Genomic DNA, 56,653 nt, shown 5'->3' on the forward strand with positions numbered 1-56,653 from the left:
TCTCCTGCGTCGACTCACCCAGTCGCTTGATACGCTTGGATGTCTCTTGAATCTGCTCACGGATATTGTCCATGCCTTTTATCGTGTTCTGTACGACTTCAGCACCTGTATTAGCGATCGCTACCGAGCGCTGGGCAACCGCAGCAGATTCACGGGCATTGCTGGATACTTTGTCGATCGTTACCGCCATTTCGGTGATGGCCGCCGAGGCACCGGCAATTTCGCGGGCCTGACTCTCTGAGGCCTCGGCCAAGTTCAGCGCGGTGGCCTGTGACCCCTGGGCCGCGAGCGACACCTCCTGCGCGGTTTCGTTAATCTGCGAAACCAAGACCCGCAACTGGTCGATGGTGTAGTTAATCGAGTCGGCAATCGCCCCGGTGAAGTCCTCGGTCACCGTTGCCGACGTTGTCAAATCACCGTCGGCCAAGTCAGCCAATTCATCAAGCAGGCGCAAGATTGCCGTTTGGTTTCGCTCGTTGGTTTCCGCCGTTGCCCGCAAGCGCTGCTGCGCAGTGCGGATGGAGTTCATACCCAATAGGCCAAGTGCAATAACAACGACGCCCACAAAGCCAATCGCGGTAACCACCGACAGTGGGCGCTCTTCATCAAGCCGGCTAATGCGACTGGAAAGGTTACTGGTGACCTGCATAATCTCCGGAACATTTACGACAATCACGCCTGCCGCTTCTGCCGACTTCAGTAGCTCCGGAGACACTTGGAAAATTTCGTCCACCGAACCACTAATCATCTGAAAGTCCTGCCCGACCCGCATCAGCAGGTTGCGCGCATTTTTGTCGGCAACCGGGGCCACGCCGATCGCCTTATTGCCCGCCAGCATGCCGCGCAGTACCGTACCAAATTCATTGGCGTCGACCGTAAACTGCTCGGCTGCCGCGGTGGCCGCATCGGTGCCTTCCAACATGCGGTCTACGTTGCGCGCAATCCGCTCCAGTAGCAGGGACTGGCGCTGAGCAATGGCCACTTGGTTCGCCGAGGCATCGCTTTTGAGCATAATGCCTACAACTTTGTTGTAGGCATCTTGAAGTTGGGGGATGAGTTGGTTGAGGTTTGCAGCGACCTCGTAGAGAAAAACGATGCGCTCGCGGTTGCTAACAATGGTTTCTGCAGCACTGTCTACCTGTGCCCACAAGCGATTGAGCTGAGCAATGTCGCCGCCGAGCATGTCCGCCGGCGAGGGCAGGTCTTTGCTCCCCTCCACCAGTTCGCGACGCACCGCACCAAAATTCCGCTGCGCCCTGGCAAGCGTATCAAAGGAGGCGGTGTCACCCAGCGCGGCCTCGCGCGACGCATTGGCCAGCTGCTGCGCATAGAGACGCATTTCACCCGTCAACTCCAAGTAGCGCTGATCGTAGCCGGCATCGCGCAGTATCACATAGGTGTTAAAGCCTGCCCCGATAAACCCAACCAGCATCAATGCGACAATAACACTGGCCGCACGCCCCGTTTTTAGCTTAGCGGCATCGCCTTTTCTTGCTGCTTTCATTTGCCCCGACTCCAGGATATTTCCATGTTTTTCTTGTCGTTGTCGCGCCTATACGGCGACGTCGTAGAAGTCTCTGACTTCCATCAGTTTTAGTGGTCTGAATAGCGCCCATTCCCGGCTGCCCTGCCGATAAACACCGTCGCTGAAGCGCTGCATTGGCGGCAAAATACTGCCGAGCTCTTCACTGAATGCATCCGCGTGAAAATGCTGCATACCGAAAACGTCATCCACGACCAGGCCGGTATAGATCTCGCCGCGCTCAAGCACCAATACGCGGCGCTGACCACTGGCCGTTGCGGATGTGTCATCAAGGAATTGTGCGAGATCCAGCAGCGGCAACAGACGTCCCCGCACATTGGCAACGCCTTTGATCCAGCTTTTCACACCCGGAAGCCGAGTTGCCGGAGGCTCGCTGAGGACTTCAACAATTTCGCCCATAGGCACCACACAGTACTGGGAACCAATAGCGAAACCGATACCGCTCCACAGGGATTCTTGGCTGTCGGTTTGTTCGACAACGTCGCCGTCGGCACGGCGACTGCGACGGGCCAGCTCACTTAGATAACGAAAGGCGCTCTGCGCTTCGGTCATGGTGACGGGCTACCTTAATTCAGAACTGACTCAATCGTTTTGATCAACAGCTTGCCGTCTACCGGCTTAGTCAGGTAGCCCTTCGCCCCCTGACGCTGCCCCCAGAGGCGATCCGTTTCTTGATCTTTCGTGGTAACAATAATCACCGGTACGCCGCTGGTATCAGGGTCCCGGCTGAGCTGACGTGTTGCCTGAAAGCCATTGAGGCCCGGCATCACTATATCCATCAGTACAACGTCGGGGTTTTCCGCTCGCACCAGCTCAATGCCCCGCTCGCCACTCTCTGCAGTAATCACGTCGTAGCCGTTTTTACTGAGAATTTGGCGAATCTTCACAATTTCTGTGGGCGAATCATCAACGATCAATACACGTGGCATTACATCCCTCTCGCAGTAGCACCCCTGTTTTGTAGATTCAGGGGTTTATAGCAGGCCTTTCTGTGCGGCCCTTTTATGTGGTTTATATTTATTATCAGTTTGATACGTGTGCCTGAATGGCATCGAGTAATTCATTCTTACTGAAGGGCTTGGTCAGATACTGATCCGACCCAACGATACGGCCTTTCGCTTTGTCGAACAAGCCGTCCTTACTTGAGAGCATGATCACCGGCGTCGACTTAAACTCGCTGTTGTTCTTGATCAAGGCACAGGTTTGGTAACCATCGAGCCGAGGCATCATGATATCGACAAAAATAATATCGGGCTTGGTATCGGCGATTTTTGCCAGCGCATCAAAGCCATCTATTGCCGTCACCACGGTGCAGCCCGCCTTGGCGAGCAAAGTCTCCGTCGTTCTGCGAATGGTTTTACTGTCATCGATGATCATGACCTTCAGGTCAGAAAAATTGGCTTCCATAAACTCACAACCTTATTCTGTGCCAATCCGATAGCGTCGCGACGGTGCGTCGCAACCTATTTTCAGAGCGAAATTTTTACCACGGAATGCTCGCACCCGCCATCATCTTATTATGTAAAAGCGCCCACTGGCAGGCGGCTTTACCGCAACACCAATTGCCGTAAGCACGGGGAATACGGTATTTTAGTTGAGCGATGAGAGCATGCTCCACAAAAGAGCATAGCGCGTTTACCCGTAGATAGCGCCTCCCTCATGAAGGCCCCTACCCAAATACCTCGCCATCATCGCAAGGCCTTCGGGTCGCGTCCCCATATTCATTAAGGGTTTGGGAGCTGTCTCACATATTTGCCACAGGTGATTAAATGACGATTCGCTTAGGCGTGGTCATGGACCCGATCGAACAGGTCAACTACAAAAAAGACTCCACTCTCGCCATGCTCTGGGCCGCCGACGAGCGCGGCTGGCATATCGATTACATGACGCTGAGCGACCTGTATATCACCACAGGGGCTGCGCGCGCGCAGGTGCGCAAGATCACCCCATTCAAAAACCCCGACAACTTTTATCAGCTCGACGACGCCCAAGACATCGACCTTGGAGAACTTGACGTCATTTTGATGCGCAAGGACCCCCCATTCGATAACGAGTTTCTCTACGCCACTCACATACTGGAACTGGCCGAACGCCAGGGCGCCATGGTGGTGAACCGCCCCCAATCACTGCGTGATTGCAACGAAAAGCTGTTCGCACTGCAATTCCCCCAGTGCACACCGACCCAGCTGGTCAGCCGTGACCCCGCCCGCTTGCGCGCCTTCCACCGCGAACACGGCGACGTCGTCATGAAGCCACTCGACGGTATGGGCGGCAGCTCTATCTTTCGCCTGCGCCCCGACGATGCCAACGTTTCAGTGATCATTGAAACCCTCACGAACCACGGCCGCACCATGACCATGGCACAGCGCTACCTCCCCGAAATTAAAGAGGGAGATAAGCGCATCTTGCTGGTCGACGGCGAGGTGGTCGATTACTGCCTGGCGCGGATTCCCGCCGCCGGAGAGAGCCGCGGTAATTTGGCAGCAGGTGGCAGTGGGCGGGCACAGCCGCTCAGCGAACGCGACCGCTGGATAGCCGCCCAGGTCGCTCCGGTAGCACGCGAAAAGGGACTTCTGTTTGTTGGCCTGGACGTTATTGGCGACTCGCTGACGGAAATCAATGTCACCAGCCCTACCTGTATCCGCGAAATCGATGCGCAGTTTGGCACCGACATTGCCGGCCAGCTCATGGATGCAATTTCGAATAAACTGGCAGCCAAACGGGCCCGGTAATCCATGGCCGTCGCCTTCCCTATTCACGAAGAGCGTTCGGACTCGCCCGAGCGCCTCGGCTTTATTTTCTGTTTCGCAGCGGCGCTGCACGCAGCACTTATTTTGGGCATCAGCTTTTCTGCGCTGAGCAGTGATCCAAAACTCCCCAGCCTCGAGGTCACGCTCGCGCAATATCAAAGCGAAAATGCGCCGGAAAAGGCCGACTATATTGCCCAGCACGACCAATTAGGCAGCGGCAGCCTGAAGGACAAAGCAGAGCTTAGCAGCCGGATAGATAGCGCCTTTCACGATAATAGCGCGCCACCTGAACACGTTTTCAAACAAGCGAAGGCCCAGCAGGCCAGTGAAAATCGCGCCATTCTCCACAGTCGCAACGCCAGTGCGCAGCACATCACTACGGACCAAAACACCGATAAGCGCCAGCCGCAGCCTCTCAATGGCGATGACGATATGACCGAGCTGAGCGAGAACATCGCGGCGCTCGAAGCCCAACTTGACCACCTAAACCAGGCCTATGCCAGCATGCCCAGGCCGAAATTTATCACCTCCGTCGCAACCCGCGGCTCACCCGACGCCTTGTATCTGGACCGCTGGGAGTCACATGTTGAGCATATTGGAAACCTGCACTACCCGGAAAGCGCCCGAAAACAAGGCCTGACTGGCGAGCTACGCATGCTGCTTATGCTTTTCCCTGACGGCCGTATCGATGAGGTGAGAATTATGCGTAGCTCTGGCCACCCGGAGCTCGACAAGGCGGCGAACCGAATCGTCAGACTTGCGGCCCCCTACGAAGCCATTCCCAAAGATGTGCTCGATGGCAAAAATCGCCTGGGCATCGTTCGCACCTGGCGCTTCGAGCGCAACAGTCTGCGCGCGAACAGCCGCTAGCGCTTGAGATTGGCAAAAATTACCCCATACTAAAACTTACTGCGCTAACTGCTTGCCTCGGAGCTGTTATGGCTGAGCCCACCTTTTCGTCAATGCAGGATCACTTCCTTGTCGCCCTTCCCAACCTCGGCGAAGGCATTTTTGCCCATAGCCTGGTGTATCTCTGCGAGCACGACGAGAATGGCGCTATGGGCTTAATCGTCAACCGGCCGCTGGATATGGATGTTGAGGAAATTCTGGCCCAGCTCGACTTTGACGAACCCGGGCAACACCGCAAACAGCCCGTCTTTGCCGGCGGTCCCGTTCATACAGACCGCGGTTTTGTTTTGCATCGCCGCGACAAACAGCGCTGGGATGCCAGCCTTGAAATCAGCCCCAAACTGGCGCTTACCACCTCACTGGACATCCTCGACGCTATCGCACGTGGCAGCGGCCCCGCTGACACACTCATTGCCCTTGGCTATGCTGGCTGGGCGCCCGGCCAATTAGAGGAAGAGCTCGCCGACAATGCCTGGCTGTCACTACCCGCTGACGATAAAGTTATTTTCGATACGCCTGCCGATCAACGTGTCGATGCTGCACTGGCGAAACTCGGCATTAATTTCGCCCAGCTCGGCTCCGATAGCGGCCACGCCTGAAGAAGGCCCTTCGCTGCGCTACAATGCCGCCTCCCCAATAGAAAACTACCCTTATGAGTGCAGCACAACGTTATCTCGCCTTTGACTATGGACTCCGCTGGATTGGTTGCGCCGTGGGCCAAAGCCTCACCGGCAGCGCGTCAGCACTGAAGTCGCTGCGCGCCAAAGATGGCATTCCGCAATGGCATGAAATTGAGGCGCTACTGAAAGAATGGCAACCGCAAACCGTGGTCGTCGGGCTACCGTTAAATATGGATGGTAGCGAGTCAGAAATGTGTCAGCGCGCGCGAAAGTTCGGCAACCGCATTCACGGTCGCTTTGGCGTTGCAGTCGACTTTGCTGACGAACGACTGTCCAGCTTCGAAGCCAAAGGGGAGCTGATTGAGCAGGCAGGCAATCAGGCTTTCAAAGACCGCGGCGTCGACGGACTCAGTGCTGCGATCATCTTGGAAAGCTGGATGCGGGAGCAGGGGCAAAATTAGCCCCCTGCAATCTAGCGGCGGCCAATGCCGCCCGGGGTGTCCTTTTCCACCTCTTGCATCGTCAAGTTACCCGCCGCACTGTGCATCTGGTCAACGTCGTTGTCGGCGCCCAGCTTGATCAGCAGCCGCAGATCGTTCGCCGAATCCGCGTGAGCGATGGCATCCTGGTAAGTAATTTCACCCGCCACGTAAAGGTCGTACAAGGCTTGATCAAAGGTTTGCATCCCCTGCTCGGTGGACTGGCGCATCAGGTCTTTCAACGCGGCCACTTCGCCCTTGCGAATCAAATCCGCGGCCAGGGGTGTATTAAGCAGTATTTCCACACAAGCGCGGCGGCTCTGACCATCGCGGGTCGGCAGCAGCTGTTGCGCCACCATCGCCCGCAGGTTCAATGACAAATCCATCCATAGCTGACTGTGACGCTCAGGGGGGAAGAAATGCAAGATTCGGTCGAGTGCCTGGTTGGCGTTGTTGGCGTGCAGGGTGCAGAGACACAAATGCCCGGTTTCAGCAAAGGTGATGGCGTGCTCCATGGTTTCCCGCGAGCGCACCTCACCGATCATGATGACATCCGGTGCCTGGCGCAGCATATTCTTCAGCGCCACTTCAAAGGACTCCGTATCAATGCCCACCTCGCGCTGAGTAACGATACAACCACGGTGCTGATGCACAAATTCGATGGGGTCTTCCACGGTGATAATGTGGCCGCGCGAGTTTTCGTTGCGGTGACCGATCATCGATGCCAGCGACGTTGATTTACCCGTTCCCGTCGCACCGACAAAGATAATTAGCCCGCGCTTGGTCATCGCCAGATCCTTGATCGTATCCGGCAGCCCAAGCTCATCGGTGGTGGGAATGCGCGTTTCAATTCGGCGTAATACCATCCCCACCAGATTACGCTGGTAAAAGGCACTGACACGGAAGCGACCAATGCCCCGCGAACTGATGGCGAAGTTACACTCTCTATCGCGAACAAACTCGCGGCGCTGTTGCTCATTCATCACGCCCAGCACAACTTCCCGAGCCTGCTCGGGGCTCAGGGCATTACTGCTCATGGGAATCAGCTGGCCATTGAGCTTCACCGAAGGTGGCACCCCTGCCGAAATAAATAAGTCTGAAGCGCCTTTTTCCTGCATGATGCGCAGCAGCTTCTCGATTTCCACCCTACTCTCCTCGGCGCTCGCGCCCTCTTATTCTAAAAATTCTCGGGGAAGCGCGCTTTTAATTTAGCCGCATCGCGCGTGACCTGCCGCTTGGACAGCAGCTCTTTCAGGCATTGATCCATCGTCTGCATACCAACATTCGCCCCAGACTGGATGGCTGAATACATTTGCGCGACTTTGTCTTCACGAATCAAATTACGAATGGCGGGCGTGCCAATCATAATCTCATGGGCAGCAACCCTTCCGCCCTCCGGTTTCTTCAGCAGTGTTTGCGAGATAACCGCCTGCAGCGATTCGGAGAGCATGGAGCGCACCATAGACTTCTCTTCCCCTGGGAATACGTCGACAACCCGGTCAATGGTTTTTGCCGCAGAGGTGGTGTGCAGGGTCCCGAATACCAGGTGCCCGGTTTCAGCGGCCGTCAGTGCCAAACGAATGGTTTCCAAATCGCGCAGCTCCCCCACCAGGATGATATCGGGGTCTTCACGCAGCGCCGAGCGCAGTGCCTCGTTAAAGCCGTGTGTGTCGCGGTGCACCTCGCGCTGGTTCACCAGGCATTTCTTCGACTCGTGTACAAATTCTATGGGGTCTTCAATAGTTAGAATATGGTCAAACTTGTTGTCGTTGATATAGTCGATCATCGCCGCGAGTGTCGTCGACTTACCCGAACCCGTGGGGCCCGTCACCAACACCAGCCCGCGCGGCAACATGGATACGTCCTGAAAGACCTTGCCCATACCCAGGTCTTCAAGGGTCAGCACCTTCGACGGAATTGTCCGAAATACCGCGCCAGCGCCGCGGTTGTGGTTAAAGGCATTTACCCTGAAGCGGGCAACACCGGGCACCTCAAAGGAGAAGTCGGTTTCGAGGAATTCTTCGTAGTCACGCCGCTGGCGGTCGTTCATAATCTCGTAAATCAAGCTGTGAACTTCGCGGTGCTCCATGGGCGGCACATTGATGCGCCGCACATCGCCATCGACACGAATCATCGGCGGCAGGCCGGCAGACAAGTGTAAATCCGAGGCATTTTGCTTGGCGCTAAACGCCAGCAACTCTGTAATATCCATGATTCTCCTTAGTTACAGCAATGGGCAGGCTGCCGCTCTCTATTATTATGCGTAGTAGGATAATGCGTTACCGCAGCGCGCCAACACAATGCTTTTATTATGGCAGCACCCTATCAACCACAACGCGACGTGGAGCAAAAAATAGCGATGACTCACTCCCAGGCACTGTCTTCAAATATAGCATCCCTGCGAGCGCACATTGCTCAATGTGCCGCTGATGCGCGGCGCAATCCAGCAGAAATTACCCTGCTAGCGGTAAGCAAAACCCGCAATGCCGACGAAGTTGCCGACGCAGTGGCCAACGGCCTGGATAATATCGGCGAAAACTATCTGCAAGAGGCCAGGGAAAAACAACAAGCACTGAGCCACCTCGATATCTGCTGGCACTTCATTGGCCCGATACAATCCAATAAAACCCGCGAGATCGCCGAACATTTCTCTTGGGTGCACAGTGTTGACCGACTCAAGATCGCCCGTCGACTCAGCGATCAGCGGCCAGCATCACTAGCCCCGCTGAATATTTGCTTGCAGGTCAACATTAGTGAGGAAACCACAAAGTCGGGGGTATTACCCAGCGACGCACTGGATCTCGCCCGAGGCGTCGCTGCACTGCCGGGGCTCAGACTCCGCGGCCTCATGGCCATCCCCGCCGCCAGCATCGACCTTGCCGAGCAGCGGCAAGCGTTTGCGCAACTTCGGCAACTTCGCGATCAAATCGCATCAGCGCTACCCGAGCTCACCCTCGACACGCTGTCGATGGGGATGTCCGGTGATATTGACGCCGCCATTCTCGAGGGCTCTACCCTGCTGCGCGTCGGCACTGCCATCTTTGGCCCGCGAACACCCGCCACGAATTAGGGCGCGCCCACATTCATCACGCAACCGACGTTGTCTGAAATGGCTTAAGGACGTAAGCCGGGCTGAAAGTCAGCGCCAGCAGCGATAATTTAGTGAGTGTGAACAGCCCCTAACTTCAGCCCCCATTTGCAGCCTGATATACTCGCTGGCCTATTCGCCTTGCCAGCGCGGCAAGATAGCACCGGAGGTTCTCGTTGAGCACAGCAACAATCGGATTCATTGGCGGCGGCAATATGGCTGCCAGTATTATCGGCGGACTGCTCGCCAGTGGCATCGACGCTGAGAATATTCGCGCGGGCGACCCCAACGCCGACAGTCTGTCCAAGCTGTCAGCGCTGGGCAATATTCAAACCAGCCAAGACAACCACGCGATCATTCCCGGTTGCGATGTGATCGTTATGGCGGTCAAACCGCAACTTATGAAAACCGTTGCCGGCGAAATCAGCGCACTGGTGCAGCAACATCGCCCGATGGTCATCAGTATTGCAGCAGGCATCACCAGCGACAGCCTAAACCGCTGGCTTGGCGGCGATTTAGCAATCGTGCGCTGCATGCCCAATACCCCCGCGCTACTTCGCTGCGGCGCAACAGGGCTCTATGCCAATGATGCCGTCTCCGAGCAACAGCGCCAGTTGGCAGAAAAAATTATGCGGGCCACGGGCCTGGCGCTCTGGGTAGACAGCGAAGCGGATCTGGACGCCGTTACCGCGGTATCTGGCAGTGGCCCGGCCTACTTCTTCCTGTTGATGGAAGCGATGCAAGCCACCGGTGAAAAGCTGGGACTAAGCAGCGAACTAGCCGCCAAGCTCAGCCAGCAAACGGCCCTTGGTGCCGCCAGAATGGCACTGGAGGGCGATGTGGATGTCGCCGAGCTACGCCGCCGCGTCACCTCACCAAAGGGCACGACTGAGCGCGCGATCACTATTTTTGAAGACGGCGGCTTTCGCCAACTCGTCGACGCCGCACTCAGCGGTGCGGCCTTGCGGGCCGAAGAACTGGGCCGAGAGCTCGAAGGGGAATAAAACCAGCCATGTCAGCATTCAATGATATTTCCTATTTACTGCTTAACACGCTTATCAGCCTGACCCTGCTGGTCTTTATGCTGCGGTTAATTTTGCAGCTGGTGCGGGCCGACTTTTACAACCCGATCTGTCAGGCCATTGTGAAACTCAGCAACCCGCTAGTGCTGCCCCTGCGCCGTTTACTGCCGCCGCTGGGCCGCATCGACAGCGCATCGTTGTTACTCGCCTTTGCGGTGCAGGCAATAGGCATTACGCTGCTGTGCAAAATTTTGTTCGGCGTATTCCCAAACCCTGCGCAAATTCTGCTCTGGTCAGTCATTGGCCTGTGCGCGATGGTTCTTAACCTGTATTTCTTCGCCATCATCGGCAGCATTATCCTTAGCTGGGTGGCTCAGGGTAGCTACAACCCCGGCGCGCAATTGCTCTACCAAATCACCGAGCCGGTCATGGCGCCGTTTCGCAAGTTAATACCACCACTCGGCGGACTCGACCTTTCGCCAATACTGGTGTTTCTGAGTATTAATGTTTTGGAAGTTCTGCTCCGCCATATGGGGGCGTCCGTCGGCCTTCACCCCGCACTGGTAATGGGTTTGTAGCAGCCCAGTGGCAGACTTTTATTCCTGGCAGGACGATACGCTAATATTGCGCTGCCACGTGCAGCCGGGGGCCAGTCGCGAAGAGTTTGCCGGGCATCATGGCGAGCGCCTGAAGGTGCGATTGCGGGCAGCGGCGGTAGACGGCGAAGCCAATCGGGCACTTTGCGCCTTTCTCGCGGCCCAATTCGGGGTAAAAAAAGCCCAGGTCAGCCTGTCGTCAGGCGCGCAAAGTCGACAAAAAACCCTTAGAATTCAAACACCCGGCAAGCTGCCGGAAAATTTGCACATCACCGCCGTTAACAAGGGGTAATTCAGGAAGGTGACACACCAGCCAGAGCAACAAGACAGCGTCGGCATCGTCACGCCACAGACCCTGCATTTTGATCAGCCACTGGCGCTCTCCTGTGGTCGCAGCCTGCCCGAACACGATATCGTTTTTGAAACCTACGGCGAGCTAAATGCCGCGCGCAGCAATGCCATTCTGATCTGCCACGCACTCAGCGGCCACCATCACGCCGCGGGGCGACACCACCCTGATGAGCGCAAGCCCGGCTGGTGGGACAGCTGCATTGGGCCTGGAAAGCCGATCGACACCAATGTGTTCTTCGTGCTCAGCATTAACAATATCGGCGGCTGCCACGGCTCCACCGGCCCCACCTCCATCAATCCGGAAACCGGAAAGCCCTGGGGGCCGGACTTCCCGCCTTTGCGCTGTCGCGACTGGGTGGAGAGCCAACGCCTGATGATGGCGCACTTTGGCATTGAGCAATGGGCCGCCATTATCGGTGGCAGTCTCGGCGGTATGCAGGCGATGCGCTGGGCACTGGAGTACCCCGATGCCATGCGCCACTGCGTCGTGATCGCCTCGGCAATGAAGCTGTCGGCGCAGAATATCGCCTTCAACGAGATCGCTCGCAATGCCATTTGCTCCGATCCCAACTTTCACCAGGGCCGCTATCTAGAGCACGACACGCTGCCCCGCCAGGGCCTGGCACTGGCCAGGATGATCGGTCACGTTACCTATTTGTCCGACGACGGCATGAAGGAAAAATTCGGCCGCGACCTCAAGGCCGGAGACTTAAAACTCGGCTCCCAAGGGCCCGTGGAGTTCCAGGTAGAAAGCTACCTGCGCCACCAGGGTTCGCGCTTTGCCGAAAGCTTCGACGCCAACACCTATTTATTGATGACGAAGGCACTGGACTACTACGACTTGGCTCGTGAGTACGACGACGATCCGGTCGCGGCATTCAGCCACGCCAAGTGCCGATTTATGGTGATGTCATTTACCTCGGATTGGCGCTTTGCCCCGGACCGGTCGCGAGAAATCGTCGATGCCTTAGTCGCGGCGGGCAAATCCGTTAGCTATGCAGAAATTGAGGCGAATCACGGACACGATGCGTTTTTGATTCCCATCCCGCGCTATATGGCGGTATTCAACGCCTACATGAAACGTGTAGCGGAGGGCCTGTGATGCGCTTTGACCTGACCCTGATCCAGCCCTGGATCAAGCCCGGCGCCCGGGTCCTTGACCTGGGCTGCGGCGACGGCACACTACTCAAAACCCTGGCTGAAGAGAAGCAAGTTTCCGGCTTGGGCCTGGAAATCGACCCCGATAATATTACCGAAGCGCTGAGCAAGGGCGTGGATGTTATCGAGCACGACCTCAACACTGGCCTGGGGAATTTTCGCGACGACAGCTTCGATGTTGTGGTGATGACGCTGGCCCTGCAAACGCTGCGCTATCCCCATCTCGTTATCGACGAAATGCTGCGGGTCGGCCGCGAGTGCATCGTCACATTCCCGAACTTTGGCCACTGGCGCAGCCGTTGGCACCTCACGGGGCGCGGACGAATGCCGGTGAGTAAGTTTTTACCCTACACGTGGTACGACACGCCCAATATCCACTTTTGTACCGTGCGCGACTTTGAAGCCCTGTGCGACGAAAAATTCATCCGCATTCTCAACAGCAGCGTAGTCAGCGGAGACAACACGCAAGGGGCCCTCGCCCAGCGCTTTCCCAATGTGCTCGGGGTGACGGCGGTCTACCATATTAGTAAATAACCCACTGCAAACGGCAAGGAAATGAACATGAGCGCAGCCCGCCAACTCGTAATGCTGATGATTGTAGGCCTGTGTGCATGGCCCAGCCTCGCCCAAGACGCCGCCGCGCCGGTGTCGCCGCCCACGTCGCAAACCTTCGGCGCTGACACCGTTTACTTCAATGTTCTCAACACCGGTTTTCTCACCCCTGAGGTTGCCCGAAGCTATGGCATTACGCGCGGCAAGGACAAATTCCTCGTCAATGTATCGGTTCGACATGCCAGCGATGGCACAAGCGAGCCTATCCGGGCCACAGTCAGTGGCAGCAGCTCAGACCTGATACACCGAACGCCGCTGAACTTTAGAGAAGTCATCGAGCAGGATGCTATTTATTACATCGCCGAGCTGTCCATTGATGGCAAACAGGAAACCCGCGATTTCCGCCTGCGCGTGAACACCACCACCCGCCCCCAGCCCTACGATATTCAGTTCAATAAAACCCTGCATATAGAGAATTAAGGCATGACCTTAAAAATTGTCGTCGCCACAGGCAACGCTGGCAAACTCGCCGAATTCAGCCAGCTTTTGGGTGAGCGTTTTTCAATGATCAGCCAGCGCGACCTGCAGGTTGAAGAGGCTGAGGAAAACGGCCTGAGCTTTGTTGAGAATGCCCTGATTAAAGCGCGCAATGCCGCCCTGCAAACCGGCCTGCCAGCACTGGCAGATGACTCCGGGCTGTGTGTCGACGCGCTGGGCGGCGCACCCGGCATCTATTCGGCCCGCTATGCCGGTGCCGGCGCGAAAGACGCCGACAACAATGCCAAGCTGCTGCGCGATCTGGCCAGCATCCGCCAACGCAAAGCCCACTTCCACTGCGCGCTGGTATTTGTTCGCCACCCAGAAGACCCCGCCCCGATCATTTGCGAGGGCCGCTGGCTGGGTGAGGTTGTGGATACACCACGAGGCGAAAACGGCTTTGGCTACGACCCCCATTTTTTTATCCCCGCGCTAAACAAGTGCGCGGCGGAGTTGCCCCCCGAGCAAAAAAACCGCCTCAGTCACCGCGGCCTCGCCGTTTCTCAGCTGGTGAAGCGCCTGCCCACCGAATTCGGCGGCAGCTAAGCAGCCCCCCGCCACATTGGCTGACCGCCACGCCCGCGAACCGGCGGCTATCTCCGCGTCACAATTGAGCAAAATGGCGGTTTCGAGGTCACAAGGGAATCGCTATGCTGTCACCACTACTGGGTAAACACCTGCCCGCACCACAATAAGGAGTGTAAGCGCATGATGAAATGGATACTGCGCGGCCTATTACTATTGGTCGTTATTATCGTCGCCACAGTGGCCTTTGCACTGGAACCTATCGCCAAGTGGGCGATAGAGAGCGAAGGCAGCAAAGCCGTCGGCGCCAAAGTCAATGTCGACGACGTTGATATCCAGCTCTATCCGACCCATGTCGCCCTGTACGGATTGACCGTCGCCAACCCCAATGAACCGATGAGCAACCTACTGGAAAGCGAGAAGGTGTCGGCCGACGTCGACAGCACGGCGCTGATCAAGCGTCAGTTTATCGCCGATCAGGTCTTATTGTCCGGGTTGCAGATGGCCACCGAACGCAGCACGCCGGGTACCCTCGACGGCAGCATGCCGCCCGCCAAGCCCAAAGAAGAAGGCGGATTGCCCAGCATTGAGCTGCCCGACGCCAATGCCATTATGGCCGAAGAGCAGGCGATTATTCAGGCAGAGGTGGAGGAGATCGAAAACGGCTTCAAAACCCTGGAGGAAAAGTGGCAAGAGAAATCAAAGACGCTTCCTAAACAGGAGCGCCTCGACGAATTTAAAGCGCGCTGGGAGGCACTGAAAGAGAAGAACACCTTTGAGCGCATTGCCGGTGCCAAACAGCTACGCGATGACATCAAAGACGAGCTCAAACAATTCAAAGGGCTGAATAAGGAAATTTCCGCCGACGTGGATACCGCCAAAGCCTTAAGTTCACGCGCAGCCCGGCTGCCCGCTGCACAGTCGCAGCGCATTATGAGCAAGTATGGCGTAGACCAAGGCACCGACGGCATGTTGCGCTTCCTGCTGGGTGACGATGCGACAAAGTTCGTGCAGCGCGGCCTAACGCTTTATAAGCAAACGATGGGAGAGCTCGCCGCGAAGGAATCCTCTGCGCCCAGCGAACCCGCCGGCAGCAGCGAACTGCCCGTCAGCATACTGATTCGCGAAGTGCTGATCGACGGCTACCAAATGGTTGGCGAGCAAAAGCTGGCTTACAACGGAAAGATTGAAGACATAACCGACAAGCTTGAAAAGCCCATTGCCATGAAACTGCAAGGCGGTGTTGAGGAGCAGGCGCAATTGCTCATCGACGGTCTGTTTAAGCAGCAAAATGATGCCATGAGCGCCAACGTAAGCATGACCCTCAAGCAGCTGCTGCTGTCAGGTATCGCGCTCTCACAAAGCCCGCAGCTGCCGCTCCAGCTCGAGCAGGGGTTGGCCGATATTGCCGCGAACTTCTCTCTCAATGGCGACGATCTTAGCGGCTCGGTAAAAGGCCTGGTCAACCAAGCTAAAATTCTCGTGGCCAGTGCGGGCGGCGAAAACCCAACCGCGCAACGCCTGGCTCGCGCGCTGGAGGGTGTCAGCAAGCTGGTGATGGACATGCGCGTGAATGGCAGCGTCGACGACCCCATCGTTAAGCTCAAGTCCAACCTTGACAGCATTTTGGGCGACGTTCTGGGCGAAGAGTTGAAGGGCCAACTGAAAGAGCTGGAGGCCTCGCTAAAGTCTGATATTCAAAACAAATACGGCAGCGAGCTTAACCAGCTGCAAGAAAAGCGCGAATTGTTGGCCGGTTACAAAGACCTGCTCGGCGACCGCGAAGCGGCAATGGAAGCCTTGATGCAGGAACTGGCGCGCAAAATGCTGTAGCTCTGTGTCATGCTGTAGTCCTACGTCGCCCCGGGCCTGCCTTGCACTGACTCATCGAAGCAGGCCCGCTATACTTCCCTGCCCCGTTTAGCCATATATCGGAACCCCCATGAACAAAGACACTTTGCTCGCGGCCCTGGAGGCCGGCAGCGCCCAATTTACTGATGTTATCGAGTATATCGACACGAACTTCGACTTTACGCCCACGGCTTTTCGCAACGGCGATACGCACAATGCCGCCAACAGCAATAATGGTTCCTGCAAAATTTTTGCCTTTGCCCTGCGCGAAGGGCTGAGCGAGCAGGCCACACTTCAGGCTTTCGGCGACTATTATCGCATCGATGTACTTCAGCACCCCGACGGCGATGATCACGCCAATATCCGCAACTTTATGCGCAGCGGCTGGACCGGCATCGCCTTTGAGGGCGAAGCGCTCACCGCCAAGTAGTCAGTAAGGCTGCAGCCCCCGTCGGTAGGCGCCCGGGCTACGCCCGGTCCAGCGACGAAAGGCGTGGCAGAAATTCGCCGTTTCACTGTAACCAAGGCGCTCAGCAATGGCTTCCAGGCTGAGTGCAGGATCGGCTAAGCATTGTTCGGCCAGCTCCCGGCGCACATCTTCTTGAAGCTGGCGAAAACTGTGGCCCTCATCGCGCAGTTGGCGCCGCAATGTGCGCTCGGAAACACCCAAACGGCGGCACACCACTTTGATCCCCGCAAAATGGCTCTCGGCAATCAATTGACGCAAGCGAATCTCGAAGGGCCGCTCACCATGCTGCTGAGCAATCAGGTCCCGGCATTGGCGCACACAGGCGGACCAGGTAATCGGGTTTGTCTGAGGCAGGGGTTTCAGTAATTCCTCGCGATGAATGTGGGCGCGAGTATGCTCCGCCGCCCACTGAATCTGCACGCCGGCCATTCGCTCCAATTCCGCCGCGTAGTCTGGCCTCGGCAAACTGATCTCCACATCAATGACCGGCAATCGTCGACCTGCCGCTTCCGCGGCAATAATCAAAGTGATCACCAAATCACGCTCAATAACGAAGTTTCTCACCGGACCGGCCGGGTAATCAGCATGCACCTCAACCGTGGCAATGTCGCCATCAAGCTTCAGCTCCAGGCCCGCGAAACTGTGGGTGAGCTCGATAAACTCATGAGCCACTTCAAAGGCCTGTATTAAATTTTCGCTGCTGGTCAGCGCCAAGCCCCACACACCAAAGGCGCCGTAGTGGTAGCGCAGGCCAACACGAAACGCCAGGTCGGCACGCGGGTTACTGGCCAGCACATGCTCGATAAAGGCGATTTCCTGCTCCCGACGTATCAACGCGCCGGGCGTTTCCAAAAAGTCCCGAGTCAGGTGAGTGGCGGCCAATACGGCATCGGTATCCAGTGCCAGCTCATCGAGCGCCTGGCACAACACGAGTAGCCCCAGCGCGGGGCGCAGCGCATGGTAGTTTGCCGACTCATAATTGTTATTTTTATCCATGATGGCCGAAATTAACAATAATAGAGGTCAGTCGCAACATGGGCAGCTCTAACAAGGCGGACTAAGCTGGGCGAAGATAATAACAAGGCGGAGACCTATCTCATGGCAAACACCACATCTTTCGTGTCGATTACCGACCTTACACAACGCCTGCGCTGGCTGTGGCTAGTCAACGCGGCCGTGATGCCCTGGGTATTACTAATTGGCATTATCCCCGCCGAGCTCACCGGCAACGTCGCGTGGCTGATGATCGGCTACCCGCTGTTTTACATCGGCGTCCCCCTGCTCGACCGCTTACTCGGCCAAGATCCGAATAACCATGCAGAAGAGGACGTTCCAGCACTGGAGGCCGACGGCTATTTCAAAGCCGCATTGTTCTGTGCACTCGGCGGCTCTATCGCTGCGCTCTGCGCCGGTATCTATTATGCGTGGTGGGCCGATCTGTCGATCTGGGGTTTGGCAGCACTGTCCGTTTCCTGCATGGGCTTTGGCGGCGGCCTGCTCAATCTGGGCCACGAACTCGGCCACAAGCGCAATCGCAGCGATCGCTGGGCGGCCAGCCTAGCCTTGGGTATCGCCGCGCTGCCGCACTTCAATGTTGAACACAATCGCGGTCACCACCGCTATGTCGCGACACCTGACGATCCCGCCTCATCAAAAATGGGCGAAACTTTCTACCAATTTATTCTCAGGGAGCAGCCTTTAACCTGGTACCGTGGCTGGAAGCTGGAAGCGGAGCGCCTGGCTAAGAAAGGCAAGTCCGTTTTGTCACTGGAAAATGAAATCCTACCCGGCGTGATCATCGGCCTCAGCTTTTTCACGGCGATAGGCCTGCTGTTTGGCCCTGTGATTCTTGGCTTTGCTCTGTTCAGTGCATGGTTGGGACATATGAACCTATCACTGGCCAACTACATTGAGCACTATGGTTTGCTGCGCGGCAAAGACAGCAGTGGCCGCTACGAGCCCCCTCGCCCACAGCATTCCTGGAATCAAAATGCGCTGGTATCAAACCTGTTTACCTTCCAGCTGCAGCGCCACTCTGACCACCATGCACACCCCAGCCGCTCCTACCAATGCCTCCGCCACTTCGACGACGTGCCTCAGCTGCCATGGGGCTATTACGAAATGTTCTTGCTCGCATATATTCCACCACTGTGGTTCAAAGTGATGGATAAACGCGTTATTGAATGGGCCGGCGGAGACCTGGAAAAGATCAATGTGCTGCCAGGCAAACGCGAAAAATACGCTAAGAAATTAGCGCTCGCCGCGTAACCGCCTCATAAAAAAAGGGGGCCTTTTGCCCCCTTGCTCATCACTACAGCGGCAGGCACTCGCCACCAATGCCCGGCACTTGATCCGGTGCACACAACGGTAACGTCGGCGAGTCATCCGGCTCATCTGAACTGCCGTTACAGGCATCGGCATTGTCGTAACTACTATCAACGACGTCATTGATCCATTGGCTCACCAGCGCAAAGGCGCCGCTGTGGACAGTGCTTCTGGCAATGGGCGGCATCTTCGCTGCCAGGCTGGTGGCCTCCGGCCCTAGCCGATAAGGCAGAATAGACTCCGCGGCACTTCCCGGTACGATGTCATACTCTCGGCCGCCGCGCCCCTCGGTTCCACTGGCAGTCGGCCCCTTACAAATCCCATAGGTGTCATTCACCTCACGAAAGACATCCAGATAGAAGCCGGTATTTTGAGCCAGACCCCGACGGTTGTGGCAGTGTGCGCAGTTGACCTCCAGATAGCTTCGCACCCGGGCTTCAATATCGGCATCACTATCCGTTTCGGCACCGGAGTCGCCGGGAACGTTAAAGATCGGGTTTCTTTCAATATTGGTGATGTAGCTAGTGACTGGATCGAGCTGCAAGCCCTCTGGGCAGTTTTTCATCAGCCCGTTGCGGCACCAATACAAGATCTGGTTTTCACCATTCACCGGGTGTTGCTCAATGCCAGCACTGATCGGCGATTCACTGGCAAACGGGCGATTCAGATTGCGCACTTTGGGCCCGATCGGCGCCGCACCGGTTTCCGCATCGTCATTCGAATGGCAGCTCAGACACTGATTCGCATTGGGCAGTAGGTATTCGTCGGTGGCGCCGTTATACAGTTCACCGCTGTTTACATCGTGGTAATTCCACGACACGCTGGCAACCCCTCCGCCCTGGGCGAGGCGGGCAACCCGCTTACCATTTTCCTGCTCCCAGATGTATTCCAAACCGTCCCAGTAAACCTGTTCGCTGCTGGTTTTACGCTTGATCAGCAAACGCGTCTCCACCACCTCTTCGCTGTTGGTGGTTTCATCGGCGAAAGCAAAGCTCTTCGCGATAATTGTTCCCACCGGGAACAGGATCGTTGCATTGCTGCCATCGGCGCCATCTCGGTAAACGGCCTGCTCCCCCTCTGGGATAAACACTGCGCGATACTTGGTGGAGTAGTCGGAAAACAGCTTGCTGTTTAAGACAAATGGCACACCGCGGCCGTTGGGCATGCTCCGTGGATCCTCCGCATCAGCGAATAGCTGATACTGATCCAACTGCGGACAGTTGACGGGGTAGGCCGCTGCATTGATCTCGCCCGCGGGGGTGGATGCCTCGCACAGTGCGTCGATCTCAGCCTGAGTAGGCGCGGGATCAACGGCGACTGACGGCTCAAACTCAGGAATGACAATAGGCGGCAATAACGGCAAGTTACTGCCGTACTGATCGTCACATTTATGGGGGCTAATATCGGTATCTGCAGCGAAACCTTGCAGCCCTTGCACCACCTCGATAAGGTCATCCGCTGACTCTGGTGGCGCATTAAGCAGCAACTCCAAGCCCTCGGTACCGTGGAAGTTGGCGTAGGCTAAGCTGTCACCATCGAAGTTATTGTCATCATCGATACAAGAGAACCACCACTGGGGCTTTTTGCGCTCGGCAGTCGCGGTATCAAACTTGTAAGCGTTGTAGCGGCAATCCGGGTTGGGGTAGTGGTTACCGGAGATGGGCTTGCCCTCTTCATCCCGGGGGATAGGCTGGCCTTGATCATCTGTAGGATAGGGGCAGTTTTCGTCGTAGCTGTCTGCATAGCCATCCCAAACAATATGCGCGCCGCGGTATTGGCCCGTAGCGGCCGCCACCTTTAAGCCAACCAGCAATGGAAACGCCGATGTTACCTGCTCGCCCTCTGTCGCCAAGATTGTCGCGAAATCCGGCTGGGGAACATCATTACCGTTGTTTTTAAAAGTGTTGTTGAAAATATGCACACCCTCTGTGTACATATCCAGGCGCCGATCACCGGGTGGCCCCATCAACTCGTAGCTGGTGTGTACGATACCCGCTGTGCCGTGATCTTCGAAAACGTTATCGAACACGTCGATTTTATCGTAGCCGAGGGTGATCATACCGACCCCCCGGGGAACGTTTGCGACCAAACTGCCCGGCTCAGCAAAGTTGTACGTGTTATTGTTGCGGGCAATATTTTGATACATGCGCGTGCGGCTGCCGTAGCGAGTTAGGCCATCCAGGTCGTAGATCAGGAAACCGCCGGTATTACACTCGGCAATATTGCCCATGTATTCGCCGCCGCGCACGTTCTCGATCTCAAACCCGAAGACATTAAATGCCGCGCGACTGTTGCGAATGATCGCATTATCGGTCTGACCAACGTAAATCCCGGCATCTGAAGCACCGACAGACTCCGCATTCTCAACCAGGATATTCTGCGAATTGACCGGGTATATACCGTAGCGCCCCGACAGAATACTGACGGTGTAATCCGGCGATGTGGTATCGGTTTCAGTGGGGTTTGGGTTATTCGGGTTATGCCGCGCCGGATCGGTACAGGCAACCTGGAGCTTTTCTCGGTAATTTTCTGCCGTCACCGGGTCTTCGTCGGCGGTATTGCGGCCACTCGACCAGAAGGCTCTCACCCGACGCAGGGTGCCGTGGTCAACACCCTGGAGCTTAAAGGCGTCGCCCGGCGAGTCCAGAACGGTGAGATCCTCGACAACCACCCCGCGGACCGTATTGGCTAAAAAGCCCTCTTGCGAACTACTCTCCTTGAAGGACAGGATCGTTTCGTTCATCCCCTGGCCTTTGATGTGAATATTTTCCGTGGAGGAAATCTGCAGCCCTGAGCGCAGCTCAAAGTAACCTTCGCTAAATTCGATAGTGTCACCGGGGCGGGCGGCGATCATCGCCGTCACCATATCATTGGTGGCGGACTCTCCCGGCTCAATGACAAATGTTCGGCCGACAACGGGCTCCTGGTCACCGCCACCATTGTCGCCCGGAACATCGCCCGAGCCACCCGACGAACTCGAACCGGAGCCCCCACACCCTGTCAGCGCCGTTAATAATAAAAGTATTCCCGCGAGATACCGCATCATCACTCACTACCTATGGCCAATATAGTTATTCTCATTCATGCATTAGGTGTGCCATAGCAGCTACATCTGCACACCTCAGCAGCAATTTGACCGAAAGGCTATCAGATACTCACTAATACATAAATTGATAAATTGATGCCGTAAAGGACTGAAAGAAGAAAAATGCGGATAAAAAAAGGGGCCTAAAAAGGCCCCGTAAATTTGGTGTCATCGTATTCGATCACCGCCGCCCATTTCGGCAGTGTCCCGTCATGTGATGTCACCCGTCCCAAAACTGCGACGGCACATCCTTGCTCCAGCTTACTGACGCGTATCAATATCCTTTGCATCGCCGTTTTCTTGCGCACTCGCCGCTTTAACGCTGCGCACCGGCATCAAAGAGTGCCAAGCAACAAGCGCGACTGCGAACGCAAGTAAAAATAGTCCGGGTGTCATAACGGTATACCTTGTTCTCGCTCGGATTCGCCGATTTTCGGCGTTTGTTATACGTTAGACGAGCAGGAAATAATTGGTATACGCAGTTACCACAGTCCAGAGAGTAGGATTGTTACATGCCTCTCGCACAGCGGCAAGCCACTGCGCGAGAGAGAGCGCCCCTACCAGCGATAGCTGGCTTGTAAGGCGAAAGTGCGGGGGTTGTTGATCAAACCGTGGTGCGTGGTCGCCCCGGTGATGGTTTTCGCGGTGGGCGCATCAACACCGTAAACAACGATCAGCTCATCACTGAGGTTTTTACCCAACAGGGCCAGTTCCCAATCGCCTTCGATAGAGGAGATTGCCAAGCGGCCGTTATAGGTAATGTACGCTTCTTGCTTAATACGGTTATCCATATTGGGCGAAGGGTGGTACTCGTCGGTGAAAATCGCATCCACGTTGGCGCGGAACATCAGGAAATCCCACAGCGGGCGCTCGTACGACAGCAGCAAGTTACCGGAGTAGTCGGCAACATACTGGTTAGTCTTGCCGCTGTAGTCACAGTTGATGCCATTGGGGTTGTCCGGAATTTGATCCTGAACACAAGTACCGAACTGGTGGTCCTGGAACTCGAAATCAAGGAAGGCCAAGCCACCGGCAAGCATCAGGTTCTCGGTCAATGCCATCCGGCCGTCCAACTCGATACCCTGTGAGATTGCACTCGCCGCGTTACCCACGTTGAAGCCGAGGGTGCCGTCAAAGACACTGACCTGCAGGTTGTCGAATTCGGTGCGGAATAGCGCTACGTTCAGCTCTGCGGCGCCATCGAGCAGTGTCGACTTAAAGCCCAGTTCGTAACTCAATGCTTCCTCTTCTTCGAATTCGAAGCTACCGATCAGCACTTGCTGGTTAGTGCCTGTTGGCGCATTGGGATTGATCGGCGTGGGATCAGCGCTGGGTGAAGAATTCGAACGAGCGTCGAAGCCACCGGACTTGAAGCCCTTACTTGCCGTGAAGTACGCCATCAACTCATCGGTGGCATCCCACTGGAAGTTGATCGACGGTGCGAATTGCAGCTCTTCGCGCTCGCCCTTGAGGTCGTGACGCTCGGCAGCGAAGCTGACCGCAGCAGCCGTATCCACCTCACCAATAGGCTGGATAGAACCATCGTCTAAGGCAAAGTTCAGGTTACGCGATGCTTCTTTATTCTCCCAGGTTAGGCGGCCACCCAAGGTCATGCGGAAAGTGTCCGCCATATTCCAAGTGGTTTGCAGGAAGGTCGACGCGATGCTCGATTCGCTATAGAAGTTACGTGGGGTACGAATACCGCGCAGTGCGTTACCCGCATCACCCACACCCAACAACTCGAAGCCTGTTGCACCGGCTAGTGGGTCGAGGTCACCGCGTGCACCACCTTCTAGCAAATCGGCCGCGTTAACAAGCTGCGGGATGATATCTGAGGGGAGGTATAGCGAGTCGAAGAAGTCCAGCTCGCTGTACTGGAAGTAGGCACCACCAATAAATTCAAAGGTCTCGCCAGCGGGCGAGATCCAGCGGAACTCTTGGCTGAACTGCTTGTATTCTTCCTGGAACTCTACCTGGAACAGCGGAGCACCGGTAAAGTCACAGTCACAGTCTTCGTCGTACTCGTAACCCATAATGCCGGTAATGGACGTGAACTGATGGTCGTCACGATACCAATCCAGGTTAGCGGTAAAGTTGTAGGTATCGTTGTAACTAAAGTCGCCATTGCTGTGACGCTTACGATCGGCCTTGTTGTTCAGTACGCCTTCATCTGAGTCAATATCAACCAAGGAGCCATTCGGCTGCAATTGAAGAAGGTTGAGAATTGGCGCCGGCAGAAGGCCAACTAAACCACCTAGCCCACCCAGGTCAGGAAAGACAGTGCGGTCCATGATTTCGCCGTAGGTACGCCCTTGGAACAGGAACACATCGGAGTTGGACTCGTAATTAGTGATGATTTCAGAGTTTCGGCCCACCACGTCGAAGCTACCTGCTTCAACTTTAAACATCGCCGTAACGTTATCGGTGACATCCCAGCCTAGCTTCAAGCGGAATGTTTCTTCATCGCGCTGCGCTTCGTCGCGATCCAGGACGAGGTTTTCCATAAAACCATCGAGCTCGCGCTTACGCGCGGCGAAACGGTAGGACCAGCGGTCACTGATGGGGCCACTGACAACCAAATCGACAATGCGCTCGTTCTGATCCGGCTCGTAGGTAACCTGAACGTTACCTTCAAAATCTTCGGTGGGATCCGCTGTTTTGATGTTAATCGCACCAGCGATGCTGTTTTTACCTAGCAGGATGTTCTGCGGCCCGCGCAGCACTTCCACCCGGGATAAGTCCAGGAATGGCGCACGCGCCAACTGAGCGCGACCAAAGTAGATACCATCGACATACATACCTACCGACTGCTCGAAGCCCTGGTTCTCACCAGAGCCGATACCGCGAATGTAAATATCGGTACCAATGCCGGACTCAGACATGGTGAAGTTGGGAACATAGGCCTGTAGGTCTTCTATCTTCGCCAGGCCCGCCTCCATCATTTTCTCACCACCAATGGCGCTCACCGATACCGGCACGTCTTGCAGGCTCTGCTCGCGCAGTTGAGCGGTGACGACAACCTCTTCTAGCACCGGCGCTGCATGGGCGAGACCACCCACCAAGCTTAACGGTAATAAGGCGCTGATCCGTTTCTTCATTGTGACCCTCGTTTTTCAAGAAGTTAAAGCTGTTACCGAGCTCCACGAAAACCCGGCGATATTGTTGTTATCGGTAAGGCGGCAAGAATGTTGTTTTCCTGTTTTTTTACTTGGACGTTCGCTCTCGGCGAATTATGCTCTCGCTCTCTGCAAACCGAACCTCTATAACATCCCGCAGCGTGAGTATGCACAATCTTCATGTGCATACCATTGGCATGAATTACTTTTTTTTAATTTTTTTCAGTCAATGCAAAGAAATTACCCTCAAATTCCGCAAATAACGGCGACGTTTAGTGGGAAATTACCCACAGCACTCCGATTTCTCAACCGCTGTCCTCTGCAACCTGAGGGTGCAGGCCCGACACTAGATGAAGGTCTCGCTGCGGGAATGGCACCGTAATACCCGCCTCATTCAGCGCCGTATCCAAGGCCCATAGGTAGGCAGAACGCGTTGAGCTTTGCTGCGCAGCAAATTCAGGCTTAACCCAAACTAACAGCTCAAAGTCCAAGCTTGAATCGCCAAAACCTTTCATTTGAAGGGTGGGTTGATGCGACGGCGAATCCAACAGGGTTTGATGCTGCGCCGCTACCGCCGCCAACACAACCTCTCGCAGGCGTTCTTTATCGGTTCCGTAGGCGACGCCAAAGGGAATACGCAGGCGACAGAAGTTATTGCTCAATGTAAAGTTGGTCACCTTCCCGTTCACAAACTCCGAGTTCGGCACCACCACTTCTGCGTTTTCGAGAGTCGTAATTAAGGTTGCCCGAACGCGGATTTCACTGACCACGCCAATCACACCGCTCTCCAGCTGAACGTAGTCACCGACCTTTAGTGAACGCTCGACCAAAATGATCAAACCGGAAACAAAATTACTGAATATCGCCTGAAGCCCAAAGCCAATGCCCACAGATAGCGCGGAGGCAACCAGGGCCAGCTTAGAAAAGTCGATACCGACAACAGAGAGTGCGAAAAAGCTGCCCAGCACCAACACAACATAGTGGGTGAGGCGCTCCATGGTGTAGAGGGAGCTGGGACTCAAACCACTGCGCCGCGAGGCAATACCTCTAAGGCTTCGACGCAGTGTTTTGGAAATCACCAGCGCAGCAACGACAATCACTGCCCCGGCGAGCAATGTCCCCAGTGTAATGGGCCGCTCACCCAGCGTGATAAGCGGGTAGTTCAAACTACTCTGGACGTTCAGTAGAAAGGCTTCAGGGCTAATAACGTGTTCCTCACCAGCAAGTACCGCCACGGCAACTTGTTAGATATATAGCGCAGTTGGCGAATTCTACCAGCGATTGACGCTAGCGGCGCCAGCTAATTGTTGCCCCCCACACCACCGGCATAGCGGTATAACGACCGATGGTATCGAGCTGGTTGGTCACGTTATTGTAGTAGTACTCATCGGTGATGTTGCGCCCCCACAGCTGCACCTTCCAAGGCCCCGCCAGCGGCGCAAAGCCTAAGCGCGCATTGATCACCGTATAGTCTTCCATGAAAAAGCGTGGGTCTTTCTGCAAGGAGGCATTGGTCTCACCCCGATAGCTCAGGTCGCCGCCTACGGAGAGCTCATAGTCGTCGAACAGCGGCAAGGTGTATTCAGCAACAACGGAGTATTCCCATTGCGGGCTGTAATTAAAGGGCTTGCCGCTGAAGTCAAACTCTTCACCGTTGCGATCGCCACTGATGAACTCTTCTACTTCAGTGTCCAGATAGGAGGCCTGAAGGGCGAGGAACAGGCCCGCAAAGGGTGTCATTTTCAAGTCCAGCTCAGCGCCGCGCACGGAGGATTTGGGCGCATTGCGGAGCGCTGGCAACGCCCCGAAAATCGGGTCGCGAAAGTTCGTTACCAGCTGCTTGTCTCGGTAGCGGTAGTCGAATACCGAGGCATTCAATTGCATACGCTCAAATAAGCGCAACTTCGTTCCCAGCTCTATAGCATCCAGGCGTTCCTGCGTCGCGGGCGCATACTGCACTGAGTCCGAAATATTGATCAGCGGGAAGCTTCCCGACTTGTAACCCCGACTCAAGCCCAAAAACACTAGCTTCTCCGGCGCAAACTCCCAATCCACGGCGATGCGTCCGGACACGTTATCCTCGTGCAGCTCACCAAAAAACCGACCGGGGCGACGTGTTTCACTGTCGAGGGTGAAGCAACCACCGCGCTCTGCCCTGCCCGGCGCATAACCAGCCATCGGCGCCTGCGCCAGACTGATCAGGGTTATCGCATTGGCCAAGCCTATCCCTCTGTTCTGGGCTCCCGGTGCTTCCTGATCTGCACCGGGGTTGTCCTCCACATCAACATCGCGGGAACAACCGTTAAACTCACGCAGCTCATCGGTATAGCGCGCACCAAGTGTCAGCTTCCAGTCCTCAGCGAATTGCCACTCGGTGTTGGCAAAAATCGCCGCCACCTCTGCCGTTTGATTCCCGCCAAAGCCGGAGCGATTGTCCAGCAATGCAAAGCCGTCACCGAGAAGGCCGCCCAGCGGGCCAACCGGGAAGACGATACTGACGTTTTCGTGGTGAAGACGCTGGAATTCATCGACTTCGTCCTCACTGTAGTTCACGCCTAACTGCCAAAACAGGTCGTCACCCAATTCGCCGGAAAAACGGAGCTCCGCGTTGTAAAAATCGCTTGTTGCGAACACATTTCGTTCTGTATTCACGGTATCCAGACCCGACTGGGGAATAAAGCTACCGTCAGACTCAAACCGACCCGCCGATAGCAACAGCACCATATCGTGGCGCTCGTCCAACTGATAATCCAGGCGCAGCCCACCCGAGACAAAGCTATCGTTCAGGCGAAAGTTCAGCCCATTGTTCGGCCAGTCGGCCGCTTGAGCATCGTCAGTATCCGGATCATTAACGGGGTAATTAGCCACGTCAGGGTGCAGGCCAAAATCGCCGAGGATGGCGTTTTGCGACTCAATGGCAATGACCTGAAGCGCTTGCGGTTCTGAGCGATCGCGCCAGCCCGACAGGTGGGCATTCACGCTCCATTGCTCGCCGCCTTCCCAGCGCAGCGACAACCGCGCGGCATCGCGATCAATCTCTCCTAAACGGTCGTAGCCGAAGCGGTCATATTCATTGCCGGGGTCGCGCCCCGTTTTGCCATTGTAGGCATCACTGCCCGCATAGCGCGTGCGGCTGCGCTGCCAACCCTCTCCCGATTGCGTGGTGGTATAAGCCAGTCGCGCGAACACGGTATCGGTGACCGGGCCCGACACAAAACCCTCGGCAGCCAGCGTATCGAAACGGCTGTAACTGAGGTCGCCGCCGTACTCGAATTCTTCACTGGGCTTATTGGCAATATAATTGATCGCGCCACCAGTGGTATTGCGGCCGTAGAGCGTGCCCTGCGGGCCTTTCAATACCTCAACGCGCGCCAGATCGAGGTTGCTGCCCTTGCTCATAACCGGGAACGGCAGATTGAACTCGTCAACGTACACACCTACTGTGGCGCTGGCAGTCTGGCTGTTTTCGTTAAAGCCGACCCCACGCAGGGTATAAATAGGAACGTTAAACCCGCCATCCGCGTAGGAAAACCCTGGCAGCAAGCGACCCAGGTCGCGCGTATCGGCCACACCGAGGGCAGTCAAATCTTCGCCGGTGTAGGTGGCAATCGCCAGCGGGATACTGTTGGCCCCTTCCTCTTTCTTCTGGGCGGTGACGATAATTTCTTCAATGTCCAAGCCCCGACTGGGCGTCACGGCCTGGGCCTGTTCGCTCAGACCAAATGCGACAAGGAATAAAAACTTAGGAAGCAGAGAGGGCGTTTGACGAGCCACAAAGATCACCTTTTGCTAACACCGCAACGGTAGCACGGCATAAAATGACGCGAATGCTAGCAAAATGTGTCGTAAAGCTGGATTTTTTATATAGATCGAAGCGTTATATCCATATAACTAATTCTCGGCCAGGCGATTCGTGGCACTGCGCCATTGCCGCAGAAAGGAATCTCGCTGATCCTCACTAACCGCCGCTCGTCCCAGCCACACGCTCAAGATCACCTGCGCAGCCTGTGCGTCAGCCAGGGTGCCAAGGTGAGCCTCGTTGTGATGCAAACTCAAGCCAACACCGGGCTGCCAGCTGAGCCGGTACTTGTCTCCCTTTTCAACACCGAGATACCAACTATTAAAGGTATCAATGGCGCGACGATGAGGTGCTAACTCCTCCTCGCTGTAGCCGTCCGCCAAGCTGTCATCAGTCAATTTGCGAAAACGCTCGGCAGACACCGACAAGCCGTAGCGAATAATAATTTGCTTGGCATAGCCGGGCGTAAGAATGTCTCCCTCCGCGGGCATCGCTTGCTCACCGTCCACCTGTAACTCAGTGTAGGTAATTTCCTTCCAGAGCAATTTATAGGTGTCAGCGGCCACTGTTTGCCAGTTCATGGCCTGGGCAGTCCCCGCCACCCCGGCAAGCAGGGTCATTACCACTACAAATCGCCAACCGCCTGCTAATTTACGCATCGTGCACCTCTTCACTTAAGTAACGCAGCTGTTTGCGTCCGAGTAAGAAAAACACTGCCAGCTTCAATACCACCGGCGCCGCAACATAAGCCGCCGTGATCGCCCAATCAGGCGGCACCGACGCTAATTCTGGTTCAAGCTGGCTACCCAGCCATAAATAGCCCACACCAACAGCCAGCCCCATCGCCGCCTTACCCAGCATGCTCCACAGTGCAAATAGACTGGCCGCGATGGCGGTATTCGGTTTTTCTGCCATCAGCTTCTTTGCCAGACCTGTCTGCATCGCTGAGGGAATTGCCTGATCCGCACCGAGCATCAAACCGGTGCCCACACTAATCGCTATAAACCAGTACGCATCGCCTGCCCCAAGCAGTATGGCAAAGCTAAATAAAACCGCCGACAGCACCAACCCGAGGCGCCAACAGAACAAGCTACCCCACCGCCGCGCGAGACCGTACCACAGCGGCACGGCAAGCAGACCCGCGAGGAAATAGCTCAGTAGCGCGGCCGGAATCATTGCCTCGGCCTCCAACACCTCGCGCATAAACAGCACCAGCACGGTACCGGGAATCGCATTCGCCAACATGTTTAAAAACCAGGGTACCGCCAATGCCGACACGCGCGGCTCGGCCAACAGATGGCGAAAAGGTGCCGCTTCAGTGCCCGGCGGCGGGCGATGACTGCCCTGATATAAAACTGCCACCAAAAGCAGGAGAAGCATGAAAGCCGCCACCGTAATCAGGTACTCCGGTGCAAACACCGCGGGCGCCAACATGGCCAGTAGCGTGCCAAACAGCAACATGGCCTCTCGCGCGCTATTAAACGCTAAACGCTGGTCGTCATCCCGGCTAAGCGTCACTGGTAGCGCAAGCCAGGGCACCGTAATCAGCGTCCACCCCAGCATCAACACTACTAATGCCAGCAGCAGGCTAACCGTCGGCCAGGGATGAGGCAGGAATAACAGCGAGGCCGCACTCAGTGTCATCAGCACCCAGCCAGCGAGCCACAATATTCTTCGCGCTCCGAGCCGGTCTACCAGCGCGCCAACGGGCAAATCTGTGACAACATCGGCAAGTCGCGCTAAAAAGAAGACCGCTCCGACTAAGGCATAACCATAATTGCCCTGCTCAGCCAGCCACAGCGGCACGTAAATATAAAAGGGCAGCCCAAGGGCGGACAGGGGTAAACCGGGCAAGGCATAGCGAAACAGCCTTCGGGGTTGGGACATGGTAGTATCTCCTTGGATCGCTGAGCACGGACGGGCACAGCCAACACCCTGTTAATTATTTCCCAAAGTCCGTATAAAGTGACATAAGAACAAGGAAAAGTGATCGCAATAGTGAGGGAGTACGTAACTAATAACTCATAAGATCAGAATTGCCCGCACTATGACAACTAAGCAACGAATCGCCATCATCGGCTCAGGTATCTCGGGACTGAGCTGCGCCTGGCTTCTGCAACGCAGTGGCCACGCCATCACCGTATTCGAAAAAGACGATCGCATAGGCGGTCACAGTAACACCGTGGAAATCTCCACAACCGCGGGCACCACGGCGGTAGACACCGGCTTCATCGTGTTCAACGACAAGTGCTATCCCAACCTTGTTAACCTTTTCAAGCAGCTCGGCGTCGACAGCCTCGCCACAGACATGTCATTCGGCGTGTCGCTTGACGACGGCAGACTCGAATACAGCGGCTCGAACTCACTGGCCACTATGTTCGCGCAAAAGCGCAACCTACTGCGCCCTCGCTTTTGGAAAATGCTCTCGGACTTGCTGCGTTTCTACCGAGAAAGCGAAAACTGGATGGAAACTTTGCCTGACAGCATGTCGCTCGGAGAACTACTGAAACGCGAGCGCTTCGGTGCGGGTTTCTGCGACGACCACTTACTGCCAATGGGCGCGGCCATCTGGTCAACGCCGGTAAACCAAATGCTCGCCTATCCGGCCAAAACATTCCTGCGCTTCTGTGAAAACCACGGATTGCTGCAGGTAAAAAATCGGCCGACATGGCGGACCGTGGTTGGCGGTTCAATCGAGTATGTGAAACGGCTGTCTGCGCCGTTCGAACAGCACATCAAGCTCAACTGCGGCATTTCCCGCGTTGACCGTTTCGAGGACCACGTGATTGTTGTCGATGACTCTGGAGAGGCTCATCGCTTTGACCAGGTGGTCTTTGCCTGCCATGCCGATCAGGCGCTCGCGATGCTCAGCCAAAGCAGCGAGGCCGAGCGCAAGACGCTTGGCGCCTTCCGTTACGAGGAGAATCGCGCAGTGTTGCATTGCGATCCTCGTTTGCTCCCCAAGCGGCCGACTGTTTGGTCCAGCTGGAATTACATGGGAGACCGCCAGCAAGGTGAAACCAAGGTCTCGGTAAGTTACTGGATGAACGCCCTGCAGCATTTACCATGCGCAGAGCCCATCGTCGTCTCGTTGAACCCGTTGACCGAGCCCCGCGCTCGCCACGTTTTTCGCGAGTTCAGCTATCAGCACCCGGTATTCGATGGCAAGGCACTGGCAGCGCAAACAGACCTCTGGGCATTGCAAGGTCAGCAACGCAGCTGGTTCTGCGGCAGTTATTTTGGCTACGGCTTCCATGAGGATGGCATCCAATCGGGGCTCGCAGTGGCAGAGCGCCTCGGTGGCAGCCTGCGCCCCTGGCAGGTAAAACCGGAGGACGATCGTATCAATCTGCCGCTGCCTGTTGAGGTTAGCAGTTCAGCAGCATGAGTGACGCAAGCAGCGCCCTGTATCGGGGCGAAGTGCTCCACCATCGCTTTCGGCCAGTAAAGCACCGCTTTCGCTACCGTATCGACAGCTTTCTGTTTGACCTGGACAAACTCGAGCAAGACGCCGCGCGCTGTCGCCTGCTGTCGGTGAACCGGTTTAACCTGTTTAGCTTTCACTACCGCGACTTCGGCGCTGGCGATGGCCGGGCGCCGAAAGACTACCTCCGACAAACGCTTCGCGAGCACGGTATTGAGGAGCCACTCTATCGTGCAGAATTATTGTGCTACCCGCGCATCCTTGGCTACACCTTTAACCCCCTAAGCGTTTACTACTGCTACAACGCCAGTAATGACATCTTCGCGGTGCTGTACGAGGTCAGCAACACCTTCGGGCAGCGTCATAGCTACTTAATTACTGCCACAGGTGAAGGCCAGAAAGAGATTATTCGTCAGCGTTGCGATAAAGCGTTTTACGTTTCACCCTTTATTCCTATGGAGGCGACTTACCACTTCCGGCTGCGCAAACCAGGCCCCCGATTGGCTGTTGCGATACGTGAGACCGAAGCCGGCAAAGCGCTGTTGCACGCTGTATTTCGGGGTGTTCGCCATACACTAAACGACTGGAATTTATTGGGCAGTTTCTTCCGCCTGCCGTTCATGACCGCCAGCGTGATGGTTGCCATTCACTGGCAGGCGCTTAAGCTCTATATCAAGGGTATGCGAATACTTCCCCGCCCCGCTGAACCAAAATACCCTGTCTCTCGTAATGATTCGTAAACCATAAACGTAATCGTTAACGGGATACGCGATGAAGACAGCCGCCATAGAATTACAGCACCAGCTTGGCACCAGCTGGTGGGGAAAACGCCAACGGAACTTGCTGGCAAAGGTGCTTGCACCGCTCGCCAATGCCAAAATCGGTTCACTCACAGTCACTTTACCCAACAAAAGTCAGCTCAGCTTTGGCGACCAACATGACAAGCGGCTGGCACCCAGTGTGATTCTTAATAACTGGAAAGGATTGCGTAAAGCCTTTAGCGGCGGCTCTGTCGGATGGAGCGAAGCCTATATGGATGGCGATTGGGATTGCCCCAACTTGGCTGCGCTGGTGGAGTGGATCGTGGTCAACGAGGAACACTTCGGCGATATGCTGGCGAGCGGCAAAACCAAGCAGTGGCTGCAGCGCTTACAACACCGGCGTAACGCCAACAATAAGCGCGGCAGCAAGCGCAATATTGCCTACCACTATGATCTGGGCAATCACTTTTACCGCCACTGGTTAGACGACAGCATGACCTACTCGTCAGCCCTATTCGAGGAGGGCGTTGATGATTTGCGCAGCGCCCAGCACCGAAAGTATCAGCGCCTGATTGATGAACTGGCGGTGCAGAGTGGCGACCGCGTTTTGGAAGTGGGCTGCGGCTGGGGCGGCTTTGCCGAACAGCTCTGCCAGCAGAAAGATGCCTCCCTCCACGGCATCACCCTGTCCAAAGAGCAGCTGAGCTACGCCCGGCAACGCATCGCGGACGCCGGCCTTAGCGACCGAGCCAAATTTAGCCTCACCGATTACCGCGACACCCGCGACCAATATGACCACATTGTTTCCATAGAAATGCTTGAGGCTGTCGGTGAACAGTACTGGCCAACCTATTTCGACACCCTGTATGCCCGCCTCAAGCCAGGCGGCAGAGCGGCAATACAGGTGATCACCATCGAAGAAAAACGTTTTGAAGGCTACCGCGACAACCCGGACTTTATCCAGCGCTACATCTTCCCCGGTGGAATGCTGCCCAGCCCAGATCTCTTCCGCTCCCATGCCAGCAAGGCGGGCTTCGACATAAAAAGCGAGCTGCCCTTTGGCCTGTCATATGCCAAAACGCTGGCGCACTGGGCGACAGCGTTTAATGCGCGCTGGGAACACATCATCCCGCTGGGGTTTGATCAACGCTTTAAACGCATGTGGCAATACTATCTTGGCTATTGCGAAGGCGGCTTTCGCGCGGGCTCGATAGATGTTTACCAATTTGTGCTTGAGAAGCCCCATTGCGCCCCGTAGCCATCATCGGCGCCGGATTGAGCGGCCTGCTTTGCGCAAAAATGCTCAATGAGTGCGGCCTACCCGTCGCCGTCTTTGAAAAGTCGCGCGGCCTGGGCGGGCGACTCGCCCGGCGCAGGCACCCCTGGGGTAACGTTGATATCGGCGCCCCCTTACTTGCCCTGACGCCAGAGCAGTTGCAATACTTCCCTAGGGACGCCATCAGCGCCCAACCATATACCACCGCGCAGTGGCGCGACGGTAAATTACTGCCTCAAGCAACCCAAACACACTACACGGCGGCGGGCAGCAACAACCGACTATGCCATGCTCTGGCTGACGGCATTGAGGTTCGCCGGGGGCAACGAGTAGCCGCCATTCACCCAACATCAACAACGCTGTCATTGCGCGATGACAAAGAGGAGGATCTCGGTGATTTTTCGGCGGTGATTCTCGCCACCCCCGCCCCCCAGGCGCGAGACCTGTTACCCACAACCAGCTCTCTCACCATTGCCGAATCACCCTGGCAAGCGGGCTGGACGGTGATTGTTCAATTTGACGGTGCGTGGACGCCGAGCGAAATAATCGATATTGAATCGCACGCGATACTGCGCCGAATTGTTTGCTTGTCGTCCGCGCCAGGACGGGACCATCAGCACTGCTATTCCATCGAGCTGACCGACGATGCCAGCCACCACTTTGAACAACGCAGCGACAACGAAATTATCGATAGAGTGATGACCGAGCTGGCATCGATAGCGCCCACGCCACCACTGCTACACAGCGACATACAGCGCTGGCGTTTCGCCAGACCGGAAACAGCAGTTATCAGCGACTCACAGCGTGCTGACGACAGCTTGAAAATAGCATTGGCGGGGGATTACTGCGTTGGAGGCAATGCGGAAGGGGCGCTACGCAGCGCCACCTTCGCGGTACAGCGGGTAAAACAGTGGTTGGCCAGCGCCTGTTAGCTATCTGCCTCGGCTGCTTTTTTGGCTGCTGCAGCATTGCTGCCGTCAATCCAGGGTTTCAGCAGCTCCAACGCTGTTTTATCGCAGGGCGGCAGATCTTCTTCGCATTCACGCAACGGCGTCACGCGATCACCCCATTTAATGAGTGCCGCCCCCCAGGTTAGACCTGCACCAAAGGCGGCTGTCAAAATGTGGTCGCCGGGCTTGATGCGGCCCTGCTCAAGCGCTTCACACAACGCAATCGGCACCGTCGCGGCAGAAGTGTTGCCATATTTTTCAATATTAACGATGACCTTTTCTTCCGGCGCCTTCAAACGCTTCATCAGCGTTTCGATAATACGAATATTCGCCTGATGCGGGACCAGCACATCCACGTCTTCAGCAGCCAGCCCGCACTTATCAAGTACGTCCGTTACCGCTTGGCCCATGCCGCGCACCGCGCGTTTAAATATTTCCGGCCCCTCGAAATTGATATCGTAATAACCATCGATACCGGCAAAGCGCTCACGAACGGTACCGGAATCACGCGCCGACAGAATATCGCGCGCGTCGCCATCGCAACCCAAACGCTCCGCAAGCATGCCGCTTTCTTCTTCACCTGCTTCAAGGATGACTGCGCCCGCACCGTCGCCAAACAGCACCGCTACATCGCGCATGCTGTAGTCGAGGAAATAGGGGATTCGATCCGCGCCGATTACCAGCACCTTCTTCATTGCACCAGAACGGATCATGGCCGTGCCCACACTTAGACCATAAACAAAACCCGTGCAGGCCGCATTGAGGTCAAAAACCGCCGCATTGGTCGCGCCGATACTGTCCTGCACGAACGACCCCGAATTCGGAATCAGCGTATCCGGGCAAGCGGTTCCCATAATGATCATGTCCAGCTCGGCAGGGTCGAGGTCGGCGGCGGCCAGGGCGCGCTTTGCCGCCATGCTTGCCAGAGTCGCGGTGGACACATGAGAGATTCTGCGCTCTTTGATCCCGGTACGCGTCGAGATCCACTCATCAGACGTATCGAGGAAGGTTGTCAGGTCTTCATTACTCAGCACAGCGGGGGGAACGCATTTACCCCATCCAGTTATCGTCGCGTATGGCATGCACAGGTATCCTCTTCAGTGATGAGCGGCATTATGCCGAGCCAGATCGTTGCTGTCACGCCGCGCATCCAACGGGATATAGAGAGGCAAGCAGGGCCGTTTTGCACCAAAATGATCACTACTTCACAGGCTATACGTATAATCCCTTAGTCGATTTGGCCTTTTTCTGATCATCTGCAAGATTACAGCGTGCTAGCATAGTGACACACAAACAAGCTGTAAGAACCGTGTTGTAAATTCAGAGCGTGGTAAGTATGAAAACGAACAAACGTTGGGGCAATGGCGCCCGAGTAGATGATCTGGTAACCGGCAAGAAACTCCTGCTTGAGGCGGCCGTAAGCTGCTTTGCAGCGAAAGGCGTTAAGTCTACAACCATCGAAGACATTGCCAATGTCGCCAACGTGACGCGGCGGACAGTTTATCGCTACTTCACCGGCAAATCCGACATCATCTCTTCGCTTGTCGATATTGAGCGCAATCGCATGTTCGAACAGCTCAAGGATGTCGTTGCAGAATATAAAGAGGATTTCCCTCGTATGCTGGAAGAGTGTATTTGGTTTACTGCCAACTACCGCCCCGCCGAGGACAACCGCCTGGAAATCACCAGCGGCCGCAATTCCGCAGAGATCATGCCGCACATCGACAACGATGAGTCCGACCGCCTGTGGCGCGAACTGCTCATCGAGCCGCTGCGCAACTACAATGCGCAAACCGGCAAGAGCCTGAGCATTGATGACCTCGTGCCGCTAACTGGACGCTTGGCACTGATTTACCGTCAGCACCCTGTGAGCAAAGCTGAATTCCACGCCAGCATGCGCGCACTGCGCTTCTAATCTCAGCTCCCCCCGCTTTATCTAAACGGCCGCTAGCTTCTAGTGGCCGTTTTTTATTTCTCGCTCTTCTATAGTTAGTTGGCTCATATCACTGCTGCATTGCGCACGCGAATCCAACAAACTAATACGGCCGTATTAGATAAAAATAGTAGGAGCCGATCTATGAATTTTGATTTTTCCGACGACCAGAAAACCATTCAGGACCAAGCTCGCCTCGTTCTGAGCCGAGAATGCCCGCCAGACCGCGCGCGACAGGCCCTTGAGCACGCGAGAGCCTATGACGAAACACTGTGGAAACAGGTGGCCGAGCTTGGCTGGCCCGCCATCGCGATCGACGAAGAATTCGGGGGGCTCGGCATGGGCTATCTGGAGCTGTGCGTCATCGCCCAGGAGCTGGGTCGCGCAGTGGCACCACTGCCCTTTACCGCCTCAGTCTACCTCGCCACCGAGGCGATAAAACTCTGCGCCAGCGACACCCAGAAGGCTGAATGGCTTCCTCAGTTGGCCAGCGGCGACGCCATAGCCTGTGTTGCCCTGCCCGAAACGCGCAGTCTCAACCACGGCGCGATAAATACCATTACGGCTAGCGACGCCGTCTTGAACGGCACGGCTCAGGCTGTTTTGCACGGCCACACCGCTGATTTCGCCATTATTGCTGCGCGCGATGAAGCCGGCCGCACGGCCTTTTATAAGGCAGACCTCAACCACAGTGCCATACAACGCCAAGTCCAGCAGACAATCGACCCCAGTCAGGCAATGGCCACACTTCAATTTACCGGCGCCCCCTCTGAGCCGTTGGGCAATGGCGAAGATTTCTCCCATTGCTATCAACAGCTACTTGATCGCGCCGCCGTACTGCTCAGCTTTGAGCAAGTAGGCGGCTGTGAAGCCGTAATTGATATGGCAAAAACCTATACCGAAGGCCGCTACGCATTTGGTCGCCAAGTTGCCTCCTTTCAGGCGATTAAACACAAGCTCGCCGATATGTTTGTGGCAAAGGAGCTGGCGAAATCCAACGCCTACTATGGGGCCTGGGCCATGACCGATGGCGAACGCGAGTTGCCTCTGGCCGCCGCCACCGCTCGCGTCAGCGCGATAAACGCCTACTACTTGTGCAGCAAAGAGAACATTCAGGCCCACGGCGGCATGGGGTTTACCTGGGAGTTTGACTGCCACCTTTACTACCGACGCGCCCAGCTACTCTCAAGCGTTATCGGCAGCGCCCCCGTCTGGAAAAACCGCCTCACCGAACAACTGCTAACTGCTTAAGCACCGGAGCTGACAATGGACTTCAAAGATACCCCCGAACAAGCAGCATTTCGCGCAGAAGTACGCCAATGGCTCACTGCCAATGCGCGCCCAAAACAAACCGGCGCGGGTCGCCCCTCCCAGGCCGAACGCTATGACGATGCCAAACGCTGGTACAAAAAAGTGGCCGACGCGGGATTTGCCTGTCTCGACTGGCCTAAAGAGTATGGCGGCGCCGGCTTGAGCCAGATCCACAAAGTGATTTGGTCTCAAGAAGTGGCCAATTATGCCGAGCCCGATGGCTACTTTGTTATTGGCATAGGCAACTGTGGCCCGGCGATTATGCACTTCGCCAGCGAGCAGCAAAAACAGCACTTGCTACCAAGAATGGCCAGCGCTGAAGATGTTTGGTGCCAAATGTTTTCAGAACCGAGTGCCGGTTCCGACGTCGCCGGGCTGCGTACCAGCGCAGTCAAGCAAGGTGACAAATGGGTAGTAAACGGCCAGAAAATCTGGACCTCTGGCGCCCAGCACTCGGACTACGGTGTTATTTTGTGCCGCACCGATACCGAGGTGTCTAAATACCGCGGCATGACGATGTTTTACATCGATATGCACCAGCCCGGCGTGGAGGTTAAGCCCATCAAGCAAATGGATGGCGACGCGCATTTTAATGAAGTATTTTTCAATGACGCCGAGATTCCAGACAGCCAGCGGCTCGGCGAGGTTGGCGGCGGCTGGGGCGCTGCGCTGTTAGTGCTGATGAACGAGCGCCTGGCGATCTCCGGCGTCCAGCCGGACGGTTTCCCAGAGCTACTGCAATTAGTCAAAACGCTGCAGATAGACGGCGAGCCAGTATCCGACAACCCCTCTGTGCGCGAGCACTTGGCCGATTGGTACTGCCAGCACGCCGGGATCAAGGCCTCCACCAACCGCATGCTCACCGCTGTGGCCAAAGGGGGAATGCCCGGCGCCGAAGCCGCGCTCGGAAAACTGGTCGGTGCCGTGATGAATCAAGACATTGCCAACTATGCCCTGCAATTGCTCGGTGAAGGCGGCCCGGTGATGAACCCCGACTTCGCGCCGCAGCAGGCCCACTTCCAGAAAACCGCCCTGTTCTCTCCCGGTATTCGCCTGGCGGGTGGTACCGATGAAGTCATGCGCAATATCATTGCCGAACAGGTATTAGGCATGCCTCAGGAGCCCAGAGCGGATAAGGGCATGGCATTCAAAGACATCCCATCCGGCAACCAATCTGCTTAGCCAGCAAGTACGGAAGTGATAGTCGGTAGCGGCCAGGCCTGTTAACAGGCCCTAGGTAAATGCCGCTACCGACTATTGCGTATACGCAGGAAGATATGACATTGCTACAGTCACTCCAGTATTAAAAATACCGAATCACTGGGGGCTACCATGGCAACGCAATTTTTAAAGCGCCGCTCCAACGCGCAATTATCGGCAAAAAAAGACACCGACAGCATTTTCCGACCTCGGGCCGCCGCCCGCCGCCTTTCTCGCCTAGGCCTCAACCACAGCGAATGGTGGCTGAGCGTGGACTACGCGGAATTCATCGACGCCAGCGCCAACACCGCTCGCGCTTAAGCTCAGCAATTCACGTGATTATCAACACCGATATGCGGTGACACATCAACCAAGGCAACGTGTGCTAACACCGTGCACAGCGCACATTTTTCTGCAGCACTTCACTGATTACGGGCTTTTCCCTATACTGCTGCCGAGCCGCTATCACTATGGTTAACACTCGAACAGCGCAACCACTTAAGCGCACAGCAGAGGACACAGTGATGGCAACAGCAGCGAACAGCACAAACTCTATCTTCAGCGAAAATAAGCATCGCGGCCGCCCTATCGATCAATTCCGTAGCAACCGCGATGAGTGGTGGCTCAATGTGAACTACGCTGAAACCATTGATATGAAAGATGCCATTAGCCACCAGGCAATGCGAGTCAACGCGGCGCGCTAGTTTTCGCCGCGCAATTAGGGCGCGGCACTATGATTAACTGGCAAGACGTCGACACCGTTCTGTTAGACATGGACGGCACACTACTCGACCTGCACTACGACAATTTTTTCTGGACACAGCACCTCCCTCGCCGGTACACCGAGATTCATGGCGGCGACCTCCAAACCGTTAGTGAAGAACTGATCGCCCGCATCATGGCTGAGCGCGGCTCACTGAACTGGTACTGCCTCGACTACTGGTCTGAAGAGCTTCAACTCGACATCACCGCGCTCAAACGCGAAATTAGCCACCTCATTCGCATGCACCCCAGCACAGAACGATTTTTGAATGCCCTGCAACGCAGCGGCCGGGATGTTTGGCTGGTCACCAATGCCCACCAGGGCGGCCTCGATATCAAGCTGGAAAAAACCGGCCTTGGTCAGTGGGTTCAGCGCATCATTACCTCTCACGAACTCGCCCTACCCAAGGAGGACGACACCTTCTGGCAAAAGCTCGCCCAACACTGGCATTACGAGCCCGCTCGCAGCCTGCTGATTGACGATACCGCCACCGTGTTAGACTCTGCCGCTCGCCACGGTATACGCCACTTAATTACCATGAAGCGCCCCGACAGTCGCGCGCCCCTGCGCCAGGGGTTAAGCTACCCCGCTATCGAGCATTTTGACGAAATTCTGCCAATACCACCGCGAGACCGAGATTGAGCAAAGACATACAACGCCTTCGCCTGGATAAGTGGCTGTGGGCCGCCCGTTTCTACAAAACCCGCAGCATCGCAAAACAGGCCATAGAGGGCGGCAAAGTGCATTATAATGGCGCCCGCTGCAAGGTAAGCAAGGAAGTAGAAGTGGGCGGCATGCTAACGCTGCGCACCGGCTGGGACGAGCGCGAAGTCGAGATTATCGCTATCTCCGACCAGCGGCGTGGCGCGCCCGAAGCCGCCTTACTCTACCGCGAAACCGACGCCAGTATTGCCAAGCGCCAGCAGAATGCAGCCGACCGGAAAGCGCTGGGGGCTGCAGCAGGGGTACTGCGCAGCGAGCGCCCCAATAAGAAACAGCGCCGCCAAATTCACCGATTCCGCGAACAACAGGACTAAACAGCCCCTTATGAGTGATCAAGTTCACCGCTTCATTTTCGACGGCAGTGATGTGCGAGGCGCGCATATCCAGATCCAGCAAAGCTATCGCGAGATGCTGGAAAACCACCACTACCCGCCAGCCGTCGCGGCTTTGCTGGGGGAATTTTTGGTTGCCGCAGCCCTGCTGAGTGTCACCATTAAATTTCGCGGCAGCCTGATTCTGCAGGTTCGCGGGGACGGTCAGGTCCCACTCATTATGGCCGAGGCAAATTCCAACGGCGATATTCGCGGCATTGCTCGCGACGCCGGCCAGGCGATCGGCGAGGACTTTCATAGCCTGCTGGGCAACGGTCAGCTAGCCATCACTATCGACCCTGAAAAAGGGCAACGTTATCAAGGAATTGTCAGCTTAGATGGCGCGAATCTCGGCGCGTGTATAGAGGCCTACTTCCGCCAGAGCGAGCAATTGGCCACCCGCTTGTGGCTATCCGCCGATGGCGAAACCGCCGCGGGCATCCTGCTACAAGAGCTGCCGGAGCAACAAAGTGATGCCGCCGTTTGGCAGCACCTCACCACCCTGGCCGATACCGTTCAACAAGAAGAGCTACTGACACTCAGCGCAGACCGCTTACTGTACCGCCTGTACCACCAAGAAACGGTGCGGGTATTCGAGCCCAAGTCGCTAAAATTCGTCTGTAGCTGCAGCCAGCAACGCATGGAATCCGCACTGGTTTCTCTGGGTCGAGAAGAGCTGGAGAGCATTCTCAGTGAGCAGGGGAAAATAGATAGCCACTGCGAGTTCTGCCACCGCCAATTCCACTTTGACGCCGGGGATATTGCCAATCTCTTTGGTGACCCAGCGCCCAACACTCGACATTGAGTGAAAAAAAACCAAAATCGCCGCAGATCGGCGGCGATCAGGGTTAGCGCCGCTTGGCGATTTTTGCAATAATAGCCGCCTTCAAAATCTGGCCACCCGCGCGGGGGGTTTACCCCGATCAACTGTGACCTCCTAATGTCCCCAGGGACGACGTGACAGGAATACCGAGAATGAGTGCTGAAACAACTGTTTATAAAGATTTAACCCCCGCCCAATTAATCGAGCAAGCGCTGGCCCGCGGCGAAGGCCAACTGGCCGACACAGGCGCGCTGGTGGTAACCACTGGCAAGCGTACCGGCCGTTCTCCCGGTGACCGCTTTGTTGTTCAAGAGCCATCAACGGCTGACAGCATCGATTGGGGCAGTGTTAACCGCCCCTTCGACGCCGCCAAATTTGATGCGCTGTGGAGCCGTGTAGAAGACTACCTCGCCGACCACGATCGCTTCGTTTCTAACTTGCACGTTGGCGCTCACGAAGATCACTACATTCCCGTTGTTGTTAACACGCAAACCGCTTGGCAAGGCCTGTTTGGTCGCAACATGTTTGTACGCCCTGAGAAGTACAACCCAAAAGCCAAGGAAGAGTGGACAATTCTGAACTGCGCGGGCTTTGTATGCGACCCCGAGCGCGATGGCACTAACTCTGACGGCTGCGTCATCATTAACTTCGCCCAGCGCAAAGTACTGCTGGCAGGCATGCGTTACGCCGGTGAAATGAAGAAAGCCATGTTCTCTGTGCAAAACTTCCTGCTGCCAGAGAAAGACGTTATGCCAATGCACTGCTCAGCGAACGTCGATGAGCAAGGCAACACCACCTTATTCTTTGGCCTATCTGGCACGGGTAAAACCACCCTGTCTGCAGACCCTAGCTGCTACCTGATCGGCGACGACGAGCACGGCTGGGCGAAGGGCTCAGTATTCAATATTGAAGGCGGCTGCTACGCCAAAACCATCAACCTGAGCCAGAAGAACGAGCCCATCATCTGGGACGCCATCCGCTTCGGCGCCATCGTTGAAAACGTAGTAATCGACCAAAACAGCCGCACCGCAGACTACGACGACACAAGCCTGACGGAAAACGGCCGCTGCTGTTACCCACTGGAAAACGTTGAAAAACGCGTTATCGAGAATGCCGCCGGCGAACCGAAAACCGTTATCTTCCTGACTTGTGACGTGTCAGGCGTTTTGCCTCCGATCTCTATCCTGTCCAAAGAAGCGGCGGCTTTCCACTTCCTGAGCGGCTACACCGCCCGCGTTGGCTCAACTGAGCTGGGCGCAGAAGCAGGTATCCACCCCACTTTCTCCACGTGCTTTGGTGCGCCCTTCATGCCGCGTCCCGCAGGCGAATACGCCGAGCTGTTGATGAAGCGTATTGAAGACTTCGACTCTCAGGTTTACCTGATCAACACCGGCTGGACTGGCGGCTCAGGCGCAGCTGGCGGCACCGGTTCGCGCTTCCCCATCCCAGTGACTCGCGCTGTGGTTGCCGCGGCACAAAGTGGCGCGTTGATCGGCGCAGAAACCGAGCAACTGGATATTCTGAACCTGACTATCCCCAAGGCAATTCCGGGCGTAGACGACAAATACATCAACCCACGCAAGGCGTGGGGCGATGAAGCAGCCTACGACCAGGAAGCCAGCAAATTGGCGAAACTGTTCCAAGAGAACATCACCAAGTTTGACGTCTCTGACGCTATCGTAGCCGCTGGCCCGAAAAGCTAAGCGAATAATAGCCGGATAGCAAAAAGGGCAGCCCAAGGGCTGCCCTTTTTTATGCACGACGGTTTCGTACTGAAACCGCCCGTCACTGCGGCACTTCTCTATTAGCGCACTACGCGACGGCCAAGTGCTCACTCACGTGGAATAACCGGCGGCGCAGGCCCGTCAATTCAAAGGGCCGCCACTGACCCTCTCGTTGAGAGAGACGGTCGGCCAAGGCATACAGCACCGCCAAATTATGGGTCATCCCCATATGGCTCGCTGGTACCCGTAAATTTTCGCTCTGCTCTCCCGGTTCCTGATGAACGCAGTACTTCCAATCCACAATACCGTCACTGGCGCTATACATCGCCGTAGAAGGCACTGGCGGCGCACTGCACCACTCCTCCCGCCAATTCAGCATGGGGTCATCCATCGCCCCAGGGTTAAGCATTTCGTATAACTTCAACACAGGGCCGGATACACCGCGCATTTCCGGAATATTTACCGGCGAGCCCAGTGTCACCACCTGGCGAATAAAGTCGGGATTCCGCTGGGCAAGGCTGCGAGCATATATGCCGCCCAGGCTCCAACCCACCAGACTGACTTTACGCCCATAGCGGCTCGCCAAATCCTTTACATGGCGCTCGAAATTCAGGTAAACCTGCTCGCGCAGTCCTGTATTCAGACCCTGCTCCCAACCATAGGCATCGAACCCAGCTTGACGCAAAGCTCGGCGCATTACCGAGGTTGCGACATCGCTGGTCATAAATGACGGCGCAATCACCACTGGGTGACCGTCGCCTGAAGATAAATGACGGTGAAAACCGCGCATGGAGACTGCCGAAAAAATCTCTGCAAGAGAACGCAACTCTTTCGCGGTACTGCGTGAGGCCGCAGCATTAGTGCTAGTTTCCATCTTTTTCTCTCTTATTATTCGGGTTCGTAACAGCGACCCTGTCATATTATCTAAACAATATTCGGCGGCACTGGCAATCCTTTCCGTCACCTCCTGCCGGCCGTGAGATAATTCGACCCTCTGCGACACAATGTTTGGAAACGTGCACTTTAGTATGCCCTTTCTAATTTTTATGCGTAACGTTCACCCCATACAGCGAGACCGGCGGCCAGCAGTTTGCGCCGTCGCTGATAACACACATTACGGGGCACCCCCCAAGAGAGGAACGTACTATGAGCGACGCAAAAACTAACTTCGTTGAGAAAGCAAACACTGTTGCCAAAGATGTATTTTTGGCTCAACTGGGCTTGGCTGGTAAAGCGTTTGAGCAAAGCCAAGAGCTGGCTAAATTGACCGAAGAAAAAATCAAGGCAACTGAAGCTAAGTACAAAGATCTGTACGCAAAGCGCAACGAAATTTTTGAAGGCCTGGTAAGCCGTGGCGAGCAAGTACAAAGCAGCGCCATTGCCAAGTTTGAAGAAAGCAAAGAGCAAGTTGTTGCCAAGATCAACGAAACAAAAACCGAAGCGACTGCCAAGCTTGAGTCAGTAAAAAGCGAAGCGGTAGACGTGCGCATTAAAGAGCTGCGTGAAAGCCTGGAAAGCAACCTCGAAAAGGTAAAAGGCTTGGTTTCTCGCAAGAGTGAAGATGCTGTAGCAACAGAAGCTGCTGCATCGTAATTGAGCATTTTGGCGGTCACTTTGACCGCCTACCCCCCTAGGTCCTTACCCTAACTATGCTTTGCACGATGCGCCAACTTGGTCATCGTGCTTTTTTGCATCAGTGCGGAGCTCCACTCTCACTGCTGCGCAAAAACGTTTCGCACATTGGAGAATCTTATGAGCAACGACAGCAAGAAAAGCCTGAAAGACGTTTCTTCTCAAGCCGGTGAACTGGCAAAAAGCATTTGGCTGGCTGGCCTTGGTGCATACGGCCGCGCCTACGACGAAGCACAAGAAGTCTACGAAAAAGCAAGCAAAGACAGCCCACGCCTGTTCAAAGAGTTGGTCGACAAGGGCAACAAACTGGAAGTGCAAGCTCGCGAAAAACTGGGCGAAGCCAGCAATATTGGCAAGACTATTTCCATTGAAGAGCGCATCAGCAAAATGCGCGCAAGCCTGGGCTTTGGTCACACTGCCAGCGCCGACGACCTCGAGCGTCTCGAGAAAAAACTGGATGCACTGAGCAAGAAAGTCGATGCACTGAGCAAGGCCAGCAAAGCGCCAGCAAAGGCGGCCCCCGCTAAGAAAGCTGCCGCGAAGAAAACTGCAGCCAAAAAAGCGCCCGCGAAAAAGGCCGCTGCAAAGAAAGCTGCCGAGTAAGCCCTTCGCGACCCGCTTTTTAGCGGGTCGCGTCCTCTCTGGACAAGCGCCCACAGGCGTGTCACTTTAACGCCCTGTCGATGAATATGGGTGGTTAACTCAGGGATGAAAACCCGCGAAAAAATCCTGCTGGCAAGCTTGGCCCTATTCAATGACGAGGGCGAAGCCAACGTCACCACCGTTGATATCGCCAATGAGCTGGACATCAGCCCCGGCAATCTCTACTACCACTTCCACGGCAAAGAAGAAATTATCGAAGAGCTGTTCTCTGCCTTTGAGCTAGAGCTCAGCGATATTCTGCAAGCCCCGCTGCAAAAAAGCCTAAGTCCCCAAGACGCTTGGTTTTATCTGTATATTGTTTTCGAGCAACTGTTTAAGCACCGTTATTTATACCGCAACCTCAACGATATTTTACAGCGCTACCCCGATATCGACCGTCGCTTCCGCAAACTACTCAATCTAAAATTACAAGCTGCCGAAGCCGTTGCCGAAGAGCTGGTCGCCGCGGGAATTCTGGACACCACCGGCACACCACTTTCGCGCCTCTGCGACAACGTCGTACTCAATCTCACATTCTGGCTAAACTACAACAGCCTGAGAGAGAAAAATTGCGCCGACGAGATCACCATCCACCGAGGCGTCTTTCATCTTATGTCGCTGGTTGCCCCCTATCTCACGGCGGACTTCCGCTACTTCTACGACGAGTGCTGCACCCTTTTCGACGTATTAACCAAAGACGCCTAAAACCTCGCCGCGAGCGCGAAGTTTCTGCATAATGTGGCGTTTTTACGCGGTATCAGGCCACACATTATGCAAGCAATTTCGAGTCGTATTGCCCAGGAATTGGGCGTAAAAGAATCACAGGTTAGCGCCGCTGTTAACCTGCTTGATGACGGCGCCACGGTCCCCTTTATTTCTCGTTACCGAAAAGAAGTCACCGGCGGGCTCGACGATAGCCAAATGCGCGAGCTGGAGAGCCGCTTAGGCTACCTTCGCGAAATGGAAGAGCGCCGCGACAGTATTCTTAACAGCATACGCGAGCAGGGCAAACTCAGCGCCGAACTTGAGGCAGACATTCTGGCGGCAGATAGCAAGAATCGACTCGAAGACCTCTATCTCCCCTACAAACCCAAACGCCGCACCAAGGGCCAAATTGCCATAGAGGCTGGCCTGGAACCGCTGGCCAATGCCCTGTTCGACAACCCAAACCTCGACCCGAACACTGAGGCAGTCGCTTACATCGACGCCGAGCAGGGCCTTGCCGACAGCAAAGCCGTGCTAGACGGTGCCAAATATATTCTTATGGAGCGCTTCAGCGAAGACGCCAACTTGATCGCCAAGCTGCGTAGCTACCTTTGGGAAAACGCGCAGCTGAGTAGCACGGTAATGGCTGGCAAAGAAGAAGAGGGCGCGAAATTTCGCGACTATTTCGCGCACAGCGAGCCGCTAAAAAGTGCCCCTTCTCATCGCGCTTTGGCCATGTTCCGCGGCCGCAATGAGAGCATTCTGGCGCTGAGCTTGGTCGCGGGTGAGCCAGATGCCAAAATTCACCCCTGTGAACTGATGCTGGCAGAACACCTATCCCTACAGGATCAAGGTCGCCCCGCCGACAGTTGGCTACGGGAAGTACTGCGTTGGACCTGGCGAATCAAACTCTACACCCACCTTGAAACCGATCTGCTCGGCCGGCTTCGAGAGCAAGCCGACGCCGGCGCTATCGAGGTATTCGCCAGAAACTTAAAAGACCTTCTACTCGCCGCCCCAGCGGGGCCCCGTGCGACCATCGGGCTCGACCCCGGCCTGCGCACCGGTGTTAAAGTCGCAGCGGTTGACGCCACCGGCAAGGTATTGGATCACGACGCTATTTTCCCGAATCCACCGCAAAATCGACAGGCGGAGGCCGCTGCCAGCCTGCTCGCGATGATTAAAACTCACAATATAGAATTGATCGCCATCGGTAACGGCACCGCCAGTCGCGAGACCGAGCGCTTTGTCAAAGACCTGCTTTCCGCCCACCCCGAACTGGGCTGTACCAGTATCATGGTCAACGAGTCAGGGGCGTCGATCTATTCCGCATCGGAGTACGCGGCGCGGGAATTCCCCGACCTGGACGTAACCATCCGCGGGGCCATTTCTATCGCCCGACGATTGCAGGATCCGCTGGCCGAACTGGTGAAGATAGATCCCAAGTCCATTGGTGTTGGCCAGTATCAGCACGATGTCTCGCAAACGGCGCTGTCTCGCAGCCTGGAAGCCGTCGTTGAGGACTGTGTTAACGCCGTCGGCGTGGACGTGAACACCGCATCACCTGCGCTGTTGTCGCGGGTGTCGGGGCTCAATCAGTCGATATCGGCGAATATTGTCGACTACCGCAACCAGCATGGCGCCTTCCGCAACCGCGCGCAGCTGATGGAAGTTAGTCGCTTTGGGGCCAAAACCTTTGAGCAAGCCGCCGGCTTTTTACGCGTAATGGGCGGTGAAAACCCGCTGGACAGCTCTGCGGTTCACCCAGAGTCTTACTCCGTAGTAGAAAAAATTGTGCAGCGCTGCGGTCGAGAGGTCAGTAACCTGATCGGTGATAGTCGCTTCCTGAAAAGCCTCAACGCCGCCGACTACGCCGACGACAGCTTCGGTATCCCCACCGTCAGCGATATTATTAACGAGCTGGATAAACCGGGCCGCGACCCGCGGCCGGAATTCAAAACCGCCGAATTCAAAGATGGCATTGAAAAGATCTCTGATCTTGAAGCCGATATGGTGCTGGAAGGCGTAGTAACCAATGTGACCAACTTTGGCGCCTTTGTGGATATTGGCGTTCATCAAGATGGCTTGGTCCATATTTCTGCGCTTTCCGAGAGTTTTGTAAAAGACCCTCACAGCGTTGTGAAGGCCGGCGATATCGTGAAAGTGAAGGTCATGGATGTTGACGCCGCGCGTAAGCGTATTGCCCTGTCCATGCGCCTGAGCGATCAGGCCAGCGACCACCAAGCCGAGGGCAGGGGCGGCCGCCGACCTGAACGCAGTAATCGCGACGTCAAACAGCAGCAGAAAAAACAGCAAAACGCCCCCGGCGGCACGATGGCAGCGCTCTTTGCTCAAGCGAAACAGGGCAAGGGCAAACGCTTGTAGCGGCTATTGCGGGAGCCGCTCCGGGCAGCTCCCGCGCAGGGCGCTGCCCCTTGGCCGCTGCAGTAAATCATTGCGACTATCCGCAATATTTTCGTCCTGCGGCGCCAAGGCCAATGCACGTTCCAAGGCATCAAGGGCGAGCTGAGAACAACCCTGCGCATGTAGGGCGTAGGCATAGTTATTCCAGACTGACGCGCGTTCTGGCGCAATCGTAAGCGCACGCTCATAGCTATTTATCGCACCAGCGAAATCACCCTGAGTATAGGCGGCATTGGCCAGGGCCAGCCATGCCAACACGCTGCCTGGCCATTCATTTACCGCGCGCTGATAAAAGTCCATCGCACGCTTAGTATCACCGGTTTCCTCAAAGGCGTGGGCACTCTTCAAATAGGAAACAGGCATTGCCGTGACCGGCATCACCGATGCCGGAACCAGCACTCTCGCCCAGTGTTTTGCCCGCGCCCATGTTGCAGCAAACGTTGCGAAACCCAGCCGATAGTACGCCTCTTCCCCGGAGTGCAGGAGCAGGGTACTGGACCTGAGGTCATAACCCACTGCCAGCGCATAATGCCACTGCGGCCACCAGCTCAAACCGAGGTTTTGTAGCACCAAAACCGGGTTACCCGCATTGAGCTCTCTTAATAAGTCTTCGAATTTTGGTGCGAGAGGATAGGGCAACAAGCCGATGCGTCTTCCCGCGGCTTGCATATCGACCGTTAAACTACCCTTGCGCTCGGGCACAAAACTCATGTCAGCGACAGACTGCTGATCAATGTGAATATCGCGATAATTCGCCACAGAGCTTAACGCCGCGGGACCGCAGTAGTAGGCCTGCTGAGCAACGAAGGGAACATCGAGCTTACGACTATCTGCCAAGTCATTCAGGGTGGCAGGGGGAAGTGCGGGGACACTGCTGCAGGCAACCAGCAGCAGCGCCCATATAACAAGTAAAGAACGCAACGGTCTTTAGTTGGCCGCGTTCACAAAGGGAAAGATGTCGGTAATCCCGAGTACATCGGTAATGAAAAACACCAGCACAACAAAGGCGAGTAAACCCACCGCACCAGCACCGGCGGGCATATCGTCCATGTTCGCTTTTAGGCTGGCCAGCTCATCTGCCGTCAGCGCATCGATGCGGGTATCGACATCGTCGATAGAGATACCGAGGTCAAGCAAGCGCTCGCGAACATCGTCGCGGTCGAGCGCCGACTTCAACGCCGCCTTGTCCTCTGCAAGGCTGTACTCACTGATCGTCACCGACGTATCGACCATGGCCGCAGAGGCCGTCGTCGCGGCCAGGCCCATCCACGAGAGCAATACACTCATAAAGATCGCGGCTAACTTTCGTGATTTATTAAATTTCATACTCTCTCCCATTTTTTTCGAAAAAGATTACCTGCAGAGCTGACCGTGAAACGCTCCGCCATATCGTCCAGCGTTACGTGCTAGCTAGCCCTCCGGGTTTTCCAGCACCAGCTCGCCATTAACAACAGGAATCTGCTCGCCCGGGCGCTGCGCTAAGGTAACTGTGCCCGCCTCACCATCAAGACTATAGCTGACTTCATAGCCAGTGACGCGCTGCTTAGGATCTTGCAGGGTTTGGCAGCGGCGCTCTGTGCGGGTTTGCACATTCTTGCTCTGCATATCTTCCTGAATACGCTTGCCCGCGTAGCCACCTGCAGCCGCCCCCGCCACTGTCGCGAGCTTTTTACCGTTCCCGCCACCCACTTGCTTACCGATAACCGCGCCGAGTACAGCGCCGACTACCGTGCCGGCTATTTGATTGCTGTCGCGGCTCGGTGCCTGCTCCTGCACCACCTCGTCGTAACACTCTTCACGGGGGACAAAATAGGTTTCGGTAATTGGCTCAACAGACAATACCTGCGCATAGCGCGGCTGCGACTCCAAGTAGTGGTAACCGCCATAGCCACCCGCCGTGGCCAGCGCAACCGCACCAACACCAGCGGCAACAACTGCAAACTTAGACATTGTTATCTCCTCTTACTGATACTTCTCTGACCAGCGAGCGCCGACAAAGTGCGCCGCTAAAAGGAACAACAATTTACAGTCGCCGTTCAGCTGCGGTTCAGCGACATCTTTGCCTGCTGACAACTACAGTAAGATCACTAAGTAGATAAGTATTTCACTCAGTTGCTGCGCCGCCCCCAGTGCATCTCCGGTATACCCTTGTATACGGCGCGACAAATACCGCCCAAAACCCAGCCGAAAGCCCCCCAAAATCAGCAACAAGAGCAGCCACTGCGAGGCCTGTGCAAAGCCTGATAACAACAGAACAGGCAGCCCTGCCAATAGCCAGTCACGCAGTGATAGCGCGGTCGCCAGAGGCTTCGACTTTCCTTCACCGCTCACATAGGGCATATCGATCAGAAAGGAGATGGCCAACCAACGGCTCACCACTTGCGCGATAAGGATTCCGCCAACCGCTTGGGCGATCGGCATCGCCGCCAAGCTCGCTGCCTTAATGGCTAGCACCATGAATAACGCGGCGGTGCCATAGCTGCCGATGCGCGAGTCTTTCATGATGCGCAGCACGTCATCGCGGCGCCATCCGCCGCCAAAGCCATCGGCGCTGTCGGCCAAACCATCCTCATGAAAGGCGCCTGTCAGCAACAAGCCCACTGCCATACTCAACAGCACCGCCAACAGCGGGTTATTAAACAGCGCAAAAAAAACCAGCAAGGCAATCGCCGTTACGCCACCAATCAGCAGCCCCACGAGAGGAAAGTAGCGCGCTGTACCATCAAGCTTTTCGGGGCTGAAGTCAGGGTCTTGGGGAACAGGAATACGACTCAAAAAGCCCAGCGCCAGCAGGAATATTTGCCACTCGCGACGCAGTGACGCTTTATCAAAGGGGGGCATAGGAGAGGGCTCAGTGATTAAAAACCCTGCGATTCCAGCACAGGCAATTAAGCCCTGCAAGGGCAGGGCTTAACAGGGGGCCTATTGAACGGTGATACGACGCGGCTCCGCTGCCGCAAGTTTAGGTATGTGTAGCGCCAGGACGCCGTTTTCTACCTTGGCAGCAATCTTCTCCTGATCCACGGTATCGGGCAGCGAGAAGCGGCGAACAAATTCTCCTTGCCAGCGCTCGTTTACCGCCAACTTTGCGTCGGCATAGTCGATAGTGCGCTCGCCCTTAACCGTTAGCACGCCTCCGTCTACGCTGACCTCAATCGCCTCTCGGCTGATACCGGGAACATCCATACTTAGCAGGTAGGCGTCGTCCGCTTCACTGATATCCACAGCAGGCGCCCACGCACGACGCGCCTTCTCGGCCGGCTCACCGCGGCTATCAAAATTGCGGCTTAGGTCTCCAAATAATGTGAAGGGCAGATAGCTATTCATAAAACCACCTCCAATAACACTTCAACGCAATTTCAGCTTTCGCTGTTGAACATTATCTGGGTATTGGCGTCGCATATTTCAAGTACATGTCGACACGCTATTAGCTCTGCTACACTTGTCGCGCAGCACAAATTCCTCTTTTTTCTGGTTAAAGGACAACGATATGAGCATCCAAGCTGGCGATAAAATCCCCGACATTACGCTCAAAATTATGGGCGAAAAGGGCCCCCAGGACATCACCACTGGCGACATATTTAGCGGTAAGAAAGTTGTGCTGTTTGCCGTGCCCGGTGCCTTCACCCCCGGCTGTAGCCTCACCCACCTACCTGGCTATGTCGTGCACGCTGACACAATTAAAGCCAAGGGTGTCGACAGCATCGTGTGCATGTCGGTCAACGACGCTTTTGTGATGGATGCCTGGGGTAAGAGCCAAAACGCTGAACAGCTGCTCATGCTCGCCGACGGCAACGCAGAACTCACCGCCGCACTGGGCCTGGAAATGGATGCTAGTGGCTACGGCATGGGCAAACGCAGCCAGCGCTTTGCGTTGATTGCAGAAGATGGTGTCGTAAGCTTTATTGCTGTTGAGCCAGCCGGTGGCGTCGATGTCAGCGCCGCTGAAAAGATTATTGAACAGCTGTGATCCGGGAATGAATAGTGTTGAGCACCGCCCCCAGGTGCTGGTGTTCGACAGCGGTGTCGGTAGCCTGAGCATCGGCGCCGAAATCCACCATTTGCTTCCCGATATTGACCTGCTCTACGCGATGGATCGCGGCGGCTTCCCCTACGGCATGTGGCAGGAGGATGCACTGGTAGAACATATTCTCCAGCGTATTCACACCTTGCTACAGCGCCATCGCATCGATATCGTGGTGGTCGCATGCAACAGCGCCAGCACTGCCGTGCTACCCAGTTTACGACAGCAAGTCTCCCTTCCTGTTGTGGGTGTCGTGCCCGCTATTAAGCCCGCCGCCCTGCAAAGTAAAAGCCGTGTTATTGGCCTGCTCGCCACGCCCGGCACCATAAAACGTCGCTACACTGCCGAGCTAATCGACACCTTTGCCAGCGACTGCACCGTGCTATCGGTAGGAGCAGAAGCGCTGGCACCGGCGGTGGAAGCGTTATTCTGGCAGGACGAGGATTCCCCTGACGTTTGGCAGAGCGTGGCAGCCGCATTTCACCAGCACCCCAGCGCAAAAGCGCTGGACACAGTTGTATTGGCCTGCACCCACTTCCCGCTGGTTAAACCACAACTAGCCAAACACCTCCCGGGAATCAATTGGATAGATTCTGGTGAAGCCATTGCGCGGCGAGTGAAAGATTTGCTTGAAAATAATCGCTACATTCGCGGAGGCAAGGGGCGTCAACGCGCGTGCATTCTCGGGGCAGAAGCGGCCAGCCAGACTCTGGGCGATAAGCTCGCCACCCGCGGTATTGAACTCATCGCAGATTAAAGCGCTCAGTCTCGCGGTTATAACGCTCCACCGCCGCCGACATCTCCGCCATCGCAGTATTGTAACGAGCAATGCGCTCTAACCGGCGTTGCGCCGTGTCATAACCGGTTCCCTTGGCGGTTTTTTCCATGGCGTCCAGGCACTTTAGGTAACGGCCTTGCTCGTCGACATAACGCTCGAGTTGCTGGCGCAGCTGTTGCATCTCGTCGCGGCTTGCCGCCTCGCCATCGGGGAACTGCTTGGGCGGCGCAGGCAGTTTGCAGGCCGCCCAGCTGGATAGGGGCATCAGGCAAACGATCCAAAGCAGGATGACTGCGCGCTTCATTGCATCTCCAGAAAGAGTAGGTTGCGCACTAGTATAGCCGCTAGCCATACAAAAAAGGGCGCCCAGTTGGACGCCCTTTTCATTTATCTGACCAGATTCACACTTGCCCTTACAGCGAGCGTGGGTCGAAGCCACCGGCATAGAACTGAGAATACCATTTGCGAAATTTCGCGATAGGGCCGTCGCCGTCACACAAAATTGGCAGTGGGCGATAGATCTTGTTTTCCCAGATGGGCTTATCTTCCTCAAGCTGGCCAACGATATTGGCGATAATCGCCGCGTTCACGCCACCTTTCTGTACTTCACCGTTAACCTTGGGCTGGGTGAAAGCAAAACGCACGTGTACCGTCTCTTGATCGATCGGCGTCGTGAGACCCATCAGGAACGTATCGGCAATGCCTTCAAACTTAGTAAAACCTTGTCCTGGACCAGCGCTACCAGTGTGAATAGCACCGCGAACTTCACCGCGCGGCGTGGGCATATTCGCCTTTTGCAGGCCCCGAACCATTGGGCCGTCATAGGTTGTTTCCCACTCAGGGAAAGAGGCCGTACCGTGAACGTATTTAAAGTGAGCAGGGTCAGCGGCATTTTCCGCCATTTCCTGAGAGTGAGTATTCAGAATCCACTCGTAGCGATCCAGCGGCGACCAATCATCGGAATTCGCTTCCTCGTGTTCGATCACTTCCCACATGGGCGACTCACCTTCAGGGTGGTACCACGCCCAGATCACCTGGTTCACTTCACGCACAGGGAAAGACTTCAGGCACTTCTGGCCGGCAATCTTAGGTGGCATATTCTTCGCGTAAGGAACCTCAACACACTCGCCCTCGGGGCTAAATTTCCAAGAGTGGAAAGGGCAGACAATGTTATTGCCTTCAATACGGCCACCACCAGTACCGGAGCGCTCGTGAATACCGTGGCCCAGGTGAGCACCGAGGTGGGGACAATACGCTTCCATCAATACCGCGCGACCAGCTTCGGTACGAAACAGCACCAACTCTTGGCCGAAGTAATGCACAGCGCGGGACTGGCTGGGAGCCAGTTCGTCAGAAAAAGAAACCGCAAACCAACCATACGGCATGGGCATTGGGTAGCGTTTTACGGTAGTTGTTGTGCTAGTCATTGGCTTGTCCTCAGCTCTAACGCATTAAGATCGCCGCAAGGCGGCTAAAAACCCTATAAAAAGAAGGCCTATTCACGGCTTCCAGAGTAAACGTTGCCAGCAGCCAGACAATGACAAAATGAGACATCCCACTGGCAAAATACGACAGTGGGGGATTCTAAGGCCAATAAAAAACGGTCTCTTCGCTACTGGCGCCAGCTGCGAAGCTTCTCCATAAACACATCGGCGCCCATGCGAATTAGCGACTCATCAGCAGAACCGGGCTTGGCACCGGTGTAAATAATGGCTTCTTGTACAGCGATTTCCTTGGCGACATCTTCCAGTGTTTGCTGGTCCACCTCTTCGCCATCAGCCGTTTCAATACGCCCCTCGGCCGCCGCACGGATCTGCGCCGCCTGCTCACTGTCTGGATCTATCCCCGCACGCTCCATCACCGCTATGGCAGCAAAACGCTCACTGGCCTGGCGGTGTGAAATCGCTTCACCCTGCGCATTATAAGCACCGTCGTTGGGCTTATCCGCAATTTCTGGCGATTGCCCCATGCTTATGCGAATCATCGCCGCCTCTTGCGAATAGGGGTCGACACCCGCTTTTTTGACCGCCGCCTCTACAGCGACGGCATCTGCTAATGCGCTGGCCGATATCGCCTGACCAAAGCGGTTGTAGACCCGCCAATCGGCACGCGCCTGGGCACCACCTGCGTTACCCTTGGCGGCGTAGGTATCGCCAGTTTTTTGCTTGTGTTTACCGTGAGCATGCCCCTGTGCGGGCTCTCCCGGTGCTTTATTCTGGCCGGGCGCATGGGCCTTGCCGTAAGCATTGCCATTTCCGGGTTCAGCTTGCACAAGGCTTGCGCAGGCAAGCAGCATTACAATCGCCAGGCTGTATTTCATAAACACTCTCTCAACATGTTATTGCTTACAGGCTACCCGCCCGCAGGCTGTGATAATATCGACGGATGACTACAGCCACTCCGCCACTGCAAGA

The 56,653-nt window shown here is 55.8% G+C and carries 58 protein-coding genes (2 of these 58 only partly in view); 35 read left to right on the top strand and 23 right to left on the bottom strand.

Annotation, left to right across the window (positions count from 1 at the left end):
- From B3K78_RS09040 to pilG, 4 genes are all read right to left on the bottom strand, one after another.
- Positions 1–1,504: the 5' portion of a methyl-accepting chemotaxis protein gene (locus B3K78_RS09040; RefSeq protein WP_027873257.1), read on the bottom strand. Its footprint begins 524 nt before the window's first position; the window shows 1,504 of its 2,028 coding nt (coding positions 1–1,504); its start codon is at positions 1,502–1,504; its stop codon lies off the left edge, out of view.
- A gap of 48 nt (positions 1,505–1,552) precedes the next feature.
- The gene (locus B3K78_RS09045) at positions 1,553–2,095 is read right to left on the bottom strand and encodes a chemotaxis protein CheW (RefSeq protein WP_204994776.1); all 543 of its coding nucleotides are present in this window, start codon (positions 2,093–2,095) and stop codon (positions 1,553–1,555) included.
- A gap of 14 nt (positions 2,096–2,109) precedes the next feature.
- A complete protein-coding gene (locus tag B3K78_RS09050) occupies positions 2,110–2,472 on the bottom strand; it encodes a response regulator (RefSeq protein ID WP_286695193.1) in 363 nt (120 codons plus the stop codon).
- Between the two features lie 94 nt (positions 2,473–2,566).
- Entirely contained in the window at positions 2,567–2,950 is a 384-nt protein-coding gene (gene pilG, locus B3K78_RS09055; protein ID WP_027873260.1) for a twitching motility response regulator PilG, read from the bottom strand.
- A 362-nt stretch (positions 2,951–3,312) separates the two neighbouring features.
- Here pilG and gshB point away from each other — a divergent pair, with 362 nt between their 5' ends.
- From gshB to ruvX, 4 genes are all read left to right on the top strand, one after another.
- A complete protein-coding gene (gene gshB / locus B3K78_RS09060) occupies positions 3,313–4,275 on the top strand; it encodes a glutathione synthase (RefSeq protein ID WP_286695194.1) in 963 nt (320 codons plus the stop codon).
- A gap of 3 nt (positions 4,276–4,278) precedes the next feature.
- Positions 4,279–5,163, top strand: a complete 885-nt coding sequence (locus B3K78_RS09065; RefSeq protein WP_286695195.1) for an energy transducer TonB — start codon at positions 4,279–4,281, stop codon at positions 5,161–5,163.
- 68 nt (positions 5,164–5,231) lie between these two features.
- A complete protein-coding gene (locus B3K78_RS09070) occupies positions 5,232–5,801 on the top strand; it encodes a YqgE/AlgH family protein (protein ID WP_204994780.1) in 570 nt (189 codons plus the stop codon).
- A gap of 53 nt (positions 5,802–5,854) precedes the next feature.
- Positions 5,855–6,283 (top strand): Holliday junction resolvase RuvX, encoded by a 429-nt coding sequence (gene ruvX, locus B3K78_RS09075; protein ID WP_204994781.1) that lies wholly within the window; start codon positions 5,855–5,857, stop codon positions 6,281–6,283.
- An 11-nt stretch (positions 6,284–6,294) separates the two neighbouring features.
- Here the strand turns inward: ruvX and B3K78_RS09080 are convergent, their stop codons facing one another.
- Positions 6,295–7,419: a PilT/PilU family type 4a pilus ATPase gene (locus tag B3K78_RS09080; RefSeq protein WP_239547484.1), complete on the bottom strand. Its 1,125-nt coding sequence runs from the start codon at positions 7,417–7,419 to the stop codon at positions 6,295–6,297.
- A 59-nt stretch (positions 7,420–7,478) separates the two neighbouring features.
- Positions 7,479–8,513: a type IV pilus twitching motility protein PilT gene (locus B3K78_RS09085; RefSeq protein WP_027873266.1), complete on the bottom strand. Its 1,035-nt coding sequence runs from the start codon at positions 8,511–8,513 to the stop codon at positions 7,479–7,481.
- 99 nt (positions 8,514–8,612) lie between these two features.
- On the opposite strand from B3K78_RS09085, the gene B3K78_RS09090 reads away from it, so the two are divergent.
- The 10 genes from B3K78_RS09090 (at position 8,613) to B3K78_RS09135 (ending at position 16,411) form a co-directional block, all read left to right on the top strand.
- Complete coding sequence (locus B3K78_RS09090; RefSeq protein ID WP_286695196.1) at positions 8,613–9,371, top strand: YggS family pyridoxal phosphate-dependent enzyme; 759 nt, start codon at positions 8,613–8,615, stop codon at positions 9,369–9,371.
- A 194-nt stretch (positions 9,372–9,565) separates the two neighbouring features.
- Positions 9,566–10,393, top strand: coding sequence for a pyrroline-5-carboxylate reductase (proC, locus tag B3K78_RS09095; protein ID WP_286695197.1), 828 nt, complete (start codon positions 9,566–9,568; stop codon positions 10,391–10,393).
- Positions 10,394–10,401: 8 nt separating this feature from the next.
- Positions 10,402–10,989 carry a YggT family protein gene (locus B3K78_RS09100; protein ID WP_286695198.1) on the top strand — a complete coding sequence of 196 codons (588 nt, stop codon included), beginning with the start codon at positions 10,402–10,404 and terminating at the stop codon, positions 10,987–10,989.
- Between the two features lie 7 nt (positions 10,990–10,996).
- Positions 10,997–11,299, top strand: coding sequence for a DUF167 domain-containing protein (locus tag B3K78_RS09105; protein WP_286695199.1), 303 nt, complete (start codon positions 10,997–10,999; stop codon positions 11,297–11,299).
- A 9-nt stretch (positions 11,300–11,308) separates the two neighbouring features.
- Positions 11,309–12,460 carry a homoserine O-succinyltransferase MetX gene (gene metX, locus B3K78_RS09110; protein ID WP_027873270.1) on the top strand — a complete coding sequence of 384 codons (1,152 nt, stop codon included), beginning with the start codon at positions 11,309–11,311 and terminating at the stop codon, positions 12,458–12,460.
- Positions 12,460–13,050 carry a methionine biosynthesis protein MetW gene (gene metW / locus B3K78_RS09115; protein ID WP_286695641.1) on the top strand — a complete coding sequence of 197 codons (591 nt, stop codon included), beginning with the start codon at positions 12,460–12,462 and terminating at the stop codon, positions 13,048–13,050. Before metX ends, metW begins: the two co-directional genes overlap by 1 nt.
- 27 nt (positions 13,051–13,077) lie before the next feature.
- The gene (locus B3K78_RS09120) at positions 13,078–13,548 is read left to right on the top strand and encodes a DUF4426 domain-containing protein (protein WP_286695200.1); all 471 of its coding nucleotides are present in this window, start codon (positions 13,078–13,080) and stop codon (positions 13,546–13,548) included.
- Positions 13,549–13,551: 3 nt separating this feature from the next.
- Positions 13,552–14,151 (top strand): RdgB/HAM1 family non-canonical purine NTP pyrophosphatase, encoded by a 600-nt coding sequence (gene rdgB, locus B3K78_RS09125; protein ID WP_286695201.1) that lies wholly within the window; start codon positions 13,552–13,554, stop codon positions 14,149–14,151.
- A gap of 162 nt (positions 14,152–14,313) precedes the next feature.
- Positions 14,314–15,963 (top strand): TIGR03545 family protein, encoded by a 1,650-nt coding sequence (locus tag B3K78_RS09130; protein ID WP_286695202.1) that lies wholly within the window; start codon positions 14,314–14,316, stop codon positions 15,961–15,963.
- Between the two features lie 109 nt (positions 15,964–16,072).
- Positions 16,073–16,411, top strand: coding sequence for a HopJ type III effector protein (locus B3K78_RS09135; protein WP_286695203.1), 339 nt, complete (start codon positions 16,073–16,075; stop codon positions 16,409–16,411).
- Here the strand turns inward: B3K78_RS09135 and B3K78_RS09140 are convergent, their stop codons facing one another.
- Positions 16,412–17,446 (bottom strand): AraC family transcriptional regulator, encoded by a 1,035-nt coding sequence (locus B3K78_RS09140; protein WP_286695204.1) that lies wholly within the window; start codon positions 17,444–17,446, stop codon positions 16,412–16,414.
- Positions 17,447–17,548: 102 nt separating this feature from the next.
- Between B3K78_RS09140 and B3K78_RS09145 the strand changes: the two genes are divergently transcribed.
- Positions 17,549–18,718 (top strand): alkane 1-monooxygenase, encoded by a 1,170-nt coding sequence (locus B3K78_RS09145; protein WP_286695205.1) that lies wholly within the window; start codon positions 17,549–17,551, stop codon positions 18,716–18,718.
- Positions 18,719–18,761: 43 nt separating this feature from the next.
- On the opposite strand, the gene B3K78_RS09150 is transcribed toward B3K78_RS09145, so the two are convergent.
- From B3K78_RS09150 to B3K78_RS09175, 6 genes are all read right to left on the bottom strand, one after another.
- Positions 18,762–21,821 (bottom strand): parallel beta-helix domain-containing protein, encoded by a 3,060-nt coding sequence (locus B3K78_RS09150; RefSeq protein ID WP_286695206.1) that lies wholly within the window; start codon positions 21,819–21,821, stop codon positions 18,762–18,764.
- A 596-nt stretch (positions 21,822–22,417) separates the two neighbouring features.
- Positions 22,418–24,958, bottom strand: coding sequence for a TonB-dependent receptor (locus B3K78_RS09155; protein ID WP_286695207.1), 2,541 nt, complete (start codon positions 24,956–24,958; stop codon positions 22,418–22,420).
- 323 nt (positions 24,959–25,281) lie between these two features.
- Complete coding sequence (locus B3K78_RS09160) at positions 25,282–26,211, bottom strand: mechanosensitive ion channel family protein (RefSeq protein WP_286695208.1); 930 nt, start codon at positions 26,209–26,211, stop codon at positions 25,282–25,284.
- A gap of 52 nt (positions 26,212–26,263) precedes the next feature.
- Positions 26,264–28,750, bottom strand: a complete 2,487-nt coding sequence (locus tag B3K78_RS09165; RefSeq protein ID WP_204994796.1) for a TonB-dependent receptor — start codon at positions 28,748–28,750, stop codon at positions 26,264–26,266.
- A gap of 117 nt (positions 28,751–28,867) precedes the next feature.
- Positions 28,868–29,434, bottom strand: a complete 567-nt coding sequence (locus tag B3K78_RS09170) for a chalcone isomerase family protein (protein WP_286695209.1) — start codon at positions 29,432–29,434, stop codon at positions 28,868–28,870.
- On the bottom strand, positions 29,427–30,662 hold the full coding sequence (locus tag B3K78_RS09175; protein ID WP_286695210.1) for an MFS transporter: 1,236 nt from the start codon (positions 30,660–30,662) through the stop codon (positions 29,427–29,429). Before B3K78_RS09175 ends, B3K78_RS09170 begins: the two co-directional genes overlap by 8 nt.
- A gap of 160 nt (positions 30,663–30,822) precedes the next feature.
- Between B3K78_RS09175 and B3K78_RS09180 the strand changes: the two genes are divergently transcribed.
- The 4 genes from B3K78_RS09180 to B3K78_RS09195 are packed head-to-tail and all read left to right on the top strand — an operon-like array spanning position 30,823 to position 35,168.
- Entirely contained in the window at positions 30,823–32,163 is a 1,341-nt protein-coding gene (locus tag B3K78_RS09180) for an NAD(P)/FAD-dependent oxidoreductase (protein WP_286695211.1), read from the top strand.
- Positions 32,160–32,939, top strand: a complete 780-nt coding sequence (locus B3K78_RS09185) for a DUF1365 domain-containing protein (protein ID WP_286695212.1) — start codon at positions 32,160–32,162, stop codon at positions 32,937–32,939. The genes B3K78_RS09180 and B3K78_RS09185 overlap by 4 nt, the downstream gene beginning before the upstream one ends.
- Positions 32,940–32,970: 31 nt before the next feature.
- Positions 32,971–34,218: an SAM-dependent methyltransferase gene (locus B3K78_RS09190; RefSeq protein ID WP_286695213.1), complete on the top strand. Its 1,248-nt coding sequence runs from the start codon at positions 32,971–32,973 to the stop codon at positions 34,216–34,218.
- Positions 34,206–35,168 (top strand): NAD(P)/FAD-dependent oxidoreductase, encoded by a 963-nt coding sequence (locus B3K78_RS09195; protein WP_286695214.1) that lies wholly within the window; start codon positions 34,206–34,208, stop codon positions 35,166–35,168. The genes B3K78_RS09190 and B3K78_RS09195 overlap by 13 nt, the downstream gene beginning before the upstream one ends.
- Here the strand turns inward: B3K78_RS09195 and B3K78_RS09200 are convergent.
- A complete protein-coding gene (locus B3K78_RS09200; RefSeq protein WP_286695215.1) occupies positions 35,165–36,268 on the bottom strand; it encodes a ketoacyl-ACP synthase III in 1,104 nt (367 codons plus the stop codon). The two genes, B3K78_RS09195 and B3K78_RS09200, sit on opposite strands and share 4 nt — an antisense overlap.
- Positions 36,269–36,522: 254 nt before the next feature.
- On the opposite strand from B3K78_RS09200, the gene B3K78_RS09205 reads away from it, so the two are divergent.
- The 9 genes from B3K78_RS09205 (at position 36,523) to B3K78_RS09245 (ending at position 44,013) form a co-directional block, all read left to right on the top strand.
- Complete coding sequence (locus B3K78_RS09205) at positions 36,523–37,101, top strand: TetR/AcrR family transcriptional regulator (RefSeq protein ID WP_286695216.1); 579 nt, start codon at positions 36,523–36,525, stop codon at positions 37,099–37,101.
- A 162-nt stretch (positions 37,102–37,263) separates the two neighbouring features.
- On the top strand, positions 37,264–38,370 hold the full coding sequence (locus B3K78_RS09210; RefSeq protein ID WP_286695217.1) for an acyl-CoA dehydrogenase family protein: 1,107 nt from the start codon (positions 37,264–37,266) through the stop codon (positions 38,368–38,370).
- A gap of 15 nt (positions 38,371–38,385) precedes the next feature.
- Positions 38,386–39,612 carry an acyl-CoA dehydrogenase family protein gene (locus B3K78_RS09215; RefSeq protein WP_286695218.1) on the top strand — a complete coding sequence of 409 codons (1,227 nt, stop codon included), beginning with the start codon at positions 38,386–38,388 and terminating at the stop codon, positions 39,610–39,612.
- A gap of 150 nt (positions 39,613–39,762) precedes the next feature.
- On the top strand, positions 39,763–39,951 hold the full coding sequence (locus B3K78_RS09220; protein WP_204994807.1) for a hypothetical protein: 189 nt from the start codon (positions 39,763–39,765) through the stop codon (positions 39,949–39,951).
- Between the two features lie 203 nt (positions 39,952–40,154).
- Entirely contained in the window at positions 40,155–40,334 is a 180-nt protein-coding gene (locus tag B3K78_RS09225; RefSeq protein ID WP_204994808.1) for a hypothetical protein, read from the top strand.
- 29 nt (positions 40,335–40,363) lie between these two features.
- Complete coding sequence (gene yrfG, locus B3K78_RS09230; protein WP_286695219.1) at positions 40,364–41,035, top strand: GMP/IMP nucleotidase; 672 nt, start codon at positions 40,364–40,366, stop codon at positions 41,033–41,035.
- Positions 41,036–41,043: 8 nt separating this feature from the next.
- Positions 41,044–41,430: an Hsp15 family ribosome-associated heat shock protein gene (gene hslR / locus B3K78_RS09235; protein ID WP_027873293.1), complete on the top strand. Its 387-nt coding sequence runs from the start codon at positions 41,044–41,046 to the stop codon at positions 41,428–41,430.
- A gap of 10 nt (positions 41,431–41,440) precedes the next feature.
- Positions 41,441–42,292, top strand: coding sequence for an Hsp33 family molecular chaperone HslO (hslO, locus tag B3K78_RS09240; RefSeq protein WP_286695220.1), 852 nt, complete (start codon positions 41,441–41,443; stop codon positions 42,290–42,292).
- A gap of 170 nt (positions 42,293–42,462) precedes the next feature.
- The gene (locus tag B3K78_RS09245) at positions 42,463–44,013 is read left to right on the top strand and encodes a phosphoenolpyruvate carboxykinase (RefSeq protein WP_204994811.1); all 1,551 of its coding nucleotides are present in this window, start codon (positions 42,463–42,465) and stop codon (positions 44,011–44,013) included.
- A 109-nt stretch (positions 44,014–44,122) separates the two neighbouring features.
- On the opposite strand, the gene B3K78_RS09250 is transcribed toward B3K78_RS09245, so the two are convergent.
- The gene (locus B3K78_RS09250; RefSeq protein WP_204994812.1) at positions 44,123–44,908 is read right to left on the bottom strand and encodes an esterase/lipase family protein; all 786 of its coding nucleotides are present in this window, start codon (positions 44,906–44,908) and stop codon (positions 44,123–44,125) included.
- A gap of 272 nt (positions 44,909–45,180) precedes the next feature.
- On the opposite strand from B3K78_RS09250, the gene B3K78_RS09255 reads away from it, so the two are divergent.
- The 4 genes from B3K78_RS09255 to B3K78_RS09270 all read left to right on the top strand — a co-directional run bounded on the left by B3K78_RS09255 (position 45,181) and on the right by B3K78_RS09270 (position 49,398).
- Positions 45,181–45,627, top strand: a complete 447-nt coding sequence (locus B3K78_RS09255; protein ID WP_027873297.1) for a hypothetical protein — start codon at positions 45,181–45,183, stop codon at positions 45,625–45,627.
- 159 nt (positions 45,628–45,786) lie between these two features.
- Entirely contained in the window at positions 45,787–46,269 is a 483-nt protein-coding gene (locus B3K78_RS09260) for a phasin family protein (RefSeq protein ID WP_036255753.1), read from the top strand.
- Positions 46,270–46,374: 105 nt separating this feature from the next.
- Positions 46,375–47,013: a TetR/AcrR family transcriptional regulator gene (locus tag B3K78_RS09265; RefSeq protein ID WP_204994814.1), complete on the top strand. Its 639-nt coding sequence runs from the start codon at positions 46,375–46,377 to the stop codon at positions 47,011–47,013.
- Between the two features lie 66 nt (positions 47,014–47,079).
- The gene (locus B3K78_RS09270) at positions 47,080–49,398 is read left to right on the top strand and encodes a Tex family protein (RefSeq protein ID WP_286695221.1); all 2,319 of its coding nucleotides are present in this window, start codon (positions 47,080–47,082) and stop codon (positions 49,396–49,398) included.
- 3 nt (positions 49,399–49,401) lie between these two features.
- Here B3K78_RS09270 and B3K78_RS09275 read toward each other — a convergent pair whose 3' ends face one another.
- The 5 genes from B3K78_RS09275 to B3K78_RS09295 all read right to left on the bottom strand — a co-directional run bounded on the left by B3K78_RS09275 (position 49,402) and on the right by B3K78_RS09295 (position 52,764).
- Positions 49,402–50,358: a PA2778 family cysteine peptidase gene (locus B3K78_RS09275; protein WP_286695222.1), complete on the bottom strand. Its 957-nt coding sequence runs from the start codon at positions 50,356–50,358 to the stop codon at positions 49,402–49,404.
- Positions 50,359–50,364: 6 nt separating this feature from the next.
- Positions 50,365–50,763, bottom strand: coding sequence for a PA2779 family protein (locus B3K78_RS09280; protein ID WP_286695223.1), 399 nt, complete (start codon positions 50,761–50,763; stop codon positions 50,365–50,367).
- Positions 50,764–50,847: 84 nt separating this feature from the next.
- Positions 50,848–51,387, bottom strand: coding sequence for a glycine zipper 2TM domain-containing protein (locus tag B3K78_RS09285; RefSeq protein WP_286695224.1), 540 nt, complete (start codon positions 51,385–51,387; stop codon positions 50,848–50,850).
- Positions 51,388–51,510: 123 nt separating this feature from the next.
- On the bottom strand, positions 51,511–52,278 hold the full coding sequence (locus tag B3K78_RS09290) for an adenosylcobinamide-GDP ribazoletransferase (RefSeq protein WP_286695225.1): 768 nt from the start codon (positions 52,276–52,278) through the stop codon (positions 51,511–51,513).
- Positions 52,279–52,359: 81 nt separating this feature from the next.
- Positions 52,360–52,764, bottom strand: a complete 405-nt coding sequence (locus tag B3K78_RS09295) for an Hsp20/alpha crystallin family protein (RefSeq protein WP_027873303.1) — start codon at positions 52,762–52,764, stop codon at positions 52,360–52,362.
- Between the two features lie 163 nt (positions 52,765–52,927).
- On the opposite strand from B3K78_RS09295, the gene B3K78_RS09300 reads away from it, so the two are divergent.
- A complete protein-coding gene (locus B3K78_RS09300) occupies positions 52,928–53,407 on the top strand; it encodes a peroxiredoxin (protein WP_286695226.1) in 480 nt (159 codons plus the stop codon).
- Between the two features lie 7 nt (positions 53,408–53,414).
- Complete coding sequence (gene murI, locus B3K78_RS09305) at positions 53,415–54,218, top strand: glutamate racemase (protein ID WP_286695227.1); 804 nt, start codon at positions 53,415–53,417, stop codon at positions 54,216–54,218.
- Here murI and B3K78_RS09310 read toward each other — a convergent pair.
- The 3 genes from B3K78_RS09310 to B3K78_RS09320 all read right to left on the bottom strand — a co-directional run bounded on the left by B3K78_RS09310 (position 54,205) and on the right by B3K78_RS09320 (position 56,559).
- The gene (locus tag B3K78_RS09310; RefSeq protein ID WP_286695228.1) at positions 54,205–54,543 is read right to left on the bottom strand and encodes a hypothetical protein; all 339 of its coding nucleotides are present in this window, start codon (positions 54,541–54,543) and stop codon (positions 54,205–54,207) included. The genes murI and B3K78_RS09310 overlap by 14 nt on opposite strands.
- Before the next feature lie 109 nt (positions 54,544–54,652).
- Entirely contained in the window at positions 54,653–55,666 is a 1,014-nt protein-coding gene (locus B3K78_RS09315; RefSeq protein ID WP_286695229.1) for an aromatic ring-hydroxylating oxygenase subunit alpha, read from the bottom strand.
- 185 nt (positions 55,667–55,851) lie between these two features.
- Entirely contained in the window at positions 55,852–56,559 is a 708-nt protein-coding gene (locus B3K78_RS09320; RefSeq protein WP_286695230.1) for a hypothetical protein, read from the bottom strand.
- A 65-nt stretch (positions 56,560–56,624) separates the two neighbouring features.
- Between B3K78_RS09320 and moaA the strand changes: the two genes are divergently transcribed.
- Positions 56,625–56,653, top strand: partial view of a GTP 3',8-cyclase MoaA gene (moaA, locus tag B3K78_RS09325; protein ID WP_286695231.1) — the beginning only. 964 nt of this gene lie beyond the right edge of the window; 29 of the gene's 993 nt are visible here — the first part of the coding sequence; it begins with the start codon at positions 56,625–56,627; its stop codon lies off the right edge, out of view.

The sequence above is a fragment of the Spongiibacter sp. UBA1325 genome (genome assembly GCF_002306875.1).
GTDB classification, from domain to species: domain Bacteria; phylum Pseudomonadota; class Gammaproteobacteria; order Pseudomonadales; family Spongiibacteraceae; genus Spongiibacter; species Spongiibacter marinus.

Excerpts from the sequence above, each read along its gene's own strand:
- B3K78_RS09045 (WP_204994776.1), bottom strand. The coding sequence starts at position 2,095 with ATGACCGAAGCGCAGAGCGCCTTTCGTTATCTAAGTGAGCTGGCCCGT.
- B3K78_RS09050 (WP_286695193.1), bottom strand. The coding sequence starts at position 2,472 with ATGCCACGTGTATTGATCGTTGATGATTCGCCCACAGAAATTGTGAAG.
- pilG (WP_027873260.1), bottom strand. The coding sequence starts at position 2,950 with ATGGAAGCCAATTTTTCTGACCTGAAGGTCATGATCATCGATGACAGT.
- gshB (WP_286695194.1), top strand. The coding sequence starts at position 3,313 with ATGACGATTCGCTTAGGCGTGGTCATGGACCCGATCGAACAGGTCAAC.
- B3K78_RS09065 (WP_286695195.1), top strand. The coding sequence starts at position 4,279 with ATGGCCGTCGCCTTCCCTATTCACGAAGAGCGTTCGGACTCGCCCGAG.
- B3K78_RS09070 (WP_204994780.1), top strand. The coding sequence starts at position 5,232 with ATGGCTGAGCCCACCTTTTCGTCAATGCAGGATCACTTCCTTGTCGCC.
- ruvX (WP_204994781.1), top strand. The coding sequence starts at position 5,855 with ATGAGTGCAGCACAACGTTATCTCGCCTTTGACTATGGACTCCGCTGG.
- B3K78_RS09080 (WP_239547484.1), bottom strand. The coding sequence starts at position 7,419 with ATGCAGGAAAAAGGCGCTTCAGACTTATTTATTTCGGCAGGGGTGCCA.
- B3K78_RS09085 (WP_027873266.1), bottom strand. The coding sequence starts at position 8,513 with ATGGATATTACAGAGTTGCTGGCGTTTAGCGCCAAGCAAAATGCCTCG.
- B3K78_RS09090 (WP_286695196.1), top strand. The coding sequence starts at position 8,613 with ATGGCAGCACCCTATCAACCACAACGCGACGTGGAGCAAAAAATAGCG.
- B3K78_RS09100 (WP_286695198.1), top strand. The coding sequence starts at position 10,402 with ATGTCAGCATTCAATGATATTTCCTATTTACTGCTTAACACGCTTATC.
- metW (WP_286695641.1), top strand. The coding sequence starts at position 12,460 with ATGCGCTTTGACCTGACCCTGATCCAGCCCTGGATCAAGCCCGGCGCC.
- B3K78_RS09120 (WP_286695200.1), top strand. The coding sequence starts at position 13,078 with ATGAGCGCAGCCCGCCAACTCGTAATGCTGATGATTGTAGGCCTGTGT.
- rdgB (WP_286695201.1), top strand. The coding sequence starts at position 13,552 with ATGACCTTAAAAATTGTCGTCGCCACAGGCAACGCTGGCAAACTCGCC.
- B3K78_RS09130 (WP_286695202.1), top strand. The coding sequence starts at position 14,314 with ATGATGAAATGGATACTGCGCGGCCTATTACTATTGGTCGTTATTATC.
- B3K78_RS09135 (WP_286695203.1), top strand. The coding sequence starts at position 16,073 with ATGAACAAAGACACTTTGCTCGCGGCCCTGGAGGCCGGCAGCGCCCAA.
- B3K78_RS09140 (WP_286695204.1), bottom strand. The coding sequence starts at position 17,446 with ATGGATAAAAATAACAATTATGAGTCGGCAAACTACCATGCGCTGCGC.
- B3K78_RS09145 (WP_286695205.1), top strand. The coding sequence starts at position 17,549 with ATGGCAAACACCACATCTTTCGTGTCGATTACCGACCTTACACAACGC.
- B3K78_RS09150 (WP_286695206.1), bottom strand. The coding sequence starts at position 21,821 with ATGATGCGGTATCTCGCGGGAATACTTTTATTATTAACGGCGCTGACA.
- B3K78_RS09155 (WP_286695207.1), bottom strand. The coding sequence starts at position 24,958 with ATGAAGAAACGGATCAGCGCCTTATTACCGTTAAGCTTGGTGGGTGGT.
- B3K78_RS09170 (WP_286695209.1), bottom strand. The coding sequence starts at position 29,434 with ATGCGTAAATTAGCAGGCGGTTGGCGATTTGTAGTGGTAATGACCCTG.
- B3K78_RS09175 (WP_286695210.1), bottom strand. The coding sequence starts at position 30,662 with ATGTCCCAACCCCGAAGGCTGTTTCGCTATGCCTTGCCCGGTTTACCC.
- B3K78_RS09180 (WP_286695211.1), top strand. The coding sequence starts at position 30,823 with ATGACAACTAAGCAACGAATCGCCATCATCGGCTCAGGTATCTCGGGA.
- B3K78_RS09185 (WP_286695212.1), top strand. The coding sequence starts at position 32,160 with ATGAGTGACGCAAGCAGCGCCCTGTATCGGGGCGAAGTGCTCCACCAT.
- B3K78_RS09190 (WP_286695213.1), top strand. The coding sequence starts at position 32,971 with ATGAAGACAGCCGCCATAGAATTACAGCACCAGCTTGGCACCAGCTGG.
- B3K78_RS09200 (WP_286695215.1), bottom strand. The coding sequence starts at position 36,268 with ATGCCATACGCGACGATAACTGGATGGGGTAAATGCGTTCCCCCCGCT.
- B3K78_RS09205 (WP_286695216.1), top strand. The coding sequence starts at position 36,523 with ATGAAAACGAACAAACGTTGGGGCAATGGCGCCCGAGTAGATGATCTG.
- B3K78_RS09210 (WP_286695217.1), top strand. The coding sequence starts at position 37,264 with ATGAATTTTGATTTTTCCGACGACCAGAAAACCATTCAGGACCAAGCT.
- B3K78_RS09215 (WP_286695218.1), top strand. The coding sequence starts at position 38,386 with ATGGACTTCAAAGATACCCCCGAACAAGCAGCATTTCGCGCAGAAGTA.
- B3K78_RS09220 (WP_204994807.1), top strand. The coding sequence starts at position 39,763 with ATGGCAACGCAATTTTTAAAGCGCCGCTCCAACGCGCAATTATCGGCA.
- B3K78_RS09225 (WP_204994808.1), top strand. The coding sequence starts at position 40,155 with ATGGCAACAGCAGCGAACAGCACAAACTCTATCTTCAGCGAAAATAAG.
- yrfG (WP_286695219.1), top strand. The coding sequence starts at position 40,364 with ATGATTAACTGGCAAGACGTCGACACCGTTCTGTTAGACATGGACGGC.
- hslO (WP_286695220.1), top strand. The coding sequence starts at position 41,441 with ATGAGTGATCAAGTTCACCGCTTCATTTTCGACGGCAGTGATGTGCGA.
- B3K78_RS09245 (WP_204994811.1), top strand. The coding sequence starts at position 42,463 with ATGAGTGCTGAAACAACTGTTTATAAAGATTTAACCCCCGCCCAATTA.
- B3K78_RS09250 (WP_204994812.1), bottom strand. The coding sequence starts at position 44,908 with ATGGAAACTAGCACTAATGCTGCGGCCTCACGCAGTACCGCGAAAGAG.
- B3K78_RS09255 (WP_027873297.1), top strand. The coding sequence starts at position 45,181 with ATGAGCGACGCAAAAACTAACTTCGTTGAGAAAGCAAACACTGTTGCC.
- B3K78_RS09260 (WP_036255753.1), top strand. The coding sequence starts at position 45,787 with ATGAGCAACGACAGCAAGAAAAGCCTGAAAGACGTTTCTTCTCAAGCC.
- B3K78_RS09265 (WP_204994814.1), top strand. The coding sequence starts at position 46,375 with ATGAAAACCCGCGAAAAAATCCTGCTGGCAAGCTTGGCCCTATTCAAT.
- B3K78_RS09270 (WP_286695221.1), top strand. The coding sequence starts at position 47,080 with ATGCAAGCAATTTCGAGTCGTATTGCCCAGGAATTGGGCGTAAAAGAA.
- B3K78_RS09280 (WP_286695223.1), bottom strand. The coding sequence starts at position 50,763 with ATGAAATTTAATAAATCACGAAAGTTAGCCGCGATCTTTATGAGTGTA.
- B3K78_RS09285 (WP_286695224.1), bottom strand. The coding sequence starts at position 51,387 with ATGTCTAAGTTTGCAGTTGTTGCCGCTGGTGTTGGTGCGGTTGCGCTG.
- B3K78_RS09290 (WP_286695225.1), bottom strand. The coding sequence starts at position 52,278 with ATGCCCCCCTTTGATAAAGCGTCACTGCGTCGCGAGTGGCAAATATTC.
- B3K78_RS09295 (WP_027873303.1), bottom strand. The coding sequence starts at position 52,764 with ATGAATAGCTATCTGCCCTTCACATTATTTGGAGACCTAAGCCGCAAT.
- B3K78_RS09300 (WP_286695226.1), top strand. The coding sequence starts at position 52,928 with ATGAGCATCCAAGCTGGCGATAAAATCCCCGACATTACGCTCAAAATT.
- murI (WP_286695227.1), top strand. The coding sequence starts at position 53,415 with ATGAATAGTGTTGAGCACCGCCCCCAGGTGCTGGTGTTCGACAGCGGT.
- B3K78_RS09310 (WP_286695228.1), bottom strand. The coding sequence starts at position 54,543 with ATGAAGCGCGCAGTCATCCTGCTTTGGATCGTTTGCCTGATGCCCCTA.
- B3K78_RS09315 (WP_286695229.1), bottom strand. The coding sequence starts at position 55,666 with ATGACTAGCACAACAACTACCGTAAAACGCTACCCAATGCCCATGCCG.
- B3K78_RS09320 (WP_286695230.1), bottom strand. The coding sequence starts at position 56,559 with ATGAAATACAGCCTGGCGATTGTAATGCTGCTTGCCTGCGCAAGCCTT.